The sequence below is a fragment of the Ruficoccus sp. ZRK36 genome (genome assembly GCF_019603315.1).
Classification (GTDB): Bacteria; Verrucomicrobiota; Verrucomicrobiia; order Opitutales; family Cerasicoccaceae; genus Ruficoccus.
In genome coordinates, this window is sequence record NZ_CP080649.1 from 2853382 (window position 1) to 2909526 (window position 56145).

Below are 56145 nucleotides of genomic sequence, written 5' to 3' on the forward strand. Positions count from 1 at the left end.
CCTCTCGGAGGGGTTGCGTCGGTAGGTCGCCGCTCAGGGCTACGCCGTCGCGGATGATTTCCAGCAGTCGGATGCCCCGTGTGCGCTTCAGCCCGGACTCGGCAAAGCTCTGGCCGTCCAGCTCGGTCCCTTGCTTGACGTAGGCCTCGGTGATGTACTCCTTGCGCTCCTCTTCGGAGAGGATCGCGGTCAGCGTCTCACGCACGGGCAGAATCTTTTTACCCAAAACAGCCAGGTAAAGCGTACCGATAATCATCAGCGGCAGGCCCACCAGCGCCAACTCAAACATGCCCAGTGGCTGCAGGCCATAATCCCTGATAATGCCGCTCATGAGGATATTTGTGCTGGTACCCATCAGCGTACAAACGCCACCAAAAATCGACAGGAACGATAGCGGGATCAGTAACTGCGAGGCCGGGGTGTTCATCTTGCGCGCCAGCGAGATGATGACCGGCATAAACACCACCACAACTGGTGTGTTATTGATAAAGGCCGAGATGCCGCCCACACCGATCGCCAGGGCCACGATAAAGAGCCCATAGGGGAGGCGGGTGAGCTTGCCCAGCTTCTGGGCCATGAGCTCGATGGCCCCGCATTTTTCCAGCGCCACACTGATGATGAACATCGCGGCGATGGTCAGGGGAGCCGGATTCGCAAAGACACTGACCAGCTCTCCGACCTCGGGCCAGTGGGTCGAGCCTGTGACCATACTGACAAGCAGCAGCGCTGCGAAGACGCAGATAGCCGTCACATCGACGGATATTTTTTCCGCAACGAAGCTGATCAGCGATCCGAGGAGGATGACGAGGACGACTATGATTTCCCAACTCATAACAGCAGGCGAAAGGGAGAAGATGTTCCGATCTGGAAAAATGCCAAGGCTTCTTTTTCGGGTCGGTCTGAGGCCTGTATTTGTAGCGGGTTGGTGGCGTATGGCAAAAGATTGATTCCACCGAGGCGTTTGTTTTAGCCTACGGGCTTCCTCTCAGAAAATTCTCTTATGAAAATGCTGTCACTACTCCTGCTCAGCCTGCTGGCGCTTACGGCCCGGGCCGAAACGATTACCGCTAAAGTCACGGCGGTGGATGATGATGCGCTGACCTTCGTCCTGGACGATGGGCGCGAGGTCAAGGTGTCGCGCGGGGACGCCCGCATCGGCTACGTCGGTCGCACCATCACCGGTAAGCTCGAGCCCGGCAACCCTCTGCCGACGCTGAGCGAAATCTGGCCCGTCAGTCCGGTCGATGATCTGCGTGAGCTGATCGCCACCGACGGGAAGCTCGTCACCGACACAGAGGCGCTTGGCCGCAAGGCCTTCCGTAAGGTCGGGCAGCAGATACCGGCCTTTGCGCTGTGGAATCAGGATGCCGACCTCGTCACGAACAAGACCTACGAGGGGCACCCGCTGGTGCTTTCGTTCATCTTTACCCGCTGCAAGATGGCTACGATGTGCCCGGCCACGACCGCCAAGATGGTAGCGCTCCAGCGGCAGGCCGCCGAGGCCGGGCTCGATAACGCCCGTTTTGCGCTCATTACCTTTGACCCTGAGTATGATACGCCGGGCATCTTTAACGAGTATGGCACGCAGCGCGGGGCGGATTTCGCGACGCTGAACTTCCTCACGGGCCCCAAGAATGTCACCGATGCCCTCATGCGGCAGTTTGGCATCCTGACCATCCGCGAGGACGGCACGATCAACCATACCGCCGCCACGCTCTTGATCGGCCCTGACGGCACCATCCTCTACCGCAGCGAAGGCCCCGGCTGGACCGCTCAGGAGTTTCTGGATAAGCTGAAGGAAGACTGAGCTTGTGAGTTTCGGTGGGCAAGTGCCCCCACGCTACGCCTTGGCGCTCTTGTCTGCTGCGTAAATGGTGATGTCGGCTGACTCCTCGCCGGTGATGTCGCGGGCACGCTTGAGCGCGTCGCGGGTGGCGATGGTCGGGTTTTCCGGTGAGTAGCGGAAGAGGTTGTCCTCACCGATCAGATCCAGCAGCCCGGCCTTGCGCATGACCGTCTCCAGCTCAGGATGGACACCGGAGACGATTAGGTCGCTGCCCTTACTGCGCGCGAAGCGGGTCAGCTCCATGATCGTGCTGGCCGCGGTCGCGTCGAGGTGGTGAGCATTGCGCATGCGCAGGATAATGATGCGCAGATCCGGGTGCTCAGCCAGGTGGCGCATCTGGTCCAGAAAAACATCACTGGAGGCAAAGAACAGGTCGCCCTCGACGTGAACGATAGCGATCTCGGGGCGGCGGTGTTTCTGCACGTCCGGGGCGCGTTCGAGGAGGTTACCCTGCTCGTCGAAGGAAATCTCCCGCAGCTCGGGCTTGGCTGCCTGGCGGACGAACAGACCGATCGAGATGGCCGCGCCCAGATAGATAGCGGTATCCAGCGGTAAGACCAGACCGCCGACAAAGGTCACGAGGAAGACCGTGGCGTCGTTCCGGGTCGTGCGCAGCATAAGCCGGATCTGCTCGCGGTTGATCAATGAGATGCCAACCAGGATGACGAGCGTGGCCAGGGCAGGGCGGGGGATGTAGGCGATCAGGTCGCCAAAAAGGAATAGGGCCAGGATCAGGAAGGTGCCGCTGTAGACGCTGGACATGCGTGTGGCGGGCTTGCTGCGGAAGTTCAGCATCGAGCGTGTGAGCGAGCCACTCACGGCCATGCCGCCTCCGAGTGAACTGGCCCCTGTCGCCACACCCATGGAGAGCATCTGCTGGTTCAGGTCGATGCGGTCACCGGCCTGCGCAGCCAGGGTCTTGGCGATGGATGAACTCTCCAGCATGGCCAGAAAGGCCACCGCCAGCGCTCCTCCGGCGATCTGCGAAAACTCCTCCCAGTGGAACATCGGGAGCGTGAGCGGCCAAGAGCTGGCACTGACCCCGGAGAGCATCTCAGGGTTGAGGCCGGTGGGACGCAGCAGCCACACGATGAGGCTCGTCAGCACCAGCGCGATAGCGATATTGGGAAGGCCCTTGGCCCAGCGCTTCAGCGGCAGATAGCAGGCCAGCGTAATGGCTGAGACGATCAGGGCGTTCCAGTCGGTCTGACTGAGGCCGCCGGAGAAATTACCCAGCGCCTCGGCAAAGGTCGCCGCCCTGGGCACATGCAGGCCGCAGACGGTTTTCAGCTGGTTGATGATGATGAGAAAGGCCGCCGCTGTGATGTACCCGCAGATGACGGCCTTGGAAATATACTGGGTGATCCCGGCAACCTTGCAGAATGCGCCCACGACCATGAAGATCGCGACCAGCATCAGGAGCAGGGGCAGGGCTAGCATCGCCTGCGTGGGGTCGTAGCCGAGCGAGAGAAAGACCGACAGCAGCATCACGGCGGTGGCGTTGCTCGGTCCGAGCATGATAAACCGCGAGCTGGCCAGGATGGGGCCGGTGATGGTCGAGAGCGAGGCGCAGAATATCCCCGTCTGCACGGGCAGGCCCGCGATCAGCGCATAGGCCATGCTTTGCGGAAAGTCCAGCAGGGCGACATTCGCAGCCGCTCCGAGGTCCTTTTTCGCCTTCTTGAAGCTGTAATTGCGCAAAACCCTCCCAATCGGGAACAGGTCCAGTCCATTCCAGCTTAACTTCCTTTTCTCTGTATTCTCAGTCCCAGCACCCTCATTCATCTTTACAATCACCAGTTCAAAGCAGAAATAAGAGTAACGGGCAAGCACGAGAACTTACTATCAGAAATAGAATTTACTAGTGTAAATTATAGTTTACATTTTGAGTTTGCACAAAATCTTTCATTTATGCATCGAAAAAGCTCAAAAATGCTGGTTTATTGCAGCAAAAAGCCTATTGGCATCGCAGTTGCTTAGCGTAAATCATGAAAAGAATCCTGCCACTGATCCTTGCTTTCACGCTGCTGCATGCTGGTTGTAGTAAAAAAAATGAGACGTCTTCATCTGCGACCTCGGAGACGCCAACCCTCACGCTCTACGTAGCCGCCAGCCTGACGGATGTCATGCAGGAGATCGGCAAAGCCTTTGAGACTGATCACGACGTGAAGCTGGTCTACAATTTCGCCAGCTCGGGCGCCCTTGCGCAGCAGATCATGGCAGCGCCTCGGGCGGACGTCTATGTCAGCGCGAACGAGCGCTGGATGAACGAGGTCGACAAGGCCGGTGAAATGGCGCCCGGCACACGAAAGCTTCTGCTGCACAATGCCCTGGTGGTGATCGAAAATGCCAGTGGCGACTACTCCATGAGCGGTCCGCTTGATCTGCCGGGGATGGATTTTAAGTTTCTCTCTGTCGGCGACCCCGGGCATGTCCCGGCCGGTCGTTACGCCAAAAGGTGGCTGGAGGGCGTGTCGAGCCCCGATGGTAAAACCGTCTGGAGCCAGCTGGAGGGCCGGCTCGCCCCGGCCCCTGACGTGCGCGCCGCTCTGGCTCAGGTCGAGGGTAAGGACGACGTCATCGGCGTAGTTTACCGCACAGACTATCTCGCTTATAAGGACAAGGTGAAGCTCATCTATCAGGTGCCCACTGATGTGATAAATATCGCCTATCCGACGGCCGTCCTCTCCGCCAGTAAGGAGCCCGCTCTGGCCGGGGAGTTCGTGGACTTCCTCTTCAGCCCCGAGGCACAGAAGCTGCTCAGCGACGAAGGTTTTATCGTGGGAGACACCAAATAAATGGAATCTGTTTTTTCCGTCATCGTATCGACACTGGGGTGGGCATTGTTGTCCACCCTGGTTGTTATGCTCGCCGGGGTCCCGCTGGCCTATCTGCTGGCGCGGCGCGAGTTCATCGGTAAGCGGGCCATCTCGGCCATCGTCAGCCTGCCCATGGTGCTGCCCCCCACGGCGGTGGGCTATCTACTGCTGAGCCTGCTCGCTGACAATGGCCCGCTGGGCAGAAATACGATCGGGATCGACCTGGATATCCTTCTCAACTGGAAAGGCATTATCGTGGCCTACAGCGTGATGTCGTTCCCGCTTTTTGTGCGCACGGCGCGGGTGAGCTTTGAGGCGGTGAGCCCGCGATTGGAGGCCATGTCGCTGACGCTGGGGCGCGGCCGCCTGCACACTTTTCTCGTCATCACACTGCCGCTGGCTACACGGGGGTTGATTGCCGGTCTCATCCTGGCCTTTACACGGGCGATGGGTGAGTTTGGAGCGACGGTCATCCTCGCCGGTAACATCCCCGGCCGCACGCAAACGCTGGCCTCGGCGATCTATAGCGCACAGCAGGCCGGTAACGACCACCGCGCGAACATCCTGCTGGCGACGGCGTTGGGGCTGGGTTTTGTGCTGGTTTACCTGACCGAGCGCTTGTCGGTCATGCCGGGTTTCAGGGAGAACCGCCTGTCTGGGCGCTGAGCCATGGAAGGACGCCTAGACATTCACCTGAGGGTGCCGCTGGACCAGTTTGTCCTGGAACTTGAATACACCTCCACCCAGCCGGTGATCGGTGTTTTCGGTCCCTCCGGCTGCGGGAAAACAACACTGCTGGAGACGGTGGCAGGCATTCGCAAGATCGCCGGTATCGAGGGCGTGATCCGCTTTAACGGTACGGCATGGCTCGACTCCGAGCATAAGGTCAACCTGCCGCCGCAGTCGCGCGACATCGGCTATGTCCCGCAGGACCACCTGCTTTTTCCGCACTACAGCGTAAAAAAGAATCTGCTCGCGGGGCAGGCGAGGGCGGTCCGCAGCCGCCACGACCCGGAGGCCACCTTTCGGGATGTCGTGCAGACCCTTCATCTGGAGCCACTGCTGGAGCGCACAGTGTCCACACTCTCCGGTGGGGAACGCCAGCGCGTAGCCCTCGGTCGCGCCCTGTGCTCAGGACCGGGACTGCTCCTGCTCGACGAGCCGCTGGCCTCGCTGGACATTACCCTGCGCCGCCGCGTGCTCCCGTTTCTCCTGAAAGTCCGGGACCGCTTCCGCATCCCGATGCTGATTGTTTCGCACGACCCTTTTGAGCTTCAGGCCCTGTGCAGCGAGGTTATCGCCCTGCGCCGGGGGCAGATGATCGCCTGCGAGCCTCCGGCCCGGCTTTTTACCCGCGAGGATATTTACCCGGTCGCGGCGACGCATGGTTTTGAAAATGTCCTGCCTGCGGTCATCACCGAGCATGGCGAGCACAAGACCACTGTCCGCCTGGGCGAAGACGGTACCGGCCCGACTGTTAACGTCCTGCCCGTAGAGGCCGAGCCCGGCGAACGCCTCATGCTGGGCTTCCCCGCCAACGACATCCTCATCGCCACCGAGCACTTTGACGGCCTCTCGGCCCGTAACAGCCTGCCCGCGGCCATCACCGAGCTGCGCCGCCTGGACAAGCACTTCATCGCACTGGCACAGCTGGAGGGCAGTCCGCTGGAGCCGCTGGCGGTCGAGGTCACGCCCGATGCCGTTCAGGAGCTGGGGCTCGAGCCCGGTAAGCCGGTCCACCTGCTCATGAAGTCCAGCGCCATCCGCGCCTATCTCTAAACGCATTTACAGGGCGGGAGCAGGGCACCTCTTGTCGTGCGTGAGGTGTGCAGATTGAGGTGTTGCCATCGGGCGGAGGAGGGCTTCTACTTGCTGGCTTTGACGCAATGGAATTTAACCTGAAAAAGATCCTCAAAGCGCTGCTGCTGTCTAATTCCGAGCCGCTGTCCATCCGGGACATCCAGGCCGTCATCACCCGCTACCACGAGCAGGCCGAGGCCGAGCCACCCGAGCCTGAGGCCGAGGAACCCTCCGGCGAAGGCGACGGGCAGGGCGTGATCGAGCCGATCCTGCAGCAGGTGCCGTCGCTGTTGACCGCTACGCAGATCCGTGACGCCATGGACGCCATTGCGCACGAGCTGGAGGACCAGCGCGAGGTTTACCGTCTGCTTCAGGGGCCTGCCGGGTACCGTATCGCGACCTCTCCCGAGTATGCAGACTGGGTGCGCCTGATGCGCAATGAAGCCAAGCCGATGAAGCTCTCGCAGGCCGCGATGGAGACACTCTCCATTATCGCTTACCGCCAGCCGGTCACCCGGGCCGAGATGGAGGCCATCCGCGGTGTCTCCGTGGACAGCGCCGTAAGCAAGCTGCTGGAGCTGGAGTTGATCCTCGTCACTGGCCGCGCGGACCTGCCGGGCCGCCCCATCCAGTATGGCACCACGGACAAGTTCCTGGAGTTCATCGGTGTCCGCTCGATCGAGGAGTTGCCCGCCTCGGACGTACTTTCGCCCACACAGATTACCGAGTGGTTCCGCCGCTCCACACAGGAGGACGAGCCCCTGACCGACAAGGACGTGGGCCTGCCCGAGGAGGACAAAGAGACTCCCACAGAAGAAAAAAACGAGGAGAACGCCTAAGGCCATCTGCGGCAGGACTACTTAATTTCTTTCCTGCGCACAAAAAAATCTCCGCATTTACCGATATCCCGTTTAGAAGCATTACCCATGGATCTGGAAAAAGTCCGTACCCGCATTGATGAGATTGACCGTGACATCGTGGCCAAGCTGAACGAGCGCCTGACCCTCGCCGGGGATGTCGCCGCCGCCAAGGCCGAGGCCGGACTCCCGATCTTTATGCCCGAGCGCGAGGAGCAGATCTTTATGAAACTGGCCGCGCTGAATGAAGGCCCGCTGGAGGAGGCCACCCTGCGCCGCATCTACGGAGAGATCATCTCCGTGACCCGTGCCCGCCAGCGTAAGCTCCGCATCGCCTATCTCGGGCCGGAGGCTACCTACACCGAGCAGGCCGCCGTTAAGTCCTTTGGGACCTCGATCGAGACCATGCCGCAGCGCATGATCCCGGATGTTTTCACCGCTGTGGAAAAGGGCGAAGCCGACTACGGCGTGATCCCTATCGAGAACTCCACCGGCGGGGCCGTCCTGCACTCGCTGGACATGCTGGCCGAGACCGAGCTGAAGATCGTTTCCCAGGTCTATCTGCCGATCGAGCATTGCCTGATCTCGCGATGGCCCCTGGAGGCCATTACTGAAGTACACTCCAAGGACCAGGCGCTGATGCAGTGCCGCGACTGGCTCTCCCGCCACCTGCCCAAAGCCCGCCAGATCGAGTGCGAAAGCACGGCACAGGCGGTCCGCCTCTCGGGCGAGCACGAGGGCATGGCCGCTATCGCCTCCGAACTGGCCGCCGTCAAGTACGGTGCTCCGGTCTTGGCCCGAGGCATTCAGGATCGCTCGGACAATGTCACGCGCTTCCTCGTCATCGGGGCCAAGCCCTGCGGGCGCACCGGCGGTGGTGCTGACAAGACCAGCCTGGTCTTTTCCATCAACGATGAGGTCGGGGCCCTCGAACGCGCCGTCAAGGCCTTCAGCTCGCGCGAAATCAACATGACCAAGATCGAGTCCCGTCCGAGCCGCCGCAAGGCCTGGGACTACCTGTTTTTCGTGGACATCATTGGCCACTGGGAGGACGCCGTCGTTCAGGAAGCTGTTGCGGACCTCAAAAACGCCTGCCGCCTGGTTAAATGGCTGGGCAGCTACCCGAACACGAAGTAGCTCAATTTTTTTCTCATGTCCGACGAAGCACCGCGACTGAGCCTGTTCTCCGGTAAGCGGGGCAAATGGCTGCTGGGGATCGGCTTTGCCATCCTCGTCCTGGTGCAGGGCTACGCGATTTACGAGCAGGGGAATCCCTTTAACGACCGCCCCTTCGACGGGGAGACCTGGCGGATGTTTGCCGGTAGCGAAGTGCCCGACAATCCGCGCGGCAAGATGGCTACGGCCGTGATGCATGAGGTGCTGCGCCCCGGCATGAGCCGTGCCGAGATTATCGAAATCCTCGGACCACCCGAGGTAGCCGCACAGGCCGGTGGGATCAACTCATGGCCACCCATCCGCTACCGACTGGGGATGTGGTCGGGCGAGCGTATGCACGATGACTGGTTGGAGATTTTCTTTGATGCCAAGGGCGGCTTCGACCATGCTGTGCTGATCCACCCGTAAGTGTTTGATTGTATTTTAGCTAGCCCCCAAGAGGATTGAGTCGGATAAGCACATGAATATTCAATACGACTCAAACTTTCCAGTGACCGCAGAAGCGGTTAAGGAAATAGAAGGAAATGAGATCGTGTTCAATTTCCTTGGACATTGGCCGTCTTTTACGGACATGGAAGTGTTGTCTCTACGCCTTGATCGTATGGACAGGAATCCCTCTATATATTCCGATCTGACGGCAGAGTTTTATATTTACGACTTATCGAAGTCCCCCAGTGACAAAGATAGAAAGCAAGCGTTCCTGGAGATACTGTTTTCTGGTTTGCGTGATCTCAAAGTCGAAGGATGGACCCATCAAAATCCTTTGCAAGGCCTCAGTATCACGATTAAAGATGGGAATTATTTCTCCGTCTACTGGGGTGGTGGATTAGGACATGATGCATCATTTTGCTGCGATTCGATAAGAGTTATTCGACTCCGTGACCGGAATCCATTTCTAGAGGTTCAAGACTGGTAGGGGAACCGTTATACTTATTTAACAACATGAAATTAGCCACAGAGGCGCAGAGGATGTCGAGAGGCTCTCCGCTTTTCTGTGGCTGATGATATATAATATCTAAATAAAAGCCATGACCCAACCTCTGCGTATCGGTTTCATCGGTGCTGGCGGTAATACCCGCCTCATGCACCTGCCGCGTTTTAAAGCCATCGAGGGCGTCGAACTCGCCGTCGTCTGCAACCGCTCCGAAGCCTCCTCGCAAAAGGTGGCCGAGGAGTTCGGGATTGCACGCACCGCCCCGGACTGGCGGGCGGTCGTGGCCGACCCTGAGGTGGACGCTGTCTGCATCGGTACCTGGCCCTATACTCATGCGGAGATGACTGTCGCCGCACTGGAGGCGGGCAAGCATGTGCTCTGTGAGGCCCGCATGGCGCGTAGCCTGGAGGAAGCGACATCCATGCTCAAGGCGGCCCAGAAGTACCCCGAGTTGGTGGCGCAGATCGTGCCCGCACCGTTTTCTTTCAAGTACGATGCCACCATCATGCAGATGCTCGCCGAGGGCACGCTGGGTGCTCTGCGCGAAATCCGTGTGGCCCATCTGACAGGTGCGGGCGCTGATGCTTCTACACCGATTACCTGGCGTCAGGATGCCGGGCTGAGCGGCAAGAACATCATGACCATGGGCATCCACTACGAGACGGTTCAGCGCTGGCTCGGAGAGAAGGACCCGGCATGGGTACAGGCCACGGGGGCGATCTACACCCCTGAGCGTCCCGATGCACAGACGGGCCAGATGAAGCCTGTGGGCATCCCGGACACGCTCAATGTCGTCGCGGGCTATGAGGACGGATTCCAGCTGGTGATGACTTTTAGCTCGGTGGCCACGGGCGCTGCCTACTGGGGGATGCGCGTGGACGGCTCGCAGGCCAGTCTGCGCTACGATCTGTCCAGCCAGAGCCTGTTTCGCACAACAGTGGAGCAGGGGAGCGAGGAACCCCTCTCGGCTATTCCCGGCACGGAGGGAGACTGGCAGGTCGAGGAAGACTTCGTGGCCTCCATTCGCGACGGAAAGGCCGTGACCCTGACGAGCTTCGAGGACGGGGCGCGCTACATGCGCTTCACCGAGCGCGTCTGGGAATCCTGGACCAGCGAAGGCCGCCGCGTAGCGTTTTAAAAGCATTCTCGGAGCCTTTGATAAAAAACCTTTGCCAGCGGGGCAGGTTCGGCTTTTGCATGTACGGCTTATGGCCAAAGTTGATCTTGAACTCGTCAAACTCGTCCTGCAGCGCAACGAACTGGATGTGCGCCAGGTCTCTCAGATTATCGAAGACATCAACGTGGAAATGTCCGCGATGGTCGAGGACGAGCAGAAGCCGCCGCCCGTCAAAAAGCAGTTTGTCATGATGGTCTCTGACCCCGAGGGCAAGCTGGCCGGGCAGAACATGACCGGCTGGGTCCTGCAAATCCCCGAAGAGGACAGCCCCTACGTCGCCAACGAGCGCCTGATCAAGTCCGGCTACGCCTATAATGCCTCTCCGAAGGGCCGCCGTATCCCCGTGCAGTCCATCGGGGAAATCTGCGAAGTCGTTACCACGAAGTTTACCAAGGAAAACAACGTGTGGATCAAGACCAAGGAGCCGATCCTGCTCGTGACGACCGATAACAAGCTGCCCATGGACAACAGCGGTAAGTTCTAGCGCCACCGCCGCAGGGCTCTATCCAGCCCAAACAATTTGTCACCCCGGTACGCAGTTCATGCGCCGGGGTGCTTTATTAGTCGAGGGCGGTTGTTGCCCGAGAGCTGCAGCGTCCGGGGTCCCGGACGCCGGGGGCATTAATCAACATTCACACCATAATCGTTGCTCTGCGAGTCGTTGTTCTCGGTAAAGCTCATGCCAAAGCCGTCGTTGACGGTCGTGGTCTGCTCACTCTGGCAGCCGCCGAGCAGGCCCCCGGCAACGAGCAGGATGAGGGCGTTAAGACGAAAAACACACTTTGTTGTTGATGAAGGGATCATGGTGGGTGAATATTGATGCTTGGCCGGGTCCCATGCAACGACGAACCGGCGAATCCCGCCAGGTCCGGAAGGAAGCAACGGTAGTCAGGATTCGCGTGTGCCGTGGGGTGCCTGGCCTTTTTTATGCCCGGATTTCATGCGGTGCGGGGGGCAAAATACGTCCCGACGACTTTTATTCGTTGAAGCCCCGGCCCGGTTCCACAAGCTGTTTGACCATGGCTGAAGCCTATCAGGTTATTGCCCGCCGCTGGCGCCCGAAGCAGTTCGACGAGCTCGTCGGGCAGGAGCATATCGTGCGTACGCTCAAGAACGCGATCGACACCAACCGCATCGCTCACGCCTACCTCTTTGTCGGTCCGCGCGGCACCGGTAAGACCACGACCGCCCGGCTCTTCGCCAAGGCCCTCAATGCCGAGGGTGGCCCCAGTGCCACGCCGGATAACTCTACCGAGATCAGTAAGGCCATCATGTCCGGCTCCTGCATGGACGTGATCGAGATCGACGGTGCCTCTAACAACGGCGTGGACCAGATCCGCGACCTGCGCCAGGAGTGCCAGTACGCACCGGCCCAGGGCACCTATAAGATCTACATCATCGACGAGGTGCACATGCTTTCCAATCAGGCCTGGAACGCACTGCTGAAGACTTTGGAGGAGCCGCCCTCACACGTGAAGTTCATCTTTGCCACCACGGAGGCCCACAAGGTCCTGCCGACGGTGGTCTCGCGCTGCCAGCGTTTTGAGTTCCGCCCGATCACAGACGAGAAGATCGCCGCCAAGCTGGGCGAAATCGCCGAGGCCGAGTCCATCGATATCGCCCCGTCCGCACTGGCGACGATCGCCCGCATGGCCGACGGCGGCATGCGCGATGCCCAGTCGATCCTGGACCAGCTCATTTCCTTCTGCGGAAACAAAATCTCTGACGAAAACGTGCTCGATGTCTACGGGCTCGCCTCTGAGGACGACCTCAAGGCACTGGCTGAGGCCATGGCTGCCGCCGAGCACCAGAAGCTATTTTCCATCATCGAGCGTCTGGCCTCCGAGGGGCGCGACCTTTACCGGCTCCTGTTGGACATTCAGCGAATCGTCCGCGGGGCATTGCTGGCGGCCATCGCTAACGGCGGGCAGACGGATATGCTGACTACGCCGCTCACCGCCGAGTCGCTCACCCGTATGCTCGATGCGCTTCAGGCTGCCGAGGGCTCTGTACGGCAGGGGCTTTCCCAGCGTGTAAACTTCGAGGTGGCGCTCCTAAGGGCCATCGACCAGAGTCGATCGCGCGCCATCGACTCCCTTATCAAAGAGCTTTCCCAGCTTGCAGCCGGCCTCCCCGAGGATGCCGGCCAAAAAAAAATAAGCCCACCGCCTGCGCCTGAGAAGAAGCCTGCACCGACCAAGCGGGAGGCTGCACCCAAGACTCTGGAAAGAGCCCCCAAGGCACCGCAAGCCGCTGAGCCTGCACCGGCAAAGATGGCTCCTGCTGCCAAGGCTGAAGCCGCTGAGCCTGCACCGCCGCCCATTCAGTTGCCCCCGGCCAAGGAGAGCTTTCGCGTAAAGCCCGAAGCGCCCGAACCCGTCAGCCCTAAGCCTCAGGAAACGCAGCAGGCAAAAAGCACTCCGCCCATCGTAGTGTCTGACGACGACGTGCCGCTGGAGGTCCTGGAAGCGGCAGCTGCTTCAGCCGGGGACGGGGGCGACGAGTATGACTACTCGGCCAATGACGACGTGGTGGTCAGCTACGGCGGTGATGCCGAAGAGGCCTCTTATCCTGGCAGCAAAGCCTTCGAGGCAGCCCGTGAGAAAATCTCGCCGGCGGTTTTGGAGCTGCTGGATGAGCGCCTGCGGGCAACACCCAAGCTGTTGAAAAAGGTGCCGCCCGAGCCCAAAGACCCAACCGAGGCTACCGCAGCACCGGAGGCGATTGCCGAGGAGCTGGCGGATATTTCCGAGGACGAAAACGAAGAGTAGCGCCAAGCTCTCACGGCTTTCACCCGGGCATAAAAAAGCGCCTCCGGCCTGAGCCGAAAGCGCTTTTGTGAAAATACCTGTATGTGCGTTGGGCTCTATGCCGTACGCGTCTTTGAGCGGAGCCGGAGGACCAGCCCCAGCGTCAGCAGGCCTGCCAGTGCGGCGTAGTGACCCGGCTCAGGCACATTACTATCAGCCGTGATGCCGTAGGTGCCCCCATCCGCGACCATAAAGCTGTAGTAGCCCTCCTCGTAGGTGGCGAGTGTGTCGTCCACATCAATCATGGCCCAATTACCGGCCATGTACTCCCAAATCATGATAGAATCCTCATCGAAGCCCTCCCCAAGGTAGAAGGACATAATCATCTGGGTGTTCGTCAGACCGGTGAGGTCGATGGTGCCGCCGTCAAAATAATCAGCCACGACCGGGGCCGGCAGTTCACTGCCTGTGAGCGTCAGATCCCCCGAGCCAGCGTTGTCAGCAAAAGAGATGATGACATCGCCGCTGTCGATGGATACCCGCTGAGCGCTAAAACTCTGGCTCAGAGTGCTGCCTGCGTAATCAGTCAGCCCGCTGACCTCGAACTGGTTCGAGCCGTTGATGATACCGCCCCAGGAGTTGACACTACCGCTACCGCTGAAGGAGCCCGCAGTGACTATCGTGTAAGTGTCCGAGGCTAGATTCCCCAGGGAAAATATATTGATTGTGCCGTAATTGGTTAAGCTTCCGCCTGCTTCAAGCAGGGTCGCATTCTTGGATACGCCGAGGTTGAGTGAGCTGTTCACACTGATCTCGACATCATTAGTACTGTTGAGCTTACCGCCATCCGTGATGTTGAGCGTGCCTGCACCAACGATTCCAATGCCGACACTCCCGTACAAATTCCAGGCTGAGCCATTTCCTGAAATGGTCATACCGCCGTCTGAGATATAGCCGACGTACGAACTGCCGCTGCTCAAGGTACTGCCATCATCAATGTCTACCCAGCCTTCGCTACCTATCCCGATACTGATGGTCTGAGAGCTATTTCCACCCGTACTCCAGAATGAGTTGCCGGGGGCGGGATCTGTACCACCCGAGGGGGTGATCGCCCCGTGCGCCCAACTGCCTGCGAGTAAGAGAGCCCCAGCGCTAAGCATCAGCTGTCCGATCGTTTTCGGACAAGTAGACGCGAGATGATAACCGATACGTTTAGTAGCGAGATAATTCCCCATAACCGATCATTTGCATACCGCGCGGCCCCTACGGGGGCAATGAGACGTTCCCTAATGCAGCCTATTAATTGAATAACTAATGGGGCGAATGGCTTATATTAGGATGTTGCGGCGGCGAGCCACAACAATGCGGCACTTAGACAGCCATTTAGGCTGATTAGCGCATATCCCAGATCGGCGCAAAAACGTCGCTGCTCATCCAGCCTTGCTCACCGGTGGCGGTGACGACGTAGGCATAGTCACCATGCGTTTTCTTGATGTCGGCCGGTTGGCCTGCGTGCAGGAAGCTCTTGGCCGGGCTGGTAGAGGTCGGGGCTAGCTTGAGCGGAGCGTCGTCGGTGAGGACAATGCCCTCCTGACTCATGAAATGGTAACCGGCCAGTCCGGTCCCACTGACTCCGAGCCCGATCACACAGAGCGTGAGCAGGAGCGGACGCCAGGGGCTGCGCCAGCGAAAGAGAGGTGGCAGCACGATGAGAAAGGCTGCGCCCCAGAAGCTCACGACAGCAAGCCAGGTCCAGGTGTTGACGCCTGCGGCCTGCGCGTAGTTTTCATACCAGGTGCGCGCTGGCGGGTCTACCTGAGCGGCGTCCTGAGCAAGTTTCAGGTTGGCGCGGGCATCGGCATTATCAGGGTTCAGGACGAGGCAGCGCTCGTACTGAAGGATGGCCCGGCCATACTGCCCGTCGCGGTAGTAGGCGTTACCGAGATTATAGTAAACCGTCGCGGACGGGCTCTCGGCGAGCAGGGCAGTATAGCCGTCGATAGCCGGCTGGAACTGACCGTCGCTCAGGGCCTGATTAGCAGCGACGAAACGCTCGTCGAGACTGCCCGCCGAGGCGGAGCTCTCCTGTGCCTGGAGCAGAGCGATACCCGAGCACAGGACGATAAAAAAGGTCAACAAAGAGCGTTTCATGAGAGTTTCATCAGTTGGCTGCTGAGAGCTTCCAGGCGGGCCATCTCTTGTTTCAGGTTAATGTCTGCGCCGTGTCGTCCACCAAACTTGAGCGCGTCCCCGGCATGGAGGAAGCTTTGGGCCTGCTCGCGCGTGGCCGTATCGACCTGCCGTGTGGCCAGTAGACTGTCGATTTCATCCGCAGAGAGAGCTTCGGCGGTTTGGTCCACCAGCCGGCCCGTGGTAAGCTGGATGATGCGTTGGGCCTCAGAGTAAAAAGCGTCTGCCTGGTCTGCGGCGGCGGCTTTCTGGGCAGCAGCCAGCCGAGGCTTGAGGGCCTTTCGGGCACTGACCTCGCGGGCATAGCGGGGGTCGCTGAGCAGGCGATTGCGGCGGCGGCGCGTAAGCGCGAGGATGACCAGCGCGGCCAGCGGGACGACCTGCACCCCCAGAAACCACGGAGAGCGCAACAGGGGTGTCATCGACTGCCCCCAGGTTACGACCGTGTCCCTGGCAGGGAGCAGCTCAGGCTGACGGGCCTGCGCGGCCGTCGTTCTGGTCGCGTTTGTCGCAGGCACATTCGGGCGCTGGCCGGGTGGGGCGGGCGTGATCGTTACCGGCTGCGAAGCCAGAGGAAGCTCGACGTACTGCTCCGTGTCCGGATTGAAATAGTTAAACGTGGCTGCTGGTGTCTCGGTGACGGATTCATCGCGCGGGATGATGACATATTTAAAGGTCTTCGTGCCCTGAAGACGGTAACGATCGCTCGGCGTAAAGGTTTCCTCAGGATTGTAGACGCGCCAGCCGTCGTCCTCGACCAGGGCGGGTGCCTCGAAGCGATCAAAGTTCCCGGCGCCGTCGATATTCATACTGAGCGTCATGGGCTCACCGACCTGTGCTTGGGTCGGGTCGACGCTCGGCGTGGCGGCGGTGAACTGCCCGATCGCACCGCTGAAGTTATCCGGGCGGCCCTCCTGGGGGAGCTCGAGCACGGTAAAGTCATCCTGACCGGTGTAGAGAGATAGTCGCTGTGTCTCCCGCGTGTTACGGTTGAAGAAGTTGTCAATGAGCGGGTTCCCGGTTCTGCGCTGCTGCTGACTTGGGCTCTGCACGAAGACCAGTAAGTCCTTTTGAAAAACCAGAGGATAGGTCCCTGCCTTATAGGGGGTGACGACCGCCTGCCACATGATGTCGAGATAGATAGCCCCATCGCGGGTGGCTTCGCGCTGCACCGGGGCTGAGAAATCACTGACGGCAAATGCATCACCGATCTTGAGCGGAGGCTCACCGTTGATGCCTGCGATGGGCGTGTCCTTGCGGATCAGCAGATGTACCTGGACCGGCAGGGATTCACCGACGTAGATTTTATCCCTCGGGAGCACCAGCTCCATGAGCAGGGCTTTACCGGTATCAGCCGGATCATTCGACTGGGACGCTGCGAGAATCTTTAACGTGGCCGCCGGGACAGTCTGCTGCTTCCCATCGACAGTAATCTCAAAGGAGGGCAGGGTGTAGGTACCCTCCTTCGAGGCGCGCACGCGGTACTGATGAGTCACGCCCACCTGGCTCTTCCCATTGACCACATTGACATTATGGCTTGGCCCCAGATAGGCGAACTCCAGTCCGGGCACTGGGGGTAGTGTCACGGGAGAAATGTCCAGCCCATTGAAGGCACTGAAGAAACCTCCGCCCTGACGCTCCTCGCTTACGGTATAGCGATAGACCCCGGTCTCACCGGCATACATGATGCCGGGCTCGAATGAGCTCTCGACGCGGACGTCCTGCGCGGCCAGAGAGGTGGCGAAGGTGATTCCCAAAAATATGGCGGTCAGTATACGCATGGTCTTTTCTTACCAGTCCTTACGTTTGCCTTCTTCATCCACATTGTACTGCTGGGGTACGTAGAGTGAAGGCAGTTTCTTGTCGTCCTTTTTCAAGGCGTCCAGCAGGCGGCGGGCTTCCTCACGGGTCATGACACCGGGCACAAGGCGAACGTCCTGTGCCTGCTCGCCGTCCTTTCCGGCAGCGGCGGCGGCTGCCTTATCGTCACCTTCCTGTCCGGGCTGGGCTGCCTGCTCCTGTGTCATCTGCTTGGAAAGTTCCTTTAGCTGGTCCTCGCTCAAGCCCTGCTCGCCGGGGCCACCCGACTGCTCCTGCTGAGAGGAGCCAGACTGATCCTGAGTGCCCTGTGAGGGCTGCGGCTGCTGCCCTGGCTGCTCACCCTTATCCTGTTGGTTCTGCTCTTCCTGGCCGGGCTGCTGTTGATCTTCACCAGAAGTCTTATCGTCCTGTTTGTCCGAATCCTGCTGGTCGGGCTGCTCCTGATCACCGGACTGGTTCTGGTCTTTGCCATCAGAGCTGTTTTGGTCTTGCTGCTCGTTCTGTTGACCAGACTTTTGGCTGTCTTTGCCCTGCCGGTTTTGGGAGCTATCTTCACCCTGTTTGCCCTGATCTTGTTGATCCTGATTTTGCTGGCTGGAGTCAGAAGACGATGAGGAGTCGCTTTGGTTCTGCTGTTGATCCTGCTGGTCCTGGTTTTCCTGATCCTGTGAGTCCTGCTGATCGTTTTGCTGCTGGTTCTGATCCTGATTTTGTTGATCCTGATTCTGGTCCTGTTGGTTTTGCTGTTCTTCGAGCAGCTCCTTGAGCTCCTCGATCAGCATGGTCAGTACCTCTACGTTTTCGGCCTGCTGCTTGGCAGCATTCATTAAAGATTCAACGTCCGAGCGCTGTTGCTCGAGCTTACGCGTAACCACCTGCGCATTGTGGGCGGCGTCCTTACTGCCGGGGACCAGCTCAAGTGAGCTTTGGTAGGCGTCGGCAGCTTCTTGCCAGAAGCCCGTGCTGCTCTCACCAGCGGTGGCGGCAGTTTCGCTTTGTTCCTTAACGTCGGTGGCGGCCTGCTTTGCCTGCTCGGCCATCTGGATCGCTTGCTGGATCTCCTGCTGTGGGACCAGGTTCTGCTGGGCCTGAGGGTTGCGAAGGGCAGCAGGTGTGCGGTTCGGCTCGGCACGCTTGAGGATGTCATTGCCCGTTTGCAGGGCCTGGCTGACTTGCCCCTGGGCAGCATCATTGGCCTGCGAAATCTCCTGCGCGGGCGGTGTTTCGGCCAGAGCTGCTTTACCCAGCTGGTAATTCACGTTACCGAGGTTGTAAAAGGCATCAGCCTGCAATTCAAAATCCAGGGCGGAAAGCGCCTGGTTGTAGGCCTGACGGGCGGCTTCGTATTGCTGCTGGGCGTACAGACTGTTGCCGAGATTGTAGCTCGCTTCGGCATCAGCCGGATTTGTACTCAGTTGCTGGGCGTAGCCTTGAGCAGCCGCTGCGTAGTCGCCGGATCGATACAGCTTAGAGGGATCGATACGCTTGGCCGGAGCGGCAGGCTCGGGGTTCTGTGGGGCAGGGGTCTCCTGCGCATCGTCGGACTGCGGTGTAAGCGGTTCTTCGCTCGCAGGGAGGGGCAGTTCTTGGTTTGACGGTGCGCTTTGCGCATTTGCGGGCTGGGGCAAAGTAACCGCAGGCAGAGCCACAAAAAGTCCAGTCAACACTGCTGCAGTAGCGGAAGACTTTCCGAGGCGCTTGCGCAGGAAAAGGCGACGTGTGCCCACCAGCGGCTCCCACGCGAGCAGGAATATCGCCAGGCCCAGCGGCCACTGGAAGCGCTCAAGCGAAACCTTTGTACGGCGAACGCCGAGATCTTGCTCGGGGACGGACTTGAGGCCGGATTCGTAAACCTGCTCCAGCCCGTAGCCGGATACGCCCAGCGGCACATAAAAACCGCCCGTGGCCTCGGCAATGTCTTTGAGGGTCTCCGCGTCGAGGCGGGTGGTGATGGGCTGGCCATCGCTGTCCCGCAGGTACTCGATGCGGCCGCTCGACGTCGCTACCGGGATTAGCTCACCCTCAGAGGTGCCAACGCCGACGGTGTAAATCGTCATCCCGCGATCAGCCAGCATCCGCGCCTGATCGATGCCGCTCTGCTCCAGGTCTTCGCCATCGGTGATGAGGATGACGATCTTGTGGTTGTTGTCTTTATCAAATGCGTTTTCGGCCTCTATCAAGGCGCGTGCGATGTCAGTCCCACCGTGGGAAATTACGCTCGTATCAACGGCCTCCAGTGACATTTCAAAGGCATCATAATCCAGCGTCAGCGGACACTGAAGGAAGGCGTTACCGGCAAAGGCGACCAGGCCAACACGGTCGCCGGGGACCTTGTCAACGAAGTCGAGGATGGCGAGCTTGGCACGCTCCAGACGGTTGGGGCGGATGTCCTCGGCGAGCATACTGCGCGAGGAGTCCAGGACGAAGAGCACGTCGATCCCACGCGCAGGCATCTCCCGCCAGGAGTAGCCGTACTGCGGGCGGGCCAGAGCCACGAGCAGCAGCGCGATCCCGGCGGCGATCAAGAGTTGCTTGAAGCGGCGGCGTGCGGGGCTGTATGAGCGCAGCAGGTCGGCCACGAGCCGGTCTGCCGCAAATTTGCCCAGTTGCCGTTTGCGAGCACGGGCGGCCAGATGAAACACGCCCCAGAGCACGAGCAGCGCGACGGGGATGACATAGAGCCAGACTGGAGAGTGAAAGGTCACGGGATGCGTTTAAAGCGGGTGTTGGCCAGGAGCTGCTCAAGCCCGATGAGCCCCAGTGCGAGAAGCGTTGGCCAGATGAACAACTCGTCGTAGGTCGAGTAGTGCTTGAGCTTGATCTTGGTCGTTTCGAGCTGGTCGATTTCGTCGTAAATACTTGCCAGTTCCTCGCGGTTGGTGGCGTGGTAGAACTTCCCGCCGGTCACATCAGCGACCTCCTGCAGGGTCTTGTCATCGACACGACTGGGGACCATGTCGTAAACGATCCGTCCGGCGCGGTCGCGCAGGTAATCACCACGGGCGTTAACGCGCGGCATCGGCACGTTACCGCCAGAACCGGCGGCAATGGTGTAAAACTTGATCCCGAATGCCTTGGCAGCCTCGGCGGCAGCCACCGGCGGGATTTTGTTCACGGTGTCTTCACCATCGGTGAGCAGGATCACGATCCGGCTTTTCGCGGGCAGGTCGCGCAGGCGGTTGCTCGCCATGCCAATGGCCGGGCCGATCGCTGTAGCGGTTTCGTCGATACGTCCGATTTTCAGATTGTCGACGAGCTTGAGCAGCCAGTCGTGGTTGAGGGTCAGCGGGCTGACGAGAAAGGGTTCCTTCGCGAAGGCGATCATGCCGATGCGGTCGTTAGGGCGCTGCTCAATGAAGTGCGAGACGGTGCGCTTCACGATGTCGAGGCGGTTCGCCAGATCGTCGCGGGTGGCAAAGTCCAGAGCGCGCATCGAGCCGGATACGTCCACCGCCAGCAGGATGTCGATGCCACTGGTTTCTACCTCGGAGTGGCCTCTTCCCAATTGGGGGCGGGCGAGGGCAACGATCAGCGCGGCCAGCGCCATCAACCGCAGGAAAAACAGAAATGCTCCGGCTCGTGTGCGGGTTTTTCCGCTGACGCGCTTCGCCAGCGCCACACTCGAAAAGACCATGGCTGCGTTTCTCCCGGCCCGCCCACGCAGCACAATCAGCACGGGCAGCAGTGCCAGTAGCCACAGCAGCGCAGGGTTATGGAATTCGAGGGAAGTGGTCATCGCTTGCGGGGAATCACCGGAGGTGTCGCGGCGGTCTTTTCGACCGAGGAGGGGCGGGGTGCGTTAAGCTTACGCATTTCGCCCTCGACCTCATCGCGTTCGTCTATGGGAGCACTTTGTTGCCGCTGTGCAGTAGCCTTCTGATTGTCGGCCTCTTCGATAAAATGAGTCGCAGTGCCGAGCAGGCGTTCGCGCTCGTCGGGACCAAAGGCGTGGCGCGCGAACTTGGCCAGGTCGCAAAGCTGGAGAAACTCGCCCAGCGAGCTCAAGGCCTCCGCTGAAAGCCGGGGGTTGCTCCGGGCTGACTCAAGGAACTCCTCCGTCGTCTGCTCGGGGGCACGCATCCCGAGGGCCTGCTCCAGATAGCCGCGCAGGGCGTCCGAGACGGCGAAGGAGAAGCGCTTGTCGGCGTCGGGTTGAGTGTCTTCGAGGATAGCACGGGCCTCGGTCAGCCGCCGGAGGGCAACCTCACGCGGGCTAAGCGCGTGTGGGCGGTTCAGGCGCTTGACCAGCAGGCGTATTATAAAAGCCAATACGACAATACCGACAACGATGGCCGGAACGAGCCAGGGCCAGTTCGCCTCCCAGAAGGTGTCTCCGGCCAGCCCGCGGATGCCCATGATCTCATCGTCCTGCGCATGCAGTACGTCAGGCGCGGCGGCAAGCAGCGTGGCTGTGGTGAAAAAGTGGATACGCGTAAACTTCATCGACGCTTACTCCGGGAGGAAAAATACTGGCGCAGCCGGGTGATGTAGGGCTCGGTCGTGCTGACGGGGATGACGCCGACGCCGGACTGGCGCAGGCCGCGCTCCAGTTGGTCAACACGGCGCTGGTTCTCACGCTTGTAGAGGGTACGCAGCTGGGCGCTGGAGGTGTCCACCTCGATGACTTGCCCGGTCTCAGCATCCTCCAGGGTGGCGATGCCAATATCCGGCAGCTCGGCCTCACGCGGATCGGCCATGACAATGGCTGTGAGGTCGTGGCGCTTATTGCTCAGGGTGAGAGTGCGAAAGACCGCGTCACCGTGGCGGTCATTGGGATCGGGGAGGCGGCCATCCGGCCCCTGCAGGAAGTCCGTCACCAGAAACGCCACCGCCTTACGCTTGAGCAACCGGTTCATGGTATCGAGCGCGTTGACGATGTCCGTGCCGGTGCGCTGCGGCTCAAAGTAAAGAATCTCGCGGATGACGCGTAGCACGTGTTGGCGTCCCTTTTTCGGGAGGATCACCTTTTCGACCTGATCGGTGAACAGGATGAGGCCGACCTTGTCGTTATTACGCACCGCGGAAAAAGCCAGCACGCTGGCGATCTCGGCGGCTCGCTCGCGCTTGGACTCCTCGGCTGACCCGAAGGAGCCGGAGGCAGAGAGGTCCACCAGGAGCATCAGGGTCAGCTCGCGCTCTTCACGGAATTTCTTGATGAACGGCCGGTCCATCTTCGCGGTGACGTTCCAGTCGATGGCGCGTACGTCGTCACCGGGCGCGTACTCGCGGACCTCCTCGAAGTCCATGCCCTGGCCCTTGAAAATGCTGTGGTAGGCCCCGGCAAGCGCATCCGTCACGAGCCGGTTGGTGCGGATCTCCACCTGCCGGACTTTTTTGAGGATTTCGCGGGTTTTATCTGTGGGCTGCATGGGTGCTCAATAACGGATAAAGGAGCCGTGCCGCGGGTCTGCGATTCAGCGCCTCATGATCAAGCAAATGACGGGATCAGGGAACGGGGACGGTCTCGAAGATCTTCGCGACGATGTCCTCGCTGGTCATGTCCTCGGCCTCGGCTTCGTAGGTCGGGATGACGCGGTGGCGCAGCACATCCATGCCGACGCTTTTCACATCCTGCGGTGTGATGTAGCCACGCCCTTGCAGGAAGGCCCAGGCCTTGGCCGCGAGGGTGAGAGCGATGGTGGCGCGGGGACTGCCCCCGAACTGCACAAAGTGGTCCATCTGGAGCCCGTAGCTGCTGGGCTTACGCGTGGCGAAGACAATATCGACGATGTAGTCCTTGACCTTGTCGTCCACGTAGATGCCGTCCACGACCTCACGGGCGGCCAGGATGTTTGCCGGGTTGATGACGGCGTTTACCTCCATCTTGGGGGCGGTTGAGGCCATACGCTCAAGGATGCCGCGCTCTTCATCGCGGGTCGGGTAGCCGATCTTCAGCTTGAGCATGAAGCGGTCCACCTGTGCCTCGGGCAGCGGGTAGGTGCCCTCCTGGTCGATCGGGTTTTCCGTAGCCAGCACGAGGAAGGGCTTGGGGAGGTCAAAGGTTTCGTCGCCGAGCGTGACTTGACGCTCCTGCATCGCCTCCAGCAGTGCGGACTGCACCTTGGCGGGCGCGCGGTTGATTTCGTCCGCCAGCACGAGGTTGGCGAAGACCGGGCCCTTGCGGGTGTAGAACTGCGCGGTCTGCGGATTATAAATGAGCGTACCGATGATGTCGGCCGGGAGCAGGTCCGGCGTAAACTGCAGCCTGGAGAACTCCGCATCGATGGCGCTGGCCAGTGTACGCACCGAGAGGGTCTTGGCGAGGCCGGGGACGCCCTCCAGCAGGACGTGACCGTTCGCTAATAGACCGACCAGCAGGCGCTCGACCAGGTAGTCCTGACCGATGATGACTTTACTGATTTCCTGGCGAAGGACGGGCACCCAGGCCGCCGCTTCCTTCACCTTTTCGTTCATTTCCGGGAGTGTCGCAGTCATGATTGAATAGCGGTATGTCCGATAGGGCTAAAAGACCGATAAATACTGGTAAAGTTTCCTTTTTTCAGAGGAAAATTACCCGTGCGGCCAGGCCGAATCTAGTGAGAGAGGGGGTGTATGCGAATTATTCCCACCAATCACACATCGAAGTACATCGAGTACTCGTGCGGATGGGGGCGCAGGCGGATCTCGTCGTACTCGGCGCTCTTGAGCTTGATGTAGTTCTTGATGAAGTCCTCGGTGAAGACTTCGCCCTTGAGCAGAAACTCCTGGTCAGCCTTCAGGGCCTCCAGCGAGCCACGCAGGCTGTCCGGCACATAGCTGAGCTTGGCGGCTTCCTCAGGGGGCAGGTCGTAGAGGTTCTTGTCCACCGGCGAGCCGGGGTCGATTTTGTTCTCGATCCCATCAAGGCCGGCCATGAGCAGCGCGGCAAAGGCCAGGTAAGGGTTGGCCGAGGGGTCGGGGCAGCGGAACTCCACGCGAATGGCCTTCGGGCTGGTGCTGTACATCGGGATGCGGCAGATGGCCGAGCGATTACGGGCCGAGTAGGCGAGGGTGACCGGAGCTTCATAGCCGGGCACGAGGCGCTTGTAGGAGTTGTTCGTCGGATTACAGAAGGCGCACAGGGCAGGAGCGTGCTTGAGCAGGCCGCCGATGTACCATAGGCCCATCTGCGAGAGATTGGCGTAGCCGTCGCCCGCCATGAGGGGCTTGCCCTTTTTCCAGAGCGACTGGTGGGTGTGCATGCCTGAGCCGTTGTCTCCGAAGAGCGGCTTGGGCATAAAGGTGGCGGTCTTGCCGGCGCGGTGGGCGACGTTCTTGACCACGTACTTATAGATGCCCATCTGGTCGGCCATCTTCAGCAGCGTGTCAAAGCGCAGGTCGATCTCGCATTGGCCGCCGGTGGCGACCTCGTGGTGCTGGGCCTCGACGTTCAGGCCGAGCTCCTGCATAGTGAGGACCATCTCGTTGCGCAGGTCCATATGGCGATCCGCAGGCGGGACGGGCAGGTAGCCCTCCTTGTGGCGGATCTTATAAGCCTGGTTGGGGAACTCCTCACGCCCGGTATTCCAGATGCCCTCGACAGAATCGACCGCGTAGAAGGATTCGTTAGAGGCGCTGCTGTAGCGGACATCCTCGAAGATGAAGAACTCCGCCTCGGGGCCAAAATAGGCGGCATCGGCGAGGCCGGAGGCCTTGAGGTACTCTTCGGCTTTTTTTGCGATCCCACGGGGGGAGCGGCTGTACGGCTCGCGAGTGATCGGGTCCTCGATGTCGCAGATGAGGCTGAGCGTGGGCACCTCGATAAAGGGATCGATAAAGGCGGTGTCGGCGTCGGGCATGACAAGCATGTCGGAGGCCTCGATGCCCTGCCAGCCGCGAATGGAGGAGCCGTCGAAGCCGAGGCCGTCCTCGAAGAGCTCTTCGTTCAGCTCGGTAACGGGCACAGAGAAATGCTGCCAGCTGCCGTGTATGTCGCAAAATTTAAGATCGATGATCTTGACGTCCTTGGCTTTGGCCAGGGCGAGAACTTCCTTCGGAGTCATGGTCGCGATGGGTTAAGGTTCAGCGGCAATTTATGTTTGCCGGGTACTGATAATTCCCGTTACTGGAAGCACTTTACAAGCCTTTTCACTCTCTCTCGTCCTATGCCGCGCGCCAAGAAAAAGAAAAGCTCCCTGCAATTCCGTGTCTTCATCGTGGGAGAGTTGACCATTTCCAACCTGCTGGATTGGTTTATCACACTCTTATTGGGGGGCATCCTGTGCTTTAACATTGTACAGTTAGGTGGTGTGCGTGCGGAGCCCCAGCTGATGACGGCCTGGATGATCGGTGTTCTGCTGGTTCTGCACGGGCTATGGTTCGCACTTAGCCCACCGGCAGAGGGCTACGGTATCCAGAAAAACGGCCTGTTACTGGTCCCGTTTTTTGCCTACGCATTTCTGCACTGGCTCGTTCTTTCCCCTGTTGGCTGGGAAGCGCGTGGCGACTTCATCATCTTCCTGGAGGCATTCATCCTGTTCTGGATTGCCGTGCATAACATGCGTAAACGTCAGCACGTCTGGCTCTTGTTCGCTATCGTGTGTTTCTGCGCGACGTTTACGATCCTGCCCGCCTTTAACCAGACGATGCGGCGGCCAGAGTGGGGGCCTCCGGTTCTCAATCCGATGGATGGCGCACGCTATACGGTTGGCATGGACCCCGTGTTTTATGGGCGTGCCGCAGGAACGATGGGGGCTCCAACCGCCTTTGCTGGCCTCATGCTGTTGATCCTCGGGCCGCTCCTGGTGGGGGCGTTCTGCCGTCGCCTGTCGCCCCCCGTCCGCGTGCTGTGCTTTTTCTTCAGCCTGATGGCTATGTTTGCGATCACGCTGACGCAGAGCCTGACCTCCATGCTCGCGATGACGGGGTGTTTGTTAATGGCTCCGTTTTTACTGGCGACCCGCCCCAAGTGGAAAATGTACGCATTTTTGGGTGCGATTCTCGCCCCTCTTGCCGGCTTCACTTATCTGTATTTTGCCAAGCCGGAGTTTAATGCGTATCTGATGGGGATCCTGCAGGGTGATTTCTTCGACGCTCGACCGGCTCTGTGGGGAGCAGCGCTGCATAATTTCCTGGCCCATCCGATTTTCGGGCAAGGCATGAGCAGCTTTGGGTGGCTCTTTGAGGCCCAGCGCCCTGAAGGCTACAACTTCAACCCAGCCTATGCTCACAGTGCCTACCTGAACTTCCTGGCAGACTTTGGGGTCATCGGTGCGCTGCTGCTGATACCGATCGTTTGGATGATCCTGCAAGCTTCACGTACGCTGGCAGCGCAGCCGAGATACGTGCTACTGGAGCATCCCGGCAAGCGTAAGGTCGTCCCGAACAAGCGGATGTTTCTGACCGCTGTTTTGATGGCTTTCCTGCCCTTTGCCATCCAGCTGCTTTTCGAGTTTAATCTGCGCATCCCGGCCTTGCTGTTTATTGCATCGGTGTACTTGGCGATCATGGTCAAATGCCTGCCCACGTATATCTATACGCTTAAGGCGAACAAGCTGTCGGGGCTGGTCTATATTTCGATCTCGATTGGGCTGACGGTCTTTCTGCTGGGTATATCCAGCCGTTATCTGCTGGCGCAGTCGTACGCCTTCGAAAGCGAGCGTCAACTGGACCTGGCCGCCCAAGCGCTTCAGGAGCGCAAGGGGCTGGACCCCATCGCGATGGAGGACACCCTCTTTTTCTGCCGCGAAGCCGCAGAGCTGGAGCCGAACAACCCAAGAATCCTGACAAATCTCGCGCGCATCATCAATACGCAGCAATTCCTTTATCCATCTCAACATGAAGCTCTGGGTGAGGAAGCGACCGAATTGGCGAAGCAGGCACTCGAGATCAGCCCCGAATACCTGCAGGCATGGCTGGCTCTGGGGACGGCCCGGTGGATGGCGGGCGACTTTGATGGGGCTGGTGAGGCCTACAGGCAGGCGACTGTGGTGGCTCCCAACAATCCAATCGCATGGTACTACCTGGCCGCCTGGCTCAATCTCGATAACGACCGCCGCAAGGAGGCGCTTCAAGCGGTAGAGCGCTCTCTCGAACTCAATCCGGATAACTCTGCGGTGCAAAGCCTCCGGCTGAAAATCCTCATTCCCTAATCTCATGAGAATACCTACGATTTGCCTACTGCTGATGGGTATGCCTATCTGCCATGCGGTGGAGCAGGCGGATGCCCCACGGGAGGAAACAGCTCCCGCGACCAGCTCGCATCCTGAGGCCACGCGGACAAAATCCATGGGGCCGGATGTTAAACTGGCCAACCCTCTGCGCTACCGCCCGCCGCCAGTCCCGCTAAGCAGCCTTCCCCGGGTCACCCCCAATAAGGGAGTCGGCCCAAACGTACGCGTCCTGCACTACCGGGAATCCGAGGACGAGACCTTGACGCCGCCAACATCGGCCAAGTAAGTTTCAGGGAGCAAACCCGCCCCCGCATCCGAGCCTATAACGCTACATGGCATCCTCTCACGCCAGTCACCTAAAGCTCTTTCTCGTCATGGCCCCGGTCGTGTGCCTGTGGCTGGCCCTCAGCGAATGGGAGCCGCTGGAGCCGATCTTTCGCCCGCTGGAAAACCTGGCCATGGACTGGCGTTTTCAGGTGCGCGGAGAGGAACCGGTTCCGGAGGCCAACGTCGTGTATGCCAATGTGGACTCCGCTACGGCTGCGACATGGGGAGAGCGTCCGTATCCCCGCCGTAAATACGCTCAGTTGGCGCGCGTACTGTTCGAGCACGGCAAGGCCAGCGCGGTCGGCTTCGACTTTGTATTTTCTCCGCAGGCGCACTCGGCGATGGTGTCACAGGAGGCCATCGTGGAGAACGACCTCATCCTCGCCCAGCTTGCCGAGCTTTACCCGAATACCGTGTTTGCGGGCTTTTACAGCGGCAGCCTGCTCCCGTTGACAGTCCCTGATCGCAAGAAAGACCGCAGTGTCGTCCTCATTGAGGAGAAGACACGCAGCTTTCCCTATCTGCGGAATGCCTCAGGGCAGGGCAGTGGCGACACCTTCCCGGAGATGCCCAGCTACCCGATCATCGGCGGCCTGGGCATGGGGAATGTGGGCCTGATCGACATGGACCTGCAGCGCAATGCCGGCCCGGTCCAGCGCTGGGTGCCGCTGTTTTCACAGGCACAGGGACCCTATGAAACGCTTAATCTGCTCGACGGATTCTACTCGCATTCGGGTCTGAGCAAGGAGGAATCCAACGATCTGGTTGATGAGCTGGACGGCAAGGTTTTCCTCTTCGACCAAGACTTTAACCAGATCAACACCCTCCCGGCCAAAACGGACCGGACCTTTTACACCATGTCGCTGAAGCTGGCCCTGCTGGAAATGGGCCTCGAAGAGGATGCGGTCATCGTGGAGGGCGAAACGCTCCGGGTGCTCAATGATGAGGGCGAGCCCGTCATCGAAGCTCCGCTAACTGACGAGCAGGTCGTCGAGGTCAACTGGTTCTCACGCTGGGAAAACCGTGAACTCAATCCTGCTGCCAGCGCCAAGGTCATCCTGGAGCAGGCCTACAACCTGGAGAGCGCGACCGGTCCCGATGCCGAGGAGCTGAAGGAGCGGGCCCGCGAGTTCTTTAAGATGTTCAACGGTGCGGTGGTGCTCGTCGGCCCGACTGACGAGGCCATGCAGGACCTCGCCCCGACGCCGTTTGACTCTACGCCGGTCCCTAAGGTCAGCGTCCACGGTAATCTCTACAAAACACTCGTCAGCGGCCTGTACATCGAGCGCCTGCCACGCTGGGCGGATATTGCGCTGCTGTTAGGGCTGACGGCCCTCGTCGCGCTTCCGGGCACCTACACCGGTAAGCATGGCCTGTGGGCAAAGATAGCCGGTCTCGTCGTGCTGGGGCTGTACGTCGTGGCCGTTTTCTGGGCGTTCAGCAGCCTGCAGTTAGTGTTGCCGCTGATTGCCCCCGTGGCCTGTGCGGTCACGACAACAACGGCTGGCGCGGTCTATCGGCTGTTTATCGAGGAACGCCAAAAGGGCCGCATCAAGGGGATGTTTGGCACCTACCTTTCGCCCCAGTTGGTGGACCGCATGGTGGAGTCCGGCGAGGAGCCACAACTGGGGGGCGTCGATGAGACGATCACGGCCTTTTTCAGCGATATTCAGAGCTTCTCCAGTTTCTCCGAGCTGCTTGAGCCACGTAAGCTCGTCGAGCTCATGAACGAGTACCTGACGGCGATGACCGACATCGTCCAGGAGGAGGGCGGCACGCTGGACAAATATATCGGCGATGCCATGGTCGCGATGTTTAACGCGCCCATCCACATCGAGCACCACGCCTGGCAGGCCTGCCGGGCCGCCGCGCGCATCCAGCAGCGCCAGGCAATCCTGCGTGAGCAGTGGGCCGCCGAGGGCGACAAGTGGCCGCCCATCGTCTCGCAGATGCGCACGCGTATCGGCCTGAATACCGGGCATGCCACCGTCGGTAACATGGGCTCGATCACGCGGTTTAACTACACCATGATGGGCGACACGGTGAACCTCGCCGCTCGCTGTGAAAGTGGTGCAAAGTCCGCAGGCGCCTTTACGCTGGTCAGCGAGCAGACCCGTAATGAGGCCCTCGCGGTCAGCGACGCAATATTGTTCCGCTTCATCGATAAGTGGCAGGTCAAGGGGCGCACGCAGCCGGTCTCGATGTACGAGGTGGTTGGCTTCCGCTCCGACCTGAAGCAAGCGGCACTGGACGCCGTCGGCCTGTACGAAGAAGCCCTCCAGCGGTACTTCAGCCGCGACTGGGACGCCGCTGCCGCCGGCTTTGAAAAGGCCTCGCACCTGGAGCTATTCCAGCCGGGGAAGGACCCGGGCGTGTTCCTGAACCCGAGCTTGGCTATGGTGGCACGCTGTGCCCAGATGAAAGACAATCCGCCCCCTGAGGATTGGGACGGTGTCTACATCATGAAAACCAAGTAGGTGGAGTACCTCCGCTGGCATTGATGGGGGGCAGAGCCCCATCAATCGGATCAAACGCCGAGTGTTTGCGGCGGGGCGTGGGGGCGCGTAGCCCCCGCAAAAACAAAATCTCGGGCCTAAGCGGGCATGCCGGCAGGGGCAGTGCTGGGGCCCATTTCCTCGCCTTCGTCCTTGTCGGAGGCAGGCTTCTTTTTGTCCTGCTCGGGGGAAGAAGGTTCGGAGGAGGGGGGCGTGTTCGTGATGACCGGCGAGCGCAGCTCCCCGAACTCGAGAATCTCGTTCACGTGCTTGCCCTCGATCGTCTCGTACTCCAGCAGGGCGTCGGCGACCTTCTGGTGCGCCTCCTTATGCTCCTGGATCATCTGATAGGCGCGGTCGTACTGCTCCTGGATGATACGGCGGATCTCGCGGTCGATCATGCGGGCGGTGTCGTCGCTGTAGTTCTGGCTGCGGGTAATTTCCTTGGCCAAAAAGATATGCTCCTGGTTGTCGCCGAGGGCGACAGGGCCGAGCTCGCTCATGCCCCAGTCACAGACCATGCTGCGGGCGATGTTGGTGGCCTGCTTGATGTCGCTGGCGGCACCGTTGGAATAGTCGCCGGTCTCGATCTCCTCACCGATACGCCCGGCCATAGCCATGCAGATAAGGTTGAGCAGGTCGTGCTTGGAGTAGCCTAAAACTTCCTTCGTCGGGGTGGTCATGGCCATGCCCAGCGCGCGACCACGGGGCAGGATGGTGACCTTGTGCAGTTCGCGCTTTTTGTCCTTCAGGACGGCCTGTACGAGGGCGTGACCGGCCTCATGGTAGGCGGTGGCACGCTTGTCTTCCTCGTCCATGACCTTGCGGCGCTCGCGTCCGAAGGCGATCTTGTCGCGGGCCTCCTCAACGTCGGCCATCTGGACTTCGGATTTGTCATAGCGAGCGGCCACGAGGGCGGCTTCATTTAAAAGGTTGGCCAAGTCGGCACCGGAGAAACCAGCGGTCACGCGGGCCACGCGCACCAGGTCCACATCGACCGACATTTTGATCTTCTTGGCGTGGACCTTGAGGATCTCTTCGCGGCCCTTGAGGTCGGGCAGGTCGATCATGACCTGACGGTCGAAGCGGCCGGGACGCAGCAGGGCGCTGTCGAGCACGTCCGGGCGGTTGGTGGCAGCGATGATGATGACCCCTTCGTGGCCGTCAAAACCGTCCATCTCGACCAGCAGGGAGTTCAGCGTCTGCTCGCGCTCGTCGTTACCGCCGCCCAGACCGGCGCCACGCTGGCGGCCGACGGCGTCGATTTCGTCGATAAAGATCAGGCAGGGGGCATTTTTGCGGCCCTGTTCAAACATGTCACGGACGCGGGCGGCACCCACACCGACAAACATCTCCACAAAGTCCGAGCCACTGATGCTGAAGAAGGGCACATCGGCCTCACCGGCGACGGCCTTGGCCAGCAGGGTCTTACCGGTCCCGGGAGGGCCGACCATCAGGACGCCCTTGGGGACGCGACCACCAATGCGCTGAAACTTCTTCGGATCCTTCAGGAAGTCAACGACTTCGGATACCTCTTCCTTGGCCTCGTCACAACCGGCCACATCGCGGAAGACGACGCGTTCCTTGTCGCGGGTGAGGAGCTTGGCGCGACTTTTTCCAAAGCTCATGGCGCCCTTACCGGCAGCGCGGAGCTGGCGGGTAAACAGAAAGTAAAGCACCCCGATGATAATCAGGAAGGGGAGCAGCCCGACGAGGATGTCCTGCAGCATGGTGCTGGCGGGTTCTTCACGGACCTCGTAGGGATTGTTGGGGGAAATGAGCTGGTTGTAGCGTTCGTCCGTCAGGCGGCCCTGCGCGCTAAAGGGGATCACCGCGGGGATCTTCTCGCTGGTGCTCTTTCCCTCCAGGGCATTCTCAACCTCGTCGAGGAGGGTGGGCTTGGACGACTCAACGGGCTTCGCGGGTGTGCCGGCGGCCTTCTCGTCAGTCTTGGCAGCGTCTGCGCTCTTGGCCAGGGCGGGGTTTTTCATCTCGCCCCAGATCTTGTACCACTGCTCGCCGCCGCTGGGCTCGGCCTTGACGGTCATCGAGTTGATCTCGCCGGACTCGGCCAGCTTAAGCACCTGATTGATCTCAAGAGGCTTCGCGCCGGTCTGATCGCCCGGATACATGTACATGAGCACCAGGATCATACCGATCAGGGCGAGCCAGATCACATAGACTTTGGGCTGAAAGCCCTGTGGCGAAGGCGGCTTCTGCGGAGAGCCGGAGTCGTTATGGGAATTATCACTCATTCAAACAAGCATCCTATAGTTTGCTAATGCGGGGCGTAAGTCAACCGAAGAGCCCATTGTGTAACGGTGTTGATTTTAGCCGCTTCGGCGGGTGCCAGGCCGGGAATCCAGAGAATGTCACCGGTTGGCGAACAGACAACAGGTAGCCGTTTTCGTTCCAAAGCGGGGATTTTCGCATCCGTAAAGACATCCTGAAGCTTGCGGGAGCCCGGTGCCCCCAGCGGGCGGTAGCGGTCGCCATCTCGCCACTGGCGGACGAGAACCGGCAACGCCGCAGCCTCCATACTTAAATAGACGCAGCGCGCAGGGCTAATATTCCCGGCTAAAATTTCCTGCCGAGCGGCGGTATCCAGCTCCACCCGCTCCGCGCGCAACGCCTGACCCGTCGGCAGCCAAAGCGTAGCACCCGGATGCAAAAGGACAGAGGGCCATGCGGTGGCCGGAGTCGCGGAGGGGGCCTTGTCGAGCTTCAAGTCGTTGTTGTTAAATACAATGCAAATACCGTCGCCTGCGCTCATCGAGCCCGACTCGCCGCGCAACAGGCGCAACAACAGCTCATCCACTGCGGAGGCGGTGAGGGACTCCAGTAGATTGTTTGCGCCCAGCCATCGCTGGACAGCCCTGCGCCAAAGGGCAGGTGGCTTTCCTTGCAAGGCTTTGACTGATAGTGATTTACCGGGAAGTATCTCCAGGCTGAGGCTCTCCAGCCATGCGCTGAGGGCCTCGGCATCCTCGGCCAGTAAGCGATGGGAGCGCCGTAGGCCCGCGCGGGCGTTACCAGGTGCGGCTTTCAGCAGCCGGGGAAGGACCTTTTCGCGGACGCGGTTGCGGAAATAATCGGGGGTGGCGTTGCTGGCATCCTCGCGCCAAGGGATATCGTTTTGGGTCAGGGCGTCGAGGATGTCGGCTTTGGGAGTCTCCAGCAGTGGGCGAATCAGCCTCAGCCCATCCGCAAAATGGTAAACCGGCAGCGGTGCGGCTAGCCCCTCGGTGCCGCTGCCCCTTGTCAGACGCATGAGCATCGTCTCGGCGACATCGTCGGCGTGGTGGCCCAGCAGGATCGTTGCGCAGCCGCTTTTACGATAAAACGCGAGCCGCTGCTCACGCAGCCAGGCCTCGGAGGCGTTGACAGGCGGGCTCTCAAGTTTCTGCCCGATAAAGGTCAACCCGAGCTCTGTGGCCAGTTTTTCAACAAATGCAGCATCGGCATCCGACTCGGCCCCGCGCAAGGCGTGGTTGAGGTGCAGCACGCATAGGTCGGAGCCGTATTTCAACCATGCCGCCAACAGCAGAAAAACCGAGTCCGCACCACCTGAGCAACCAACTCCGAGCGGGGTCTTGACAGTTTCCGGCCAAAGCAAACCCGTCCCCGAAGTTCCTTCGGTTAACCGCTCAGCCTTTTGCCGCCAGCTCAACATGCGCCCAGTCTGTGACAGCGTTGACCGCTGGCAACGTTGCTTTCTTTTTTCTTGGGGCTGCGCGCCCCCAGGCCCCGCGGCAGGCACAGCCTGCATTTTCGATCAAGGGCTGTGCTACGCACAAAGCCCTTGATCGTCATTGAGGTCTCTCTGACACAATCCCGGCACTCAGGTGTGCTTTTAGCCGCGATACCTTCGTCCTTAGCAAAGGCATCAGTGATGCGACAGCCCACAGGTCCAGAACTCGTCTTTGTGGCGACCCCGTTTTTAATGCTTTGCTCAGCGATTACTGAAAATGAGCATAGCTCATTTTCAGTAATCGCTGACACGATGCGCAGCATCGAAAGTGCAGGCTGTGCCTGCTGCGGGGTCTGGGCTGCATAAGCCCAGAAAAAACGAACTCTCCCTCTACTTGTCCTTGGGGGCGAGGGTCTCGAAACCGGTCCAGCGTTGGAGGCATTCGGGCACCTTGACCGAGCCGTCTTCCTGCAGGTTGTTTTCCAGCAGGGCGGCGAGGACGCGCGGGACGGCGAGCCCGGAGCCGTTGAGGGTATGGACGATCTCGGCCTTGCCGCCGCCCTTGGGGCGGAAGCGGATACCGGCGCGGCGGGCCTGGAAGTCTGTAAAGTTCGAGCAGCTGGACACTTCGAGCCACCGTTCCTGGCCACCGGCCCACACTTCGAGGTCGTACTGCTTTGCGTGCGGGAAGCCGATGTCCCCGGCGCACATGAGCAGCACGCGGTAGGGCAGGCCGAGCTTTTGCAGGATGACCTCGGCGTTACCGCGCAGGTGCTCCAGCTCTTCAAAGCTCTTGTCCGGGTGGACCCACTTGACGAGCTCGACCTTGTCAAACTGGTGCAGGCGGTTGAGGCCGCGCACGTGCTTGCCCCAGCTACCGGCCTCGCGGCGGAAGCACGGGGTGTAGCCGCAGCGGTAGACGGGCAGCTCGGCCTCGTCAAAGGTCTCGTCGCGGAAGAAATTCGTGACCGGCACCTCGGCGGTGGGGATCATGTAAAAATCCTCGACCGGCATGTGGTACATCTGTCCTTCCTTGTCCGGGAGCTGGCCCGTGGCGGTGGCGCTGGCGGCATTGACCATGAGGGGAGGGAGGACCTCCTCGTAGCCGTTGAGGCGGGCCTCTTCCAGGAAGAAGCTGATCAGCGCGCGCACGAGGCGGGCCATGTCACCGACATAGAAGGGGAAACCGGCACCGGTGGCCTTGACGCCGCGCTCGAAGTCGATCGCCTTCGAGAACCACGGGATGTCCCAGTGCGGCACGGCGCTGGCAGAGACGTCCTTGGGGTCGCCCCAGGTGGCCGCGACGACATTGTCGTCCTCGGTCTTGCCCTCGGGCACGCTGGCGTCGGGCAGGTTCGGGATGGAGAGGAAAAGCGATTTCCACTGAGCCTCGACTTCGTTCGCGGTGGCTTCGAGGGCCTTGACCTCATCGGCCAGCTCTTTCATGGCGGCGAGCTTGGCCTGAAACTCCGGGGACTTCTTGTCCTTGAACTGGCCCACTTCCTTGCTGGCGGCCTTTTGCTCGGCGCGTTTGGTTTCGGCCTTGAGGATGGCGGCGCGGCGCTCCTCATCGAGCTTGAGAATGGCGTCCCACTCGACCGAAAATTTCTTACGGGCGATGGCTTGCTTGAGTCCCTCGGGGTCGTCGCGAAGTAGCTTGATGTCGATCATGGCAAAAATAAAAGCGAGCACACTAGAACAGCCTGCGAGGCGCTGGCAAACCTTTCGGTGGGCATTTGTGGCAGGATGTGCGCGCCGCCTCACGCGCAAGCACGGCTTGACGCCTGCTGCCTGGGCCTTATTACTCTGGGGCATATGGTCGCCGTCAACTCTACCATGCTGCCCCTCGGCACACCCGCTCCGGCCTTTCACCTGCCCGACACGCAGGGTAATGTGGTTTCCCTGGAAGCCTTCGATGGGGCGCGCGCCTACGTGGTTATGTTCATCTGCAACCACTGCCCGTATGTGCGCATGCTGCGTCGCGAGATCGCCCAGCTGGCCTCCGAGTATCAGGACAAGGGCGTGGCACTGGTCGCGATCAACAGCAATGACGTGGAGAACTACCCGGACGACAGCATGGACAACATGCGTGATGAAGTCGCTCAGCAGGGCTACAGCTTCCCGTATTGCCAGGACGAGACGCAGGACGTCGCCAAGGCCTACCGGGCCTCGTGCACACCGGACTTTTACGTCTTCAATCACGAGCGTCTGCTGGTGTACCGCGGCCAGTTTGACGACGCTCGTCCCGGCAACGGCATCAACGTGACCGGCTCGGATCTGCGCGCTGCGCTCGATGCTGTGCTCGACGACGAGGAAATCCCCGACGATGTCCAAAAGCCCTCCATCGGCTGCAATATCAAGTGGAAGCCCGGCCAGGAACCGGACTATTTCCGGAAGTAGAAGCAGACGGGCCAAGCCCGCCAAGGCGCTATCGGTGTGTTTTTAGCCCGGAAGAAAATACGCCTGCGGGTTGTCAGGAGGAGGGGAAGGAATAGAGTTTTGGGGTAAGGCAGCGCGCCCTGCCTTCAATCTCTCCTCACTCAATTCCCCTGGTAACCATGTCCACTCTCTATACCGTCGATACGCGCGAGTTCGCGCGCCCGTTCTCGCCCCGTCTCGACGGGAGCGACCCCGAAGCCAAACGCGAGGAGATCCTCAACTACTTTCACGCCACCTATGATGCCTACGAGGCGCTTTTTGAGACCCTCGCCAGCCCCGAGGCCTACACCACGCGCGCCGATCCGCTGCGCCACCCGTTGATCTTCTACTACGGGCACACGGCGGTCTTTTTTATCAATAAGCTCGTGCTCGGGAAAATCCTCGACCACCGGCTGGACCCGAAGCTGGAGTCGCTCTGCGCGGTCGGGGTGGACGAAATGAGCTGGGACGACCTCAACGAGGCCCACTACGAGTGGCCCGCGCCCGAGGCGGTCAAGGCCTATCGAGATAAAGCCCGCGCCGCCATTGACGGGCTGATCCGCTCGCTGCCGCTCACCTTGCCCATCGGCTGGGACAGTCCCTTCTGGATCATCCTGATGGGCATCGAGCATGAGCGCATCCACCTGGAGACATCCTCGGTGCTCATCCGGCAACTGCCGCTGGACCTCGTCCAAAAACACCCGGCCTGGGAGCCCGCACGACTCGACACCTCGCCGCCCGCTAACGAGTTGCTACCCGTGCCCGGCGGCACGGTGCATATGGGGAAGTCCCGCCAACAAGGCAAGTTCTACGGCTGGGACAACGAGTACGGCTCACGCGAGGTCGAGGTGGCAGACTTCAAGGTCAGCAAGTATCTCGTCAGCAATGCCGAGTTTCTGGAATTCGTCGAGGACGGTGGCTACTCTAAGCAGGAATACTGGACCGAGGAAGGCTGGAACTGGGTGACCTACGACGGCCATGGGATGCCGCGTTTCTGGCGACACGCCGAGGACGGCGAGTGGCGACTGCGCTGCATGCTGGAGGAGATCGAGATGCCCTGGTCCTGGCCGGTGGAGACGAACTATCTGGAGGCAAAGGCGTTCTGTAACTGGAAGAGCGTCCAGACGGGCCAGCCCATTCGCCTGCCCACCGAGGAGGAGTGGTACGGCCTGCTCGACTACACCGGCACCCCGGATATGGACGGGTGGGGCGACACAGCCCCCGGCAACCTCAACCTGAACGAAGCCGCCTCGTCCGTCCCCGTGGATCGGCATGCCTTCGCACAGGGCTTTTACGATGTCCTGGGGAATGTCTGGCAGCACACCGAAACGCCCATCGCGGGCTTCCCCGGCTTCGAGGTGCACCCGCTCTACGACGACTTTTCGACGCCGACCTTCGACACGCGCCACAACATGATCAAGGGCGGCTCGTGGATATCCACCGGTAATGAGGCTACCCGCGAATCCCGCTACGCCTTTCGGCGGCACTTTTACCAGCACGCCGGTTTCCGCTACGTGGAGTCGGACGCCGAGGTTGTCATCCCTGACGATCGCTACGAGACCGACCCGGATGTGGTCCCGTATTGCGAGCAGCACTACGGCCCCGATGCACTCGGGCTGGAAAACTACCCGGAGAAAATTGCCCAGCTCTGCCTCGACGCGGTGATCGGGCGTTCGCGTGGACGCGCCATGGAGCTCGGCTGCCGAGATGCCCTGGTCCTGGCCGGTGGAGACGAACTATCTGGAGGCAAAGGCGTTCTGTAACTGGAAGAGCGTCCAGACGGGCCAGCCCATTCGCCTGCCCACCGAGGAGGAGTGGTACGGCCTGCTCGACTACACCGGCACCCCGGATATGGACGGGTGGGGCGACACAGCCCCCGGCAACCTCAACCTGAACGAAGCCGCCTCGTCCGTCCCCGTGGATCGGCATGCCTTCGCACAGGGCTTTTACGATGTCCTGGGGAATGTCTGGCAGCACACCGAAACGCCCATCGCGGGCTTCCCCGGCTTCGAGGTGCACCCGCTCTACGACGACTTTTCGACGCCGACCTTCGACACGCGCCACAACATGATCAAGGGCGGCTCGTGGATATCCACCGGTAATGAGGCTACCCGCGAATCCCGCTACGCCTTTCGGCGGCACTTTTACCAGCACGCCGGTTTCCGCTACGTGGAGTCGGACGCCGAGGTTGTCATCCCTGACGATCGCTACGAGACCGACCCGGATGTGGTCCCGTATTGCGAGCAGCACTACGGCCCCGATGCACTCGGGCTGGAAAACTACCCGGAGAAAATTGCCCAGCTCTGCCTCGACGCGGTGATCGGGCGTTCGCGTGGACGCGCCATGGAGCTCGGCTGCAAGGTCGGGCGCACCGCCTTTGAGCTGGCAGCGGAGTTTGATCGCGTGCTCGCGCTCGACCCGACCGCCCGCACGATACGTATCGGTGTGGAGATGACCGACAAGGGCTACACCCAGTGGGAGATCCCCCGCGAGGGCGAGCTGCTGGACTTCCGGCAGGCGAACCTGCAGGACCTCGGGCTGGACGGCTCGCGCGGCAAGGTCGAGTTCATGCAGGCCGACCTCTCAAATATGAAGGACCTGTACCGTGGCTTTGACCTGATCCTCGTCAGCAACCTGTTGGAGCGCTCCTACAACCCGGCCAAGTTCCTCGAAACTGTCCATGAGCGGCTCAACGAAGGCGGACTGCTGGTCATCGCCTGTACAAATGCGTGGAGCGAGCAGTTCACGAAAAAGGAGAACTGGATCGGCGGCTACAAGGACGCCACCGGCGAGAACGTCTCCACCCGTGACGGGTTAGGAGCGCTGCTGAAGAACTTCCGTGAGTTTCGCGAGCCGGTCAACGTGCCGCAGGCGATCCGCCGCAGTGGCCGCACCTGGGACTACGCGATCTCCGAGGTAACCTTCTGGGTGCGTGATCGCACTGGACATTAATTTAGGCTTCGCTCTGGAAGAACCATCGGCGATCCGCAGGATCGCAGGTCAAGGACTTTGTCCATGGACTCAGTTCTGCCTATGACCGGGTGGCGATGACTTCGATTTCGACGAGAGCGTCCTTGGGGAGGCGGGCGACCTGCACGCAGGAGCGGGCGGGCTTGTGCTCACCGAATGCCTCGGCGTAGATAGCGTTGAGCTTACCGAAATCCTCCAGATCCTTCAAATAGACGGTGACCTTGACCACCTGGACAAATGACAAGCCAGCGGCTCCCAGCACGGCACCGAGGTTTGCGAAGACCTGGCGGGCCTGCGTCTCGATGTCTTCACCGACCATCTGGCCATCCTGCCCGAGCGCAATCTGGCCGGAGCTGTAAAACCAGCCATCGCAGGAGATGCCCTGGCTGTAGGGGCCGAGGGCCTTGGGAGCGAGATCGGTGTGAATGCTTTTCATAAGAGAGGATCGTATTTGGATTTAAGGGTGTGAGAAAGTGTCGGCGTAGGTTTTACGCCATAAGCTATGAGCATTGCTCAGTCGTAAAGCGCAACACCTGCTGATCGGTCACGATAGCGTCCATGTGGACGTCGTGGCCCTGATGGGGGATGTGGTCAAAGACCTGCCAGTCGTAGGCGAGGGCGACCTTGGCACCGCCTGTATGGGCGAGAAACCGGTCGTAGTAGCCGCCACCGTGCCCGAGGCGTCGCCCTTCGCGGTCAAAGGCCAGACCGGGCACGAGAATCAGGTCCGGGCAGGGTGGGTCCACCTCCGGGCTCTGGGGCGGGGGCTCCAGGATGCCATACATGCCGGGCTCCAGAGCTTCCCACTCGTAGAGCTGATGCCAGGTCATGGTTCCGCCCTCATGGGAGCGGGGGATGAGAATCCTTTTTGCTCCCAGCGCATCATGCACAAGCTCGTGTGTGATGACCTCATTGCCGAGAGAGAGGTATACGCAGACCGTGCCAGCATCCCGCCACAGTTGCAGCTCATTCAGCCGCTCACAAATCGCCGCACTGCCGTCCCGGACCTGCTGCCAGGACATGGCCCGGCGGCGAGCCCGGACTTCGGCTCGCAAACGTTTTTTATCCGGGTGCTCATTCATAGCGGGTGAATAGGGTTGCTCAGTGGGGGGGAGATCGGCTTTGCTGGCGGCATTCATGACCGAAGACGCGATTAAGTCAAACATCCGCACCATCCGAAATTGGCCCAAGCCCGGCATTAATTTTCGGGACGTTACCACGCTGTTCGAGAACTCGGCCTGCTTCCGTGCGGTCATCGACCGCCTGACAGAGTGGGCACGCACCCGCCAGCTGAATAGCGTGGCCGGGATTGACGCGCGCGGCTTCGTCCTGGCGGGCGCTCTGGCCTATAACCTGGACCTGCCGCTCATCCTCGTGCGCAAGAAGGGCAAGCTCCCCGCTGAGACTCTGAGCGAAAACTATACCCTTGAGTATGGCCAGGCCACGATCGAGGTCCACGACACGGACACCATCCGCGGTCAGCGCGTGCTGGTGGTGGACGACCTTCTCGCCACCGGCGGGACAGCTCTGGCCGCCGTACGTCTGATGCGTCGCCTTGGTGCTGAGCAGGTGGACTTTGCCACCATCATCAACCTCTGCGAATTGCCGGGCCGCCAGCTCCTCGAGAACGCGGGTATCCACACCTTTGCCCTGTGCAGCTTTAACGAAACCGAGTAGGTCATGGACGATAAGAACGGCACTTTTTTCTGGCTCGATCTGGAGATGACCGGGCTCGACCCGCAGTCCGACCGCATCCTCGAAGCGGCCTGGATTCTCACCGACAAGGACTTCAACGAGCTGGCGACCGGTGACACCGCTGTCTATCAGCCGGCCGAGGTCCTCGCCAACATGAACGAGTGGTGCAAGAAAACCCACGGCGAGAGCGGCCTGGTGGATCGCGTCGCCAGTGGAATCGGTGAGGATGAGCTCGACGACAAACTCGCCGAATGCGCCGCGAAATACTTTGGCCCCGACCCGATCCTGCTGGCCGGGAACTCCATCGGCCAGGATCGCAAGTTCGTAGATCGCTACCTGCCGAAGTTCTCCTCAAAGCTGCACTACCGCATGCTTGACGTGAGCAGCTTCAAGGTCGTCTTCCAGACCTGCTACGGAAAAAACTTCGACAAGAAAGGCACCCACCGGGCCCTCGACGACATTCGCGAGTCCATGGGCGAACTGCGCTACTATCTCGGCTTCATGCAGCCCTAAGCCAGGACATAGTCCTGGACCTGTGATCCTCGCGGATCACTTTGGCAGTTTCACCTCTCAACGAAGGGCACCCCTGAAAGGGTGGCGATTACGCTTGGATGAGTTGCTGAGCAATTGTCCTCTGAGCAGACAGAAAGTCCTCCTGCTCAGAGCGCGACATCCAGCAGCTCCGACGGGCGGGAGAGGATGTACTTGGGCTCGTGGAGTTTCAGGGCCTTTTTCGTATTAGCTCCCCAGAGGACACCTGCGCCCGTGACATCGACCTTGCGGGCAGCTTTCATGTCGCGCGACTCGTCCCCGACGAAACACACCTCGGAGGGAGTGAGTGTAAATGTGCGCATAATCGCCTTCAGGCTTTTGGCCTTACCGGAGAGCTTCGGCACGGTGCTGACGAAGTCGAAAAAGTCGAGGTCGTGCTGACGGAGAAAGGTCCGCACGTTGACCTTGTCGTTGGAGGTCAAAATCCCCAGCACGTCCCAGTGCTTGCGCAGCACGGGTAGCACGACATCCATGCCCTCGATCGGGCGGATATCCTCCATCCGCTCGGCCAGCATGCGCTTACCCTCGGAGAGGATGGCCGGGAGCTTCAGGCGGGGGACTTGCTGGTGCTTGACGAACTGCGAGGTCGTCAGGTCGCGAAGTTTCTCCAACTCCTCCGGTGCGACCGGGCGGTAGCCGTACTTGTCGGCCATGGCATTAAAAATCTCCCTCCCCAAATCGAGGGTATTGGCCACGGTTCCGTCGAAGTCGAAAATCAGGCAGGTCTCGGCTGCAGAATGGCTGCTCACGGTACCGTCAAGCTAACGCCTCGCCATAACTCGGCGACACAAAAAGCACGCTGTTACAGACTTGCGACATAGGCATGCTCCACTAACGTAAAAGGTATCTTGAGCGACCAACCGGAAGCCCCCGTTTTACCTGCCGAGGCGCAGGAGTTCCTCCGCCACCTGGCTGAGCACAAGCGTTATTCGGAGCGCACGGTGCGCAACTATCGTCAGGCACTGGAACGCTTTACGGGCTGGCTGCAGACACAGCCCGGCACGCAAGGCCCGCTGTCCCTGGAGTCTCGTCACCTGCGACGCTACCTGATGGACCTCACGGCCGAGTTTGGACGCCGTACCGTGAACCTCCACCTCTCGGCCCTGCGCGCCTATTACCGCTACCAACTGCGCGAAGGCAGGATCACGGCCAGCCCGCTCGCGGGCATTACAGGCCCCCGGCAGGAAAAGACCCTCCCGAAGTTTTTAACCGAAAAACAGATCGCGCTGCTTTTGGCCGGGCCGACACGACTGCTCGAAAACGAGGCCATCGAGCCCTTTACGGCTCTGCGGGACCGCCTCGTGATGGAGCTGCTCTACGGCGGCGGCTTTCGTGTCAGCGAGCTTTCGGACCTAAACTACGGCCAAATCGATGAGCAAAGCGGGGTCGCCCGCATCCGTGGTAAGGGCAGCAAGGAGCGGCTGTGCCCGATCGGCGAAGTCGCCCTCGCATGCGTGAAGGCCTTCCGGTCGCAGTTTGCCCGGCACAGCGGCCCCAAGGACCCGGTTTTAGTCACCGAGCAGGGCAGGCGCCTCTCTGTGCGACGCATCCAGCTCATGCTCAAGAAGTACCTCGATCTGGCCGGGCTTCCGCACGACCTGACCCCCCATAAAATCCGGCACAGTTATGCCACCCACCTCCTTGACAATGGCGCTGATCTGCGTCTGGTTCAGGAGTTGTTGGGGCACACCAGCCTCTCCACCACTCAAATCTATACCCACGTCAGCGTGGCCCGGCTCAAGGACATGCACCGCAAGGCACATCCGCGCGCCTGAGGAACAACCAGCCGCCTGCTACTGTCAGTCTCTCTTACGCCTTCGATCTCTTTTTATGCAGCGAGAAACGCCTATCGCCAAAGCCCTTGCCCGTGTCTTTATCGCCGCGGCCTGGACGCAAGGCTCCCTGCAGGAGAGCGAAACCGATGCCCTGAAGGACCTGCTCTTTCAGCTGCCCTCGCTTTCGGAGAGCGACTGGGATGAGCTGGAGGAACTGCTGGAGAAGCCGGTTTCTGCCAAGCGGGCGGAATCATTTCAACGCAAGCTCATCAAGCTGCTCGACTCCGAGGATGCGATGACGTTTGCCGCCTATGCGCTGGAGCGCGTCACCGGTGAGGGGGCCGCTGGAGAGCCGCCGCTGGCATCGACACTGGCCAGCCTGCAGGAGTGTATCGATCGCGTTGGCGATGAGGCACTGCTGTGCATGTACGGCCTCATCCAAAAGCCCCTGCAGGAGCGCCTGAAGGCTGGCGATGACGAGCAACTTCGTCGCTTGGGCGAGGCTCAGGTCTTTCTGGAGTCCCGAATGGGCAACCTGAGGGCAGGGGAGCACGGGCGTGCCATCGACCCCGAGGAGCTTCGCCGCCTCAGTCTGGCAGGGATTCTGTTGTTTTTTGTCATCCAGGCGGACGGCAAGGTGGACGAAAACGAAATCCTCACCGCCGAGAAGTACCTTTGCACCGCATGGGGGCTGAGCGAGCCCAAGGCGCAATTCGTCGTGCAGGTCTCGCTGTCGGACAAGATTGAGGACCTCGACCTGATCCGTGTCTGTCGCTGGTTCTATGAGGTCACAACCGAGGAGGAGCGGATCGGATTCCTGGATGTGCTCTTTGACGTGGGTACCGCGGATGGCGAGCTGGACGCGGAGGAAATCGACATAATCATGCGCATTGCCGCCGATCTGCGCTTCGACCAGCAGCATTTCCAGGCTGCTCTTGAGCGCGGACTGGAGCGGCAGGAGGCATAATCCCGAGGTATTCGGCGTTTTTTCCTTCCCATCGGCTCAGGTTTCGATGCAATGCCTCATCTTTATGGCATTCGGTTTCATATTTTCCGGACAAGGCGCCCAGCAGGTTGGCATGGGCAAATCGCTGTACGAAAACTCAGCCGCGGCCCGCGCGTGCTTTGACCAGGCTAAGGACGTCTTGCCCTTCGACCTGAAGCAGCTCTGCTTCGAAGGCCCCGAAAACGAACTGACCGAAACCAAGGTCTGCCAGCCCGCGCTCTATGTGCACGGCTACAGCATCGTGGCTGCCCTGCGTGAAGCCGGTAAGCTCCCCGAGGTCGGTGCTGCCGCCGGCCTTAGTCTGGGTGAGCTCACCGCCTACGCCGTGGCCGGTGTCTACGACTTTGAAACCGGGCTGCGTATCGTGGCCGAGCGCGGCCGCCTCATGCAGGAGTGCTGCGAAGCCACCGAGGGCACCATGGCCAGCCTAATTGGCGGGGACGTGGAAAAGGCCGAGGCGCTCGCCGCTGAGTTCGACGTGGACCTGGGTAACCTCAACTGCCCCGGCCAGAGCGTGCTCTCCGGCGAAACCGAAAAGGTCAAGGCCGCCGTCGGTAAGGCCAAGGAAGCCGGTTTTAAAATGGCCGTCCCGCTCAAGGTCGCCGGTGCCTACCACAGCCGCCTGATGAAGCCCGCTGCCGAAAAGTTTGAAGCTTTCCTGAAGTCGCTCCCGTCCTTCAGCTCGCCCGCCGTCCCGGTCTTCTCTAATGCACTGGGTACACGCATCGAAGACCCCGAGCAGATCAAGCAGGCCCTCGTGGATCAGGTCACCTCGACCGTCCGCTGGACCGACTGCCAGCTCGCTATGAAAGAGCTCGGCATCAGCGAATACTACGAGTGTGGCCCCGGCGGCACGCTCGCCGGTCTCGCCAAGCGTATTGACCGCGACATCAAGGTCACCTCGCTGAGCACCTACGAAGAACTTCCGCTGGCCTAATTCCATCGCTTCTATCTTGAATACCGACCACATCCGCAATTTCTGCATCATCGCGCACGTCGACCACGGCAAGACCACCTTGTCGGACCGACTGCTTGAGAGCACCCAGACCGTGCAAAAGCGCGAGATGCAGGAGCAGCTCCTGGACTCGATGGACCTGGAGCGCGAGCGTGGTATCACCATCAAGTCGCACCCTGTCTCCATGCTCTACAAGCACGGAGGCAATGAGTATCTGCTGAACCTCATCGACACGCCCGGACACGTGGACTTCTCCTACGAGGTCTCGCGCAGCCTGGCTGCCTGTGAGGGGGCGCTGCTGCTCATTGACGCGGCTCAGGGCGTAGAGGCCCAGACCGTGGCCAACGCCAACCTCGCCATCGAGCAGGGGCTGGAGATCATTCCCGTCATTAATAAAATCGACCTGCCCGGCGCACATCCTGAGCTGGTCGAGCAGCAGATCGAGGACATCCTGGCCATCCCCCGCGAGGAGGCGATCCAGGCCAGCGGTAAGTCCGGCATCGGTATCGATGACATCCTGGAGGCCGTCGTCACGCGTCTGCCTTCGCCCCGCTGGACGGACAATGACCACACCCGCGTGCTGGTCTTTGACAACGTCTACGACAGCTACAAGGGCGTCATCTGCTACGTGCGGGTCTTTTCCGGCTCGGTCAAGCCCGGCGACGAAATCATCATGATGGGTACCGGCCAAAAGGCCGTGGTCAAGGAGGTGGGCCGCTTCTCCCCGAAGATGCTCCCCGAGAAGACCCTCAGCGCAGGCCGTACCGGCTACATCGTCACCAGCATCAAGGATCTGGCCGACATCAAGATCGGTGACACCATCACGCAGGCCACTGATCCGGCTGACAAGATGCTGCCTGGCTACAAAGAGGTGCGCCCCATGGTCTTCAGCGGCCTGTACCCGATCGACACCAGCGACTACGACAAGCTCAAGGCCAGCATGGCCAAGCTCCAGATCAACGACGCCGCGCTCGTCTACCAGTCCGAGAGCTCCGTGGCGCTCGGCTTCGGCTTCCGCTGCGGCTTCCTCGGCCTGCTCCACATGGAGATCGTACAGGAGCGCCTGCGTCGTGAGTACGACCTGGACATCATTTCCACCTATCCGAGCGTCGTCTACAAGGTCGTCAAGACTGACGGCGAAATGATCGAGGTCGACAACCCGCAGTTTCTGCCGGACCCCTCCGAGATCGACTCCATCGAGGAGCCCATGATCCGGGCCACCATTCATACGCCCACCGAGTCCATCGGCGACATGCTCGCGCTCATCTCTGAAAAGCGCGGTGTCTGCGACCACACGGAGACGGTGGACGACACCCGCGTCATGCTCAGTGCAGACTTGCCGCTGAACGAGATCCTCGTCGACTTCAACGACCGCCTCAAGAGCATCACCCGCGGCTATGGCTCCATGGACTACGAGCTCAACGGCTACACGCCTTCCGACCTGGTGAAGCTCGACATCCTCGTTAACGCCGAGTCCGTGGACGCCTTTTCAAGCATCGTCCACCGGGACAAGGCCGTGGGTAAGGGCAGGGCACTTTGCGAGCGCTTGAAGGAGATCCTGCCGCGCCAGATGTTCAAGATCGCCATCCAGGCCGCCGTCTACGGCCGCATCCTGGCCCGCGCGGACGTCAGCGCCATGCGCAAGGACGTCACCGCCAAGTGCTACGGCGGGGACATCACCCGTAAGCGTAAACTGCTCGAAAAGCAGAAGGAAGGTAAGAAGCGTATGAAGCAGATCGGTAAGGTCGCCATCCCGCAGGATGCCTTCGTGAAAATTCTGAAAACCACCAATTGATCCGCCGCCATGGGACTGTTTAGCAAACCGGGAAAAAAGCTGCAAAAAGAGGGGCGCCATCTGGTGCAGCTCGCCGAGAAGGTCATCAACTACCGCTCGGACGTCATCGGTGAGAAAGCAGTCGAGGCCATCCGCAGGGATCAAGAGGCCCTCATCGCCGCACTCACCGCCAAGCCCGCCGACCCGGAGCAGATCAAACGGTGTATGAAAAATCTGGATACGTGCCTCAAGCCTCACGGCGGCACGATCTATCCGGTCACGTTTCTCTCTGAGAATATCGAGATGATCCTCGTCGCGGCCATCCTGGCCATCGGCGTGCGCAGCTTTTTCCTGCAGCCTTTCAAGATCCCGACCAACTCCATGTACCCGACCTATGCGGGCATGATCGGTGAGGTGTACCCGCTGGGGGAGGGCGCTCCCTCGAAGCCCGAGGAGCTCTTCCGACTCGCCGCCTATGGTGCCAGCCACTACGTCTCCAATGCCCCTGCGACTGGCCGCGTCGAGATCCCGCTGTTTACCGACCGCACTCCGAACAACTATGGCCTCAGCGGTCAAATTGCCTTTGAAGTGGTCAAGGGACGCAAATTCGTACTGCTGCCCACACAGCTGCGGCGCTACACCTTTGCCGTGGATGGTCGGCCGTTCCATGTCGATGTGCCGCTGGACTTCAATCTCGATGATGTGGTAGCCGAGGCCTTTTTCCCGGGTGAAAAGACGCTCTCGGACCTTTATCACGACCTCAGCCAGGAGAACGTCCAGCGCCTGAAATCCGGTCTGCAGACGATTCTTTCCGATCATTCCGTGCAGCTGGGTGAGCCTGCTCTGGACTTCGATATCCTGACCGGCGACATGCTCTTCGTCGACCGCTTCAGCTATAATTTCTTCGAGCCCGAGGTGGGTGATCCCTTCGTCTTTCGCACCAACCATATCGAGGGTCTGCAGGCCGCCGATGGTACGCCGGACGACAAATACTACATCAAGCGCCTCGTCGGGCTGCCTGGCGACACCCTGGAGGTGCGCCCGCCCATGTTGTATCGCAACAATGAGCCGATCACCGGTGCGGACGCCTTTGAGAAGAATTTTAAGCAAGAGGACGAATATCCGGGCTACACCTACATGGGCTGGCTCGACGAGGGAACCGTCGAGAAAATCCCGCCGGGCTATTTCTTCGCCATGGGTGACAACTCGCCCTACAGCTACGACAGCCGCGGCTGGGGTAGCAACCAGAGAGCGACCCCGTACGCCTACGAGCATAAGAAGCAGGGCCAGCCGATTAACTTCGTCCCCGAGGACGACGTCGTCGGCAAGGCAGTCTTCATCTTCTATCCGTTCACCCACCGCTGGGGCATCGCCGAGTAGATTGCTGTGGGGCGCGGCAAGGACTCAGCCGTCATTCAGGCAGTTGTACCTAAGGAAATGAAAGAACGCTTAAAAGAGGTGGCCCGATCGGAAGGTCGGACGGAATCGAACTGGGTTCGTTTCCACATTTCCCAGCTGCTTGAACAGCACGGTGCTAAAGGTTGACCCGCAACGGCTTGCGAGCCTTGCGGGATTTCCCGAACTGTACATTATTCGCACAATAAATAGGTGCTCTAGGATTCAGAAATCCCCATGCAGCACGAGCGAAGCCCTATATTCTACCCGCCAGCCCCGCGAATGTCCACGCCTCACGGCATTAGATTTCTTAATCCTGTGTGGCGGGAATGTTGGGCTAGGAATTGTTTAAATCCTTGTGTTTTAACTCCCAAGAAAGAGCAAGCAAAGCCGTGCATGCCTTGTATGCAGTTTCATAATCGAGCAAATAATCGTAGTCATGTACAGCAGCGTTTCTCAATCTCCTGAGTGTCTGTAGAAATATATAATCATTGGGATCAAGCAGGTGAGCCTCCCTCAGTTGCGCAAATAGCTTATGTGGAGCTAATGGGGTTTCAGCACCTATTGCCTCTACTGCAGCATTTTCAAATTCTATCCATGCCGAGATCACTGCTGCTCCTGGGCTAATTTCCAAAATGGCAAAAACTTTTTCAGATACAGGATCCTGCAAGAATGCTTTTTCATTAGTGTGCCCTCCGCTTGCTTTATCTGCAGCGTGCTCTAGCTCTTCACGAAATCGAAGCTCAGTGTCTCTATGTTTAAAAGCATTAACCCTTTTGATGAGTGCCGAAAAATCCCGTCTAAAAAGATATGTAATTATTACTACAGCCAATGGCCATGCCAGTGAATTAACGATGCGCGATATAAAAGTTAGGGTATCCATTGGCGGTTGTTGCTTGGATTAGTACGTCACAACTATAGTTCTTTTTTATAGTCTTTGACATCTGGCAGCTCATCTATGTAAGGGCGGTGCCCGTCATTTATATATTGAGATGCGGGAATCGGCAATTCATGGCCACCTTCAGTATCTCTGACTTGAACGGTATAAATATCTGGATTGTCACTATCCTGCGTATACAGTCCAATATAAGCTTCTGGTCGTCTCGGCATATTCATGGTAAAAGATATTATTCGTGGATATCGGCATTAATGGTAGAATATCCTATCTTGCCATGGCCAACATCAGTTGAGCGAAGTTTTTCTCTCAACACTCTTGACGTGAACTCTAGCGCCTCAAGAAATGTTTCCGCCTCACAATCACCTCCTAGAACAATTTCTATTTCAGACGGATGATTTGTTGAAACACCATCAACCTTAATGGACCAATATGTGCAGGCTAAGTCTTTTAGCCGAAAAAGAGTTCTTCCTCCATGGCTGTAGTTGCCTCCTTGATATGAGTTAGTCCCTGCTGTAACCTCCAATATGTTGGCTGATACAATTTCTTTCGTTTGTGCTTCAATAAACATAATGGTTTAATAGATCTTATATCGACTGAATATATGATAACTAGTCAAGTGTTGTTGTAAACAATCAATTGTCCCATATACATCGTTAAACCTTCATCCGCTCGACGTATTCCGGCCCCTTGAACACCAGCACAAAGCCCTTACCCGGCATGGCTGAGCAGCGGAGGGCGAGCATGCGGGCTTCTCGGCGGTTGGGGGCATAGAGGGCAGGGGAGTCGGACAGGTGGTCCGGGATGACCTTATAGACTTCATCGACCTTTAGGCGCTTTCTGTTGCCCCATACGATCCTGCGCCGCTCGTCGAACTCGTAGGCGTACTCCTGGATAAACTCAAACTCACGCTGTGACATTTTCAGCCTTGGCTCGATATTCGGCCTTAATTTCCTCGGCAATGCTGAAGATGGTCCCGCGCAGGCCCCAAGCCCAGTTTGAGCCGAACTCGCGCCGGAAATCCCCCTCAGAGGTAAAGCCCATGTCCTTAGCGATGCGCGCGACCGCCAGCCGCCAAGCACGGCCCGAGTCCACGAAGCCAAAGCCCCGCCGTGTGGACGGCTTCCAGTTGATAGCGCTGTAGAGACGAGCGCCCTTGAACTCTACCGGTCGGTCCTCCTTGGAAACGTACTTGCTCGCGTACTCTGCCGCCGCTTCTCCGGCCTTGTAGATCGGTATGGCCTCCGTGCGACCGAAGCCGTACCGCTCGAATCTCCGGAAGAACATCCACCAGCCACGCAGGTTCTCATTGGCGGAGCGTCCATACTCGCGGGTAGCCTTGCGGCCCTCAGCGCTGGCCCAGTGGTGAGCCTTGGCGCGATGGTACGCCTCGAAGTCAAAGCCACTCCTGACATCCTCACCGGTCGAAAGCACGACATGGTAATGAGGGCGCAGGGACTTGTGGGGCTCCAGGACCTTTAGCCCCTTCGAGATAGCAGGGCGCAGGGTATTGGAGGACGCACTATTCCAGGCCTTTTGCGCTTCCTTCAGCGTGACAGGTCGGGGAAAGGTCAGGGTCCCGAACAGAAGTGTCTCTATACCCTCGGTTTTTGCTAGCTCTAGCACGGCCTCAGCGATGATCAATTTAGAGGCTTTTTGTGCGGTCGGCCTGTAGGTTTGGATTGAGTTGTTTGTTTCTAGACAAGGAAGGGCCGCGCCCGAATCGCCGCCGCGCGGCGGGGCCGCTGCGGCTGGCGTTTCGGGGCGTCCCTCTTTCGTTCGAGACTTGACATTGCATGGCAAATGTACAGGGTCTGGCATCGAAAATTCTTCCTAAGTTTTCTTTTGAGGTCCGACTTGTTAGCGCAGGTCGGGCTTTTCTTTTGCCATCAGTCACAGCAGTGGCCAAATGGCGCGCTTTACGGCCCTTCTGAGCCGTTTTCAGGGGTTTGACGTGGCGTGACCGCCACGGGTGAGCAAAAGCCGAGTACAGCTTTTTCAGTAGGGGATAAAACAGTAGATGGTCAGGGGACCTGGCTAGAGCCAGGTCAGCCGGTGATGACGGGAGACCCGCCTTCGGCTGGTGGCCTCTATTGGTGGTGGCGAGGCCCAAAGACAGAGAGGCCGAACCCATAGGCCCGACCTCCCCGAATGAACTGCCCAAGTCCCGAACCATCACGCAGCTGCGAGCGGGTTCTCGACGTAGGGCTTTGCGTCGAACTTCTGCAGGGAGTCCGCACGGATCTTCGAGAAGTTTTTCTGACCGAAGCCCGGAGCAATCACCCAAATGGCCTCCTTGACCTTGTGGCGGGCACGGGAGCCGGGCTCCTCGATCCCCAGCAGCTTAAGCGCCTCAGGCGTGGCCGGAGCCATAAACGACAGCTGCGAATCAAAGCCGCTGGCGGCGATGGTGGTCATGATCGAAGCCGGGAACTTACGCCCGTCCTTTTCGGAAGCGGGGGAGTGCTGGACCTCGATGTTTTCGTCACGGATTACTAACTGTTTCATTTTCTTTGAGTAGTTGGATTGATTTTGGTTGGCCCAGCTGGTCTGCAGCCGGGAAAGTTTCCTGTGGCGGGATATAGGTGTAGACCTCGCCAGCGATCAGCGCGGTATTGTCGGCACGTCGGAAGCCCCCAAAGTCCGGGTGGCTCTGGCTGATCTGGCGACCGTCCCCAAGACGGATAGACACAAAGTCAAAGGTGCAGTAACCGAGCTGGTCCGCTCGCTGCACCGGTAAGGCCTTGGCTCGGCCCATGAACGAAACCGAGACAATCGAGCGGTCCGGTTTTTCCGATTTGGGAATTTGCGCTTCAGCAATATGTTTAACGTCAGCCACTTGAGGTTTCGTCGAATCCTCAGCTGAGATTCCAACCGGTGCAGGCGTCGCTAGAGGCTCGGAGTGTGATTGACCGGCAAAGAGCATCCCGGCCCCGGCCATGGCTCCCCCGTAGACCAGACGACGCACCCAGCGTTTGGAGGTCCGCTTAATGATGTCGGCCCGCGTCAATGGCCGCTCGACCTTCTTGAGCTCGATCTGTGGCTTGGAGGCGATGACCTCTAAAGATTTCGACTGGATGTCATGCGAGACATAGAGCCGATAAATGAACTTCTGTTTCCAGCGCCACGCGGAGTCATATTTGAGCTTCGGGTTGCGGGCGTCCACCTCGGCCCAAATATACATGGGCAAGGGTAATCCGATCCCCAGCCATTTGATTTTCTGCAGGTCCCGAAACCACATGACGCTTTGCGCCTTTTTGCGGATTTGCGCTAAAATATCGTGGAAGTCATGCGAGATGAAAACCGTGTCGATAAAGAGCTTTCGAGCGTGAGCGATCATCTCCAAGACGGCCCGGTCCATCTTCTGTTTGTCCATCGTGTTATGCGACAAACCGGCCTCGTCGATAATCAGTTTATTGGGCTTATCTCGCTCACCCTTGACCAGCAGATCGACAAAGGACGATGCCCGCTCGGGGTCAATGTGAACATATTGCTTATCGTCCAGGATCAGGTCTTTTTCGTCTTCGAAGTAGTATTTGATCCGATCCCAACGCAGTTCAATGTTGGTCATGACGATAGCGCCACGCTCCAACGTCTCCAGGATTTCAACAACCCCGTGGTAGGATTTATAACTGCCGAGCGTACCGGCAAAGACTCTGAAGATTGCGTCTTTCATCCTGAAACAGTCGGTATCCAAGATTTAACTACACGAACAATGGTCATCACGAACTTGAGGGCGAAAATGACCATCGATAGAGCAAAGATCGTATCCACAGGAATGAACGTGTTTACGGTGGTCCAGAAGTCGCTTGCCACGGTGTTTAGGTGGTGAGAACCCACTGTTAAATCGAGCCCGGCAATTTCCTCATCCACCCAGAACAGGAGCTTTTGCAGCATCGACATGCCGAACGAAACCAAGGCATAGACGACGGTCAGAAAGCCGATGACTGGCGCGAATATCAGCTTAATGGGCAGATACAGCTTATTCAGCCAACTGATCAGATCCTCGAATCCACCTAGAATGCTCATCCGGCGAACCCTCCGCGAACGTTCTTAATGATCGCCACGGCGAACATGATAATGACAAGCGCCTCCTCAAGCAGTCGTATCAACTCAATCGGTTGCGTGTACCCGGACAGATCCAAATCAAAGGCCAACTGAAGCCCCATGAGCTCACCGGCATCGATGTTGTAAACGTAGTTGCGACCGGATACAGAGGGCAAAGCCTCCAGCGAAGGAAGCTTACCAATCACGCTATCGACCATCCCGTCAACATTGTCGATGCCCCCGGTATCGAGGTTATCCCAATCGGGACCGGTTTCGAACTGATCACCAATGATAGATGATCCGTCCCCGGCCTCGCCGATCTTCTCGCCCAGCTCATCGAGGCCGCCGATGAGGTCTTGCTGATTGGCAATCTGCTCTTCTTGGTTCTCGATCTGTTCATCCTGATTGGCAATCTGCTCTTCTTGGTTGTCTATCTGTTCATCGAGCTTGTCGTTAGCTGTCTCCTCGATGTTTTTGATTTGCTCCAATTGCGTCACTATGTGGCCGGTGTCATCGGTCGTCACGTTGCCGTCTTCATCGGTTACACTAGGTGTATTGCCAGAGGTGCTGCCGCCTGATTCGACCTCAGACGATTCCCACTGATCCACAATCCGTAAGGGGCCTTCGTCAATTTGCTGGTAAATGCTCATCGTGTACGGCTGATCAGACAAGCCACCTGAAATTGTTGCGCTTTTACCGGGTCCAAGAACAACGGTGCCGGTCTGCGTAGTACCGTCCTCATAGGTAATTTGCCAAAAGTAAGTCTGGGTCTCGTCGGTGTTATTCGTGATGGTGCCGTGTGCCTCACTCTGTCCTGCGTCGTTATCCGGGTCCGGATCAGGGTCGGGGTCCGGGTCGGGGTCCGGGTCGGGATCAGGGTCTGGGGCGTTGGAAAAATGCGCGGTAATTTCCATGGAAACATCACCCGGATTGGTGCCGTTTCCGCTTAAATAAATATCAAAGGACCATGTGCCATCATCGTTAATGATCGATGTGGACTGGTGGCTCTGCGTGATCGCTGAGTCTACCTGCGTATCGCCATAGGTAAGAACAACGTTGTCGACGCGTAGCGCGTAATAGCTAGAGGTCGTGTGCCACGTCTTTGTTTCTCCGTCGGAAAAGGTGAATGTTCCACGCTGCCAATCATCACCCTGAAAATGCTCAACGGCATTCGGGCGTCCGCCGTAATAGCCGTAAGCGTCGACCCTAACGGCTATTGTCTGAGCAGACAATGAGGTCACCAGACAGCAGAGCAGCAATGGGATCAGATGCTTCATAGACGTGACCAGAAGATTGCCCAGATAAGGATGATCGTTGCCGCTACCTCAGAGGTCCACATGCCCCGCGTTTGCGCATTGAGCGTGTGCATCTGGGGCAGGATTTCCTGCAGGGTTTGGAGTTCGTCCATGGCAACAAAAAGCAGGGGAGGGGGCCGGGCGTGCTTCCGACCCCTCCCCGGTTGATTAACCAGCGATTGCGCCCCACATCTTCTTGACGAAGCGCACACCCTTGGGCGCAGCCATCAGGACGACCGCAGCACCGCCGATAGCCAGACCGGCAGTCAGGATGCCGGAGACTTCACCGCTCAGGCCGTCCGTGATAGCGGAGAGGTCGAGGCCGCCGGCCTCCTGAGCGTTGGCGATGGTAACACCGCTTGCCAGACCGATACCGGCTGCGATGAGCTTCTTTTTCCAGTTACTGTTTTTCATGATTCCTCTTTCTGTTTGGGTTTAACCGACAAGGTCCGACGAGGCATCGAACATGCGTTTGAGAAAGCGAATGATAACCTGAGAGGTCCAAACGGCCCCGTAGAATGCCGCCCACTTGGAGACATCCGCGAAAAAGTCGGCAGCTTCATAAGGCATGGCCACTCATCCTTTCTATTATCCATTCAGAGCAGAGGGCCGAGACCGTTTGCCCTTGAGACTTAGCCAAAGCTTTAAGCTGCTTACGCTCGCGATCCGTCAGGACGAAACAGACCGTTTTGTCGCGGGGTTCCGAACGCATAAACATGCGCGGAAGACGGGCAGTGGAGACGGGCTTGATACCACTCATTGCCCGCCCCCCGTCGAAGGTCCCGACGTTTGCACATCCACAGGGAGGAGCAAAATTTCAGCATCTATGGCCGAAAGGAGTTCATCTCGCATAGCCTCTAGAGCACATTCGCCCATGCAGCCGAAAGAATGAGATAGGCCGCAGTGACCCCTGTTCACCTGCTCACGGACGGACTCTAAAGCCAATAGGGTATTGCGAATGCTCATGACTGAGACTCCTCCTCAATTTCCCTATAGTCCGAATCATCGAACGGCGGGACGACAAACCCACGAGAAACCTCAAGCCCTGTATTCAAGAGGCATTCAATCACTACTGCGTCTGACGGATCATGCAACCGGGCAAGAACAATTCCGTCGCCCGCCGCGCTTGTATCTAAATTGATCTCACAGAAGTGCCTCCTATCAGGATCACCCGCATCTGGCTTCATGGGGCCGTAGACGCCGAAGCGATAAATCTTTGATAATGGAATGCCGCTGACGGCAGCTTCTGGCTTGTGAGAAAAAACAGAGCAGCGCCCCGTGCGGGCAAAGAATTTATGCAGAATGCTCATTTTCGGTTCCTTCGGTTGAGTGGTTTGTTGACGTTTGAAAAGCTCTTCTCTAATCCGTTATAGATGCTCTACATCATCATCGGA

General features: G+C 59.4%; 56 protein-coding genes and 1 other RNA gene (2 of these 57 cut by a window edge). 26 read left to right on the forward strand and 31 right to left on the reverse strand.

The features are described 5' to 3' along the window. A protein-coding gene (locus K0V07_RS12485) for an SLC13 family permease (protein ID WP_220621723.1) crosses the window boundary here: on the reverse strand, positions 1 to 832 show its start. Its footprint begins 983 nt before the window's first position; the window shows 832 of its 1815 coding nt (coding positions 1-832); it begins with the start codon at positions 830 to 832; its stop codon lies off the left edge, out of view. 168 nt (positions 833 to 1000) lie between these two features. Between K0V07_RS12485 and K0V07_RS12490 the strand changes: the two genes are divergently transcribed. Beyond that, positions 1001 to 1807, forward strand: coding sequence for an SCO family protein (locus K0V07_RS12490; RefSeq protein ID WP_220621724.1), 807 nt, complete (start codon positions 1001 to 1003; stop codon positions 1805 to 1807). A gap of 33 nt (positions 1808 to 1840) precedes the next feature. Here K0V07_RS12490 and K0V07_RS12495 read toward each other — a convergent pair whose 3' ends face one another. Next, positions 1841 to 3547 carry a SulP family inorganic anion transporter gene (locus tag K0V07_RS12495; protein ID WP_255567974.1) on the reverse strand — a complete coding sequence of 569 codons (1707 nt, stop codon included), beginning with the start codon at positions 3545 to 3547 and terminating at the stop codon, positions 1841 to 1843. A 287-nt stretch (positions 3548 to 3834) separates the two neighbouring features. Here K0V07_RS12495 and modA point away from each other — a divergent pair, with 287 nt between their 5' ends. The 9 genes from modA to K0V07_RS12540 all read left to right on the forward strand — a co-directional run bounded on the left by modA (position 3835) and on the right by K0V07_RS12540 (position 11093). Next, positions 3835 to 4644: a molybdate ABC transporter substrate-binding protein gene (gene modA / locus K0V07_RS12500; protein ID WP_220621725.1), complete on the forward strand. Its 810-nt coding sequence runs from the start codon at positions 3835 to 3837 to the stop codon at positions 4642 to 4644. Then, on the forward strand, positions 4645 to 5331 hold the full coding sequence (modB, locus tag K0V07_RS12505) for a molybdate ABC transporter permease subunit (RefSeq protein WP_220621726.1): 687 nt from the start codon (positions 4645 to 4647) through the stop codon (positions 5329 to 5331). It begins immediately after the preceding gene. Between the two features lie 3 nt (positions 5332 to 5334). Beyond that, positions 5335 to 6444: a molybdenum ABC transporter ATP-binding protein gene (modC, locus tag K0V07_RS12510; protein ID WP_220621727.1), complete on the forward strand. Its 1110-nt coding sequence runs from the start codon at positions 5335 to 5337 to the stop codon at positions 6442 to 6444. Between the two features lie 107 nt (positions 6445 to 6551). Then, positions 6552 to 7304 carry an SMC-Scp complex subunit ScpB gene (gene scpB / locus K0V07_RS12515; protein WP_220621728.1) on the forward strand — a complete coding sequence of 251 codons (753 nt, stop codon included), beginning with the start codon at positions 6552 to 6554 and terminating at the stop codon, positions 7302 to 7304. A gap of 87 nt (positions 7305 to 7391) precedes the next feature. Further along, positions 7392 to 8459, forward strand: a complete 1068-nt coding sequence (gene pheA / locus K0V07_RS12520; protein WP_220621729.1) for a prephenate dehydratase — start codon at positions 7392 to 7394, stop codon at positions 8457 to 8459. 15 nt (positions 8460 to 8474) lie between these two features. After that, the gene (locus K0V07_RS12525) at positions 8475 to 8906 is read left to right on the forward strand and encodes a hypothetical protein (RefSeq protein WP_220621730.1); all 432 of its coding nucleotides are present in this window, start codon (positions 8475 to 8477) and stop codon (positions 8904 to 8906) included. A 52-nt stretch (positions 8907 to 8958) separates the two neighbouring features. Further along, positions 8959 to 9414, forward strand: a complete 456-nt coding sequence (locus tag K0V07_RS12530; protein ID WP_220621731.1) for an Imm50 family immunity protein — start codon at positions 8959 to 8961, stop codon at positions 9412 to 9414. A 112-nt stretch (positions 9415 to 9526) separates the two neighbouring features. Next, a complete protein-coding gene (locus tag K0V07_RS12535; RefSeq protein ID WP_220621732.1) occupies positions 9527 to 10570 on the forward strand; it encodes a Gfo/Idh/MocA family oxidoreductase in 1044 nt (347 codons plus the stop codon). Positions 10571 to 10640: 70 nt separating this feature from the next. Then, positions 10641 to 11093, forward strand: coding sequence for a hypothetical protein (locus K0V07_RS12540; RefSeq protein ID WP_220621733.1), 453 nt, complete (start codon positions 10641 to 10643; stop codon positions 11091 to 11093). Positions 11094 to 11230: 137 nt separating this feature from the next. On the opposite strand, the gene K0V07_RS12545 is transcribed toward K0V07_RS12540, so the two are convergent. Then, positions 11231 to 11413: a hypothetical protein gene (locus K0V07_RS12545; RefSeq protein ID WP_220621734.1), complete on the reverse strand. Its 183-nt coding sequence runs from the start codon at positions 11411 to 11413 to the stop codon at positions 11231 to 11233. A 21-nt stretch (positions 11414 to 11434) separates the two neighbouring features. On the opposite strand from K0V07_RS12545, the gene ffs reads away from it, so the two are divergent. Continuing rightward, positions 11435 to 11533: signal recognition particle sRNA small type (gene ffs / locus K0V07_RS12550), an RNA gene on the forward strand. A 95-nt stretch (positions 11534 to 11628) separates the two neighbouring features. Then, on the forward strand, positions 11629 to 13380 hold the full coding sequence (gene dnaX, locus K0V07_RS12555; RefSeq protein ID WP_220621735.1) for a DNA polymerase III subunit gamma/tau: 1752 nt from the start codon (positions 11629 to 11631) through the stop codon (positions 13378 to 13380). A gap of 95 nt (positions 13381 to 13475) precedes the next feature. Here the strand turns inward: dnaX and K0V07_RS12560 are convergent, their stop codons facing one another. The 9 genes from K0V07_RS12560 to glnA form a co-directional block, all read right to left on the reverse strand. After that, positions 13476 to 14519 carry a hypothetical protein gene (locus tag K0V07_RS12560; protein WP_220621736.1) on the reverse strand — a complete coding sequence of 348 codons (1044 nt, stop codon included), beginning with the start codon at positions 14517 to 14519 and terminating at the stop codon, positions 13476 to 13478. A gap of 232 nt (positions 14520 to 14751) precedes the next feature. Beyond that, positions 14752 to 15510, reverse strand: a complete 759-nt coding sequence (locus K0V07_RS12565; protein ID WP_220621737.1) for a tetratricopeptide repeat protein — start codon at positions 15508 to 15510, stop codon at positions 14752 to 14754. Further along, on the reverse strand, positions 15507 to 17330 hold the full coding sequence (locus K0V07_RS12570; protein WP_220621738.1) for a BatD family protein: 1824 nt from the start codon (positions 17328 to 17330) through the stop codon (positions 15507 to 15509). The genes K0V07_RS12565 and K0V07_RS12570 overlap by 4 nt, the downstream gene beginning before the upstream one ends. Before the next feature lie 9 nt (positions 17331 to 17339). Then, positions 17340 to 20075 (reverse strand): VWA domain-containing protein, encoded by a 2736-nt coding sequence (locus tag K0V07_RS12575; RefSeq protein ID WP_220621739.1) that lies wholly within the window; start codon positions 20073 to 20075, stop codon positions 17340 to 17342. Beyond that, positions 20072 to 21106, reverse strand: coding sequence for a VWA domain-containing protein (locus K0V07_RS12580; protein WP_220621740.1), 1035 nt, complete (start codon positions 21104 to 21106; stop codon positions 20072 to 20074). Before K0V07_RS12580 ends, K0V07_RS12575 begins: the two co-directional genes overlap by 4 nt. Next, positions 21103 to 21813 (reverse strand): hypothetical protein, encoded by a 711-nt coding sequence (locus K0V07_RS12585; RefSeq protein WP_220621741.1) that lies wholly within the window; start codon positions 21811 to 21813, stop codon positions 21103 to 21105. The genes K0V07_RS12580 and K0V07_RS12585 overlap by 4 nt, the downstream gene beginning before the upstream one ends. Continuing rightward, entirely contained in the window at positions 21810 to 22739 is a 930-nt protein-coding gene (locus K0V07_RS12590) for a DUF58 domain-containing protein (RefSeq protein WP_220621742.1), read from the reverse strand. The genes K0V07_RS12585 and K0V07_RS12590 overlap by 4 nt, the downstream gene beginning before the upstream one ends. A gap of 76 nt (positions 22740 to 22815) precedes the next feature. Beyond that, a complete protein-coding gene (locus K0V07_RS12595; RefSeq protein ID WP_255567975.1) occupies positions 22816 to 23805 on the reverse strand; it encodes a MoxR family ATPase in 990 nt (329 codons plus the stop codon). A 137-nt stretch (positions 23806 to 23942) separates the two neighbouring features. Next, positions 23943 to 25352 carry a type I glutamate--ammonia ligase gene (gene glnA, locus K0V07_RS12600; RefSeq protein WP_220621743.1) on the reverse strand — a complete coding sequence of 470 codons (1410 nt, stop codon included), beginning with the start codon at positions 25350 to 25352 and terminating at the stop codon, positions 23943 to 23945. 102 nt (positions 25353 to 25454) lie between these two features. Between glnA and K0V07_RS12605 the strand changes: the two genes are divergently transcribed. Genes K0V07_RS12605 through K0V07_RS12615 form a run of 3 tightly spaced genes read left to right on the forward strand, consistent with a single transcriptional unit; the run spans position 25455 to position 30265 of the window. Beyond that, the gene (locus K0V07_RS12605; protein WP_220621744.1) at positions 25455 to 27440 is read left to right on the forward strand and encodes an O-antigen ligase family protein; all 1986 of its coding nucleotides are present in this window, start codon (positions 25455 to 25457) and stop codon (positions 27438 to 27440) included. A 4-nt stretch (positions 27441 to 27444) separates the two neighbouring features. Further along, entirely contained in the window at positions 27445 to 27747 is a 303-nt protein-coding gene (locus K0V07_RS12610; RefSeq protein WP_220621745.1) for a hypothetical protein, read from the forward strand. A 46-nt stretch (positions 27748 to 27793) separates the two neighbouring features. Further along, the gene (locus K0V07_RS12615; protein WP_220621746.1) at positions 27794 to 30265 is read left to right on the forward strand and encodes an adenylate/guanylate cyclase domain-containing protein; all 2472 of its coding nucleotides are present in this window, start codon (positions 27794 to 27796) and stop codon (positions 30263 to 30265) included. Positions 30266 to 30381: 116 nt separating this feature from the next. On the opposite strand, the gene ftsH is transcribed toward K0V07_RS12615, so the two are convergent. The 3 genes from ftsH to serS all read right to left on the reverse strand — a co-directional run bounded on the left by ftsH (position 30382) and on the right by serS (position 35645). Then, entirely contained in the window at positions 30382 to 32538 is a 2157-nt protein-coding gene (gene ftsH / locus K0V07_RS12620; RefSeq protein ID WP_220621747.1) for an ATP-dependent zinc metalloprotease FtsH, read from the reverse strand. Positions 32539 to 32561: 23 nt separating this feature from the next. Continuing rightward, complete coding sequence (gene tilS, locus K0V07_RS12625; protein WP_220621748.1) at positions 32562 to 33899, reverse strand: tRNA lysidine(34) synthetase TilS; 1338 nt, start codon at positions 33897 to 33899, stop codon at positions 32562 to 32564. Positions 33900 to 34364: 465 nt separating this feature from the next. Continuing rightward, complete coding sequence (gene serS / locus K0V07_RS12630; protein ID WP_220621749.1) at positions 34365 to 35645, reverse strand: serine--tRNA ligase; 1281 nt, start codon at positions 35643 to 35645, stop codon at positions 34365 to 34367. Between the two features lie 144 nt (positions 35646 to 35789). Here serS and K0V07_RS12635 point away from each other — a divergent pair, with 144 nt between their 5' ends. The 3 genes from K0V07_RS12635 to K0V07_RS12645 all read left to right on the forward strand — a co-directional run bounded on the left by K0V07_RS12635 (position 35790) and on the right by K0V07_RS12645 (position 39344). Next, the gene (locus tag K0V07_RS12635) at positions 35790 to 36374 is read left to right on the forward strand and encodes a thioredoxin family protein (protein WP_220621750.1); all 585 of its coding nucleotides are present in this window, start codon (positions 35790 to 35792) and stop codon (positions 36372 to 36374) included. A gap of 158 nt (positions 36375 to 36532) precedes the next feature. Beyond that, positions 36533 to 38155 carry a 5-histidylcysteine sulfoxide synthase gene (gene ovoA, locus K0V07_RS12640; protein WP_220621751.1) on the forward strand — a complete coding sequence of 541 codons (1623 nt, stop codon included), beginning with the start codon at positions 36533 to 36535 and terminating at the stop codon, positions 38153 to 38155. Then, positions 38100 to 39344, forward strand: coding sequence for a putative 4-mercaptohistidine N1-methyltransferase (locus tag K0V07_RS12645; RefSeq protein ID WP_220621752.1), 1245 nt, complete (start codon positions 38100 to 38102; stop codon positions 39342 to 39344). The genes ovoA and K0V07_RS12645 overlap by 56 nt, the downstream gene beginning before the upstream one ends. Before the next feature lie 79 nt (positions 39345 to 39423). Here K0V07_RS12645 and K0V07_RS12650 read toward each other — a convergent pair whose 3' ends face one another. Beyond that, entirely contained in the window at positions 39424 to 39798 is a 375-nt protein-coding gene (locus K0V07_RS12650) for a RidA family protein (protein ID WP_220621753.1), read from the reverse strand. A 64-nt stretch (positions 39799 to 39862) separates the two neighbouring features. Further along, positions 39863 to 40444 (reverse strand): 5-formyltetrahydrofolate cyclo-ligase, encoded by a 582-nt coding sequence (locus K0V07_RS12655; protein ID WP_220621754.1) that lies wholly within the window; start codon positions 40442 to 40444, stop codon positions 39863 to 39865. Between the two features lie 55 nt (positions 40445 to 40499). Here K0V07_RS12655 and K0V07_RS12660 point away from each other — a divergent pair, with 55 nt between their 5' ends. Beyond that, on the forward strand, positions 40500 to 41039 hold the full coding sequence (locus K0V07_RS12660; protein ID WP_220621755.1) for an adenine phosphoribosyltransferase: 540 nt from the start codon (positions 40500 to 40502) through the stop codon (positions 41037 to 41039). Positions 41040 to 41042: 3 nt separating this feature from the next. Continuing rightward, positions 41043 to 41570, forward strand: a complete 528-nt coding sequence (orn, locus tag K0V07_RS12665; protein ID WP_220621756.1) for an oligoribonuclease — start codon at positions 41043 to 41045, stop codon at positions 41568 to 41570. Positions 41571 to 41716: 146 nt separating this feature from the next. On the opposite strand, the gene K0V07_RS12670 is transcribed toward orn, so the two are convergent. Then, a complete protein-coding gene (locus K0V07_RS12670) occupies positions 41717 to 42358 on the reverse strand; it encodes an HAD hydrolase-like protein (RefSeq protein ID WP_220621757.1) in 642 nt (213 codons plus the stop codon). A 99-nt stretch (positions 42359 to 42457) separates the two neighbouring features. Here K0V07_RS12670 and K0V07_RS12675 point away from each other — a divergent pair, with 99 nt between their 5' ends. From K0V07_RS12675 to lepB, 5 genes are all read left to right on the forward strand, one after another. Beyond that, entirely contained in the window at positions 42458 to 43384 is a 927-nt protein-coding gene (locus K0V07_RS12675) for a tyrosine-type recombinase/integrase (RefSeq protein WP_220621758.1), read from the forward strand. Between the two features lie 55 nt (positions 43385 to 43439). Continuing rightward, the gene (locus tag K0V07_RS12680) at positions 43440 to 44351 is read left to right on the forward strand and encodes a TerB family tellurite resistance protein (RefSeq protein WP_220621759.1); all 912 of its coding nucleotides are present in this window, start codon (positions 43440 to 43442) and stop codon (positions 44349 to 44351) included. A 64-nt stretch (positions 44352 to 44415) separates the two neighbouring features. After that, positions 44416 to 45327, forward strand: coding sequence for an ACP S-malonyltransferase (gene fabD, locus K0V07_RS12685; RefSeq protein ID WP_220621760.1), 912 nt, complete (start codon positions 44416 to 44418; stop codon positions 45325 to 45327). A 16-nt stretch (positions 45328 to 45343) separates the two neighbouring features. After that, entirely contained in the window at positions 45344 to 47140 is a 1797-nt protein-coding gene (gene lepA / locus K0V07_RS12690; RefSeq protein ID WP_255567976.1) for a translation elongation factor 4, read from the forward strand. 9 nt (positions 47141 to 47149) lie between these two features. Then, a complete protein-coding gene (gene lepB, locus K0V07_RS12695; RefSeq protein ID WP_220621761.1) occupies positions 47150 to 48499 on the forward strand; it encodes a signal peptidase I in 1350 nt (449 codons plus the stop codon). A 352-nt stretch (positions 48500 to 48851) separates the two neighbouring features. On the opposite strand, the gene K0V07_RS12705 is transcribed toward lepB, so the two are convergent. The 13 genes from K0V07_RS12705 to K0V07_RS12755 all read right to left on the reverse strand — a co-directional run bounded on the left by K0V07_RS12705 (position 48852) and on the right by K0V07_RS12755 (position 56061). Then, positions 48852 to 49397, reverse strand: coding sequence for a HepT-like ribonuclease domain-containing protein (locus K0V07_RS12705; RefSeq protein WP_220621763.1), 546 nt, complete (start codon positions 49395 to 49397; stop codon positions 48852 to 48854). A gap of 32 nt (positions 49398 to 49429) precedes the next feature. Continuing rightward, positions 49430 to 49630 carry a hypothetical protein gene (locus tag K0V07_RS12710; protein ID WP_220621764.1) on the reverse strand — a complete coding sequence of 67 codons (201 nt, stop codon included), beginning with the start codon at positions 49628 to 49630 and terminating at the stop codon, positions 49430 to 49432. Positions 49631 to 49641: 11 nt separating this feature from the next. Next, entirely contained in the window at positions 49642 to 49980 is a 339-nt protein-coding gene (locus K0V07_RS12715) for a hypothetical protein (protein ID WP_220621765.1), read from the reverse strand. Between the two features lie 85 nt (positions 49981 to 50065). Continuing rightward, entirely contained in the window at positions 50066 to 50329 is a 264-nt protein-coding gene (locus tag K0V07_RS12720; RefSeq protein WP_220621766.1) for a hypothetical protein, read from the reverse strand. Further along, entirely contained in the window at positions 50316 to 51035 is a 720-nt protein-coding gene (locus K0V07_RS12725; protein ID WP_220621767.1) for a hypothetical protein, read from the reverse strand. Before K0V07_RS12725 ends, K0V07_RS12720 begins: the two co-directional genes overlap by 14 nt. A 549-nt stretch (positions 51036 to 51584) precedes the next feature. Beyond that, positions 51585 to 51917 (reverse strand): hypothetical protein, encoded by a 333-nt coding sequence (locus K0V07_RS12730; RefSeq protein ID WP_220621768.1) that lies wholly within the window; start codon positions 51915 to 51917, stop codon positions 51585 to 51587. Beyond that, positions 51895 to 53085: a zonular occludens toxin domain-containing protein gene (locus tag K0V07_RS12735; protein WP_220621769.1), complete on the reverse strand. Its 1191-nt coding sequence runs from the start codon at positions 53083 to 53085 to the stop codon at positions 51895 to 51897. The genes K0V07_RS12730 and K0V07_RS12735 overlap by 23 nt, the downstream gene beginning before the upstream one ends. Beyond that, positions 53082 to 53438 carry a hypothetical protein gene (locus K0V07_RS12740; protein WP_220621770.1) on the reverse strand — a complete coding sequence of 119 codons (357 nt, stop codon included), beginning with the start codon at positions 53436 to 53438 and terminating at the stop codon, positions 53082 to 53084. The genes K0V07_RS12735 and K0V07_RS12740 overlap by 4 nt, the downstream gene beginning before the upstream one ends. Then, the gene (locus K0V07_RS12745; RefSeq protein WP_220621771.1) at positions 53435 to 54733 is read right to left on the reverse strand and encodes a hypothetical protein; all 1299 of its coding nucleotides are present in this window, start codon (positions 54731 to 54733) and stop codon (positions 53435 to 53437) included. The genes K0V07_RS12740 and K0V07_RS12745 overlap by 4 nt, the downstream gene beginning before the upstream one ends. Further along, a complete protein-coding gene (locus K0V07_RS16550) occupies positions 54730 to 54864 on the reverse strand; it encodes a hypothetical protein (protein WP_255567977.1) in 135 nt (44 codons plus the stop codon). Before K0V07_RS16550 ends, K0V07_RS12745 begins: the two co-directional genes overlap by 4 nt. Before the next feature lie 55 nt (positions 54865 to 54919). Beyond that, positions 54920 to 55165, reverse strand: a complete 246-nt coding sequence (locus tag K0V07_RS12750) for a hypothetical protein (protein WP_220621772.1) — start codon at positions 55163 to 55165, stop codon at positions 54920 to 54922. A 21-nt stretch (positions 55166 to 55186) separates the two neighbouring features. Next, on the reverse strand, positions 55187 to 55321 hold the full coding sequence (locus K0V07_RS16555) for a hypothetical protein (protein ID WP_255567978.1): 135 nt from the start codon (positions 55319 to 55321) through the stop codon (positions 55187 to 55189). A 392-nt stretch (positions 55322 to 55713) separates the two neighbouring features. Next, positions 55714 to 56061 carry a hypothetical protein gene (locus K0V07_RS12755; RefSeq protein ID WP_220621773.1) on the reverse strand — a complete coding sequence of 116 codons (348 nt, stop codon included), beginning with the start codon at positions 56059 to 56061 and terminating at the stop codon, positions 55714 to 55716. Between the two features lie 63 nt (positions 56062 to 56124). Between K0V07_RS12755 and K0V07_RS12760 the strand changes: the two genes are divergently transcribed. Continuing rightward, positions 56125 to 56145, forward strand: the 5' end (the start) of a protein-coding gene (locus K0V07_RS12760; protein ID WP_220621774.1) for a DUF2726 domain-containing protein. The gene runs 480 nt beyond the window's last position; the window shows 21 of its 501 coding nt (coding positions 1-21); its start codon is at positions 56125 to 56127; the stop codon falls past the right edge of the window.

Excerpts from the sequence above, each read along its gene's own strand:
- K0V07_RS12490 (WP_220621724.1), top strand. The coding sequence starts at position 1,001 with ATGAAAATGCTGTCACTACTCCTGCTCAGCCTGCTGGCGCTTACGGCC.
- modA (WP_220621725.1), top strand. The coding sequence starts at position 3,835 with ATGAAAAGAATCCTGCCACTGATCCTTGCTTTCACGCTGCTGCATGCT.
- modB (WP_220621726.1), top strand. The coding sequence starts at position 4,645 with ATGGAATCTGTTTTTTCCGTCATCGTATCGACACTGGGGTGGGCATTG.
- modC (WP_220621727.1), top strand. The coding sequence starts at position 5,335 with ATGGAAGGACGCCTAGACATTCACCTGAGGGTGCCGCTGGACCAGTTT.
- scpB (WP_220621728.1), top strand. The coding sequence starts at position 6,552 with ATGGAATTTAACCTGAAAAAGATCCTCAAAGCGCTGCTGCTGTCTAAT.
- pheA (WP_220621729.1), top strand. The coding sequence starts at position 7,392 with ATGGATCTGGAAAAAGTCCGTACCCGCATTGATGAGATTGACCGTGAC.
- K0V07_RS12525 (WP_220621730.1), top strand. The coding sequence starts at position 8,475 with ATGTCCGACGAAGCACCGCGACTGAGCCTGTTCTCCGGTAAGCGGGGC.
- K0V07_RS12530 (WP_220621731.1), top strand. The coding sequence starts at position 8,959 with ATGAATATTCAATACGACTCAAACTTTCCAGTGACCGCAGAAGCGGTT.
- K0V07_RS12535 (WP_220621732.1), top strand. The coding sequence starts at position 9,527 with ATGACCCAACCTCTGCGTATCGGTTTCATCGGTGCTGGCGGTAATACC.
- K0V07_RS12540 (WP_220621733.1), top strand. The coding sequence starts at position 10,641 with ATGGCCAAAGTTGATCTTGAACTCGTCAAACTCGTCCTGCAGCGCAAC.
- K0V07_RS12545 (WP_220621734.1), bottom strand. The coding sequence starts at position 11,413 with ATGATCCCTTCATCAACAACAAAGTGTGTTTTTCGTCTTAACGCCCTC.
- dnaX (WP_220621735.1), top strand. The coding sequence starts at position 11,629 with ATGGCTGAAGCCTATCAGGTTATTGCCCGCCGCTGGCGCCCGAAGCAG.
- K0V07_RS12560 (WP_220621736.1), bottom strand. The coding sequence starts at position 14,519 with ATGCTTAGCGCTGGGGCTCTCTTACTCGCAGGCAGTTGGGCGCACGGG.
- K0V07_RS12565 (WP_220621737.1), bottom strand. The coding sequence starts at position 15,510 with ATGAAACGCTCTTTGTTGACCTTTTTTATCGTCCTGTGCTCGGGTATC.
- K0V07_RS12570 (WP_220621738.1), bottom strand. The coding sequence starts at position 17,330 with ATGCGTATACTGACCGCCATATTTTTGGGAATCACCTTCGCCACCTCT.
- K0V07_RS12580 (WP_220621740.1), bottom strand. The coding sequence starts at position 21,106 with ATGACCACTTCCCTCGAATTCCATAACCCTGCGCTGCTGTGGCTACTG.
- K0V07_RS12585 (WP_220621741.1), bottom strand. The coding sequence starts at position 21,813 with ATGAAGTTTACGCGTATCCACTTTTTCACCACAGCCACGCTGCTTGCC.
- K0V07_RS12590 (WP_220621742.1), bottom strand. The coding sequence starts at position 22,739 with ATGCAGCCCACAGATAAAACCCGCGAAATCCTCAAAAAAGTCCGGCAG.
- K0V07_RS12595 (WP_255567975.1), bottom strand. The coding sequence starts at position 23,805 with ATGACTGCGACACTCCCGGAAATGAACGAAAAGGTGAAGGAAGCGGCG.
- glnA (WP_220621743.1), bottom strand. The coding sequence starts at position 25,352 with ATGACTCCGAAGGAAGTTCTCGCCCTGGCCAAAGCCAAGGACGTCAAG.
- K0V07_RS12605 (WP_220621744.1), top strand. The coding sequence starts at position 25,455 with ATGCCGCGCGCCAAGAAAAAGAAAAGCTCCCTGCAATTCCGTGTCTTC.
- K0V07_RS12610 (WP_220621745.1), top strand. The coding sequence starts at position 27,445 with ATGAGAATACCTACGATTTGCCTACTGCTGATGGGTATGCCTATCTGC.
- K0V07_RS12615 (WP_220621746.1), top strand. The coding sequence starts at position 27,794 with ATGGCATCCTCTCACGCCAGTCACCTAAAGCTCTTTCTCGTCATGGCC.
- ftsH (WP_220621747.1), bottom strand. The coding sequence starts at position 32,538 with ATGAGTGATAATTCCCATAACGACTCCGGCTCTCCGCAGAAGCCGCCT.
- serS (WP_220621749.1), bottom strand. The coding sequence starts at position 35,645 with ATGATCGACATCAAGCTACTTCGCGACGACCCCGAGGGACTCAAGCAA.
- K0V07_RS12635 (WP_220621750.1), top strand. The coding sequence starts at position 35,790 with ATGGTCGCCGTCAACTCTACCATGCTGCCCCTCGGCACACCCGCTCCG.
- ovoA (WP_220621751.1), top strand. The coding sequence starts at position 36,533 with ATGTCCACTCTCTATACCGTCGATACGCGCGAGTTCGCGCGCCCGTTC.
- K0V07_RS12645 (WP_220621752.1), top strand. The coding sequence starts at position 38,100 with ATGCCCTGGTCCTGGCCGGTGGAGACGAACTATCTGGAGGCAAAGGCG.
- K0V07_RS12650 (WP_220621753.1), bottom strand. The coding sequence starts at position 39,798 with ATGAAAAGCATTCACACCGATCTCGCTCCCAAGGCCCTCGGCCCCTAC.
- K0V07_RS12655 (WP_220621754.1), bottom strand. The coding sequence starts at position 40,444 with ATGAATGAGCACCCGGATAAAAAACGTTTGCGAGCCGAAGTCCGGGCT.
- K0V07_RS12660 (WP_220621755.1), top strand. The coding sequence starts at position 40,500 with ATGACCGAAGACGCGATTAAGTCAAACATCCGCACCATCCGAAATTGG.
- orn (WP_220621756.1), top strand. The coding sequence starts at position 41,043 with ATGGACGATAAGAACGGCACTTTTTTCTGGCTCGATCTGGAGATGACC.
- K0V07_RS12680 (WP_220621759.1), top strand. The coding sequence starts at position 43,440 with ATGCAGCGAGAAACGCCTATCGCCAAAGCCCTTGCCCGTGTCTTTATC.
- fabD (WP_220621760.1), top strand. The coding sequence starts at position 44,416 with ATGGCATTCGGTTTCATATTTTCCGGACAAGGCGCCCAGCAGGTTGGC.
- lepB (WP_220621761.1), top strand. The coding sequence starts at position 47,150 with ATGGGACTGTTTAGCAAACCGGGAAAAAAGCTGCAAAAAGAGGGGCGC.
- K0V07_RS12705 (WP_220621763.1), bottom strand. The coding sequence starts at position 49,397 with ATGGATACCCTAACTTTTATATCGCGCATCGTTAATTCACTGGCATGG.
- K0V07_RS12710 (WP_220621764.1), bottom strand. The coding sequence starts at position 49,630 with ATGAATATGCCGAGACGACCAGAAGCTTATATTGGACTGTATACGCAG.
- K0V07_RS12715 (WP_220621765.1), bottom strand. The coding sequence starts at position 49,980 with ATGTTTATTGAAGCACAAACGAAAGAAATTGTATCAGCCAACATATTG.
- K0V07_RS12720 (WP_220621766.1), bottom strand. The coding sequence starts at position 50,329 with ATGTCACAGCGTGAGTTTGAGTTTATCCAGGAGTACGCCTACGAGTTC.
- K0V07_RS12730 (WP_220621768.1), bottom strand. The coding sequence starts at position 51,917 with ATGAAACAGTTAGTAATCCGTGACGAAAACATCGAGGTCCAGCACTCC.
- K0V07_RS12735 (WP_220621769.1), bottom strand. The coding sequence starts at position 53,085 with ATGAAAGACGCAATCTTCAGAGTCTTTGCCGGTACGCTCGGCAGTTAT.
- K0V07_RS12740 (WP_220621770.1), bottom strand. The coding sequence starts at position 53,438 with ATGAGCATTCTAGGTGGATTCGAGGATCTGATCAGTTGGCTGAATAAG.
- K0V07_RS12745 (WP_220621771.1), bottom strand. The coding sequence starts at position 54,733 with ATGAAGCATCTGATCCCATTGCTGCTCTGCTGTCTGGTGACCTCATTG.
- K0V07_RS16550 (WP_255567977.1), bottom strand. The coding sequence starts at position 54,864 with ATGGACGAACTCCAAACCCTGCAGGAAATCCTGCCCCAGATGCACACG.
- K0V07_RS12750 (WP_220621772.1), bottom strand. The coding sequence starts at position 55,165 with ATGAAAAACAGTAACTGGAAAAAGAAGCTCATCGCAGCCGGTATCGGT.
- K0V07_RS16555 (WP_255567978.1), bottom strand. The coding sequence starts at position 55,321 with ATGCCTTATGAAGCTGCCGACTTTTTCGCGGATGTCTCCAAGTGGGCG.
- K0V07_RS12755 (WP_220621773.1), bottom strand. The coding sequence starts at position 56,061 with ATGAGCATTCTGCATAAATTCTTTGCCCGCACGGGGCGCTGCTCTGTT.